The sequence below is a fragment of the Salicola sp. Rm-C-2C1-2 genome (genome assembly GCF_040196175.1).
Classification (GTDB): Bacteria; Pseudomonadota; Gammaproteobacteria; order Pseudomonadales; family Oleiphilaceae; genus Halospina.
Genome location: NZ_JBEFNF010000001.1, coordinates 799,210 through 856,880 on the forward strand (window position 1 = coordinate 799,210; position 57,671 = coordinate 856,880).

49 protein-coding genes, 3 tRNA genes, 1 other RNA gene and 2 pseudogenes (2 of these 55 only partly in view) are annotated in these 57,671 nt (G+C 58.6%); 38 read left to right on the top strand and 17 right to left on the bottom strand.

What is annotated here, in order from left to right; all coding sequences use genetic code 11:
• From AAF659_RS03705 to AAF659_RS03720, 4 genes are all read right to left on the bottom strand, one after another.
• Positions 1-591 carry the start of a bifunctional diguanylate cyclase/phosphodiesterase gene (locus tag AAF659_RS03705; protein ID WP_349750343.1) on the bottom strand. It extends 1,812 nt beyond the left edge of the window, so the window shows 591 of its 2,403 coding nt (coding positions 1-591); the start codon lies at positions 589-591; its stop codon lies off the left edge, out of view.
• Positions 592-739: 148 nt separating this feature from the next.
• Positions 740-815, bottom strand: a tRNA-Glu gene (locus AAF659_RS03710).
• Positions 816-866: 51 nt separating this feature from the next.
• The gene (locus AAF659_RS03715) at positions 867-1,469 is read right to left on the bottom strand and encodes a hypothetical protein (protein ID WP_349750344.1); all 603 of its coding nucleotides are present in this window, start codon (positions 1,467-1,469) and stop codon (positions 867-869) included.
• Positions 1,466-2,365, bottom strand: coding sequence for a TIGR01777 family oxidoreductase (locus tag AAF659_RS03720; protein ID WP_349750345.1), 900 nt, complete (start codon positions 2,363-2,365; stop codon positions 1,466-1,468). The genes AAF659_RS03715 and AAF659_RS03720 overlap by 4 nt, the downstream gene beginning before the upstream one ends.
• 133 nt (positions 2,366-2,498) lie before the next feature.
• Between AAF659_RS03720 and AAF659_RS03725 the strand changes: the two genes are divergently transcribed.
• The 6 genes and pseudogenes from AAF659_RS03725 to AAF659_RS15085 all read left to right on the top strand — a co-directional run bounded on the left by AAF659_RS03725 (position 2,499) and on the right by AAF659_RS15085 (position 6,368).
• Positions 2,499-3,101 (top strand): DUF924 family protein, encoded by a 603-nt coding sequence (locus AAF659_RS03725; protein ID WP_349750346.1) that lies wholly within the window; start codon positions 2,499-2,501, stop codon positions 3,099-3,101.
• Between the two features lie 228 nt (positions 3,102-3,329).
• Positions 3,330-3,405, top strand: a tRNA-Gly gene (locus AAF659_RS03730).
• A gap of 108 nt (positions 3,406-3,513) precedes the next feature.
• The gene (locus AAF659_RS03735; RefSeq protein ID WP_349750347.1) at positions 3,514-4,446 is read left to right on the top strand and encodes a chemotaxis protein CheV; all 933 of its coding nucleotides are present in this window, start codon (positions 3,514-3,516) and stop codon (positions 4,444-4,446) included.
• Positions 4,447-4,487: 41 nt separating this feature from the next.
• A pseudogene (locus AAF659_RS15075) lies at positions 4,488-5,321 on the top strand (ATP-binding cassette domain-containing protein); the annotation flags it as partial.
• Positions 5,307-5,834, top strand: a pseudogene (locus AAF659_RS15080) (ATP-binding cassette domain-containing protein); the annotation flags it as partial. The pseudogenes AAF659_RS15075 and AAF659_RS15080, both read left to right, overlap by 15 nt.
• A 123-nt stretch (positions 5,835-5,957) precedes the next feature.
• A complete protein-coding gene (locus AAF659_RS15085; RefSeq protein ID WP_502949195.1) occupies positions 5,958-6,368 on the top strand; it encodes a hypothetical protein in 411 nt (136 codons plus the stop codon).
• Here AAF659_RS15085 and AAF659_RS03745 read toward each other — a convergent pair whose 3' ends face one another.
• Together AAF659_RS03745 and AAF659_RS03750 are read right to left on the bottom strand one after the other, a co-directional pair.
• On the bottom strand, positions 6,369-6,803 hold the full coding sequence (locus tag AAF659_RS03745; protein ID WP_349750349.1) for a universal stress protein: 435 nt from the start codon (positions 6,801-6,803) through the stop codon (positions 6,369-6,371).
• Between the two features lie 20 nt (positions 6,804-6,823).
• Complete coding sequence (locus AAF659_RS03750) at positions 6,824-7,756, bottom strand: hypothetical protein (RefSeq protein WP_349750350.1); 933 nt, start codon at positions 7,754-7,756, stop codon at positions 6,824-6,826.
• A 268-nt stretch (positions 7,757-8,024) separates the two neighbouring features.
• On the opposite strand from AAF659_RS03750, the gene fadB reads away from it, so the two are divergent.
• From fadB to topA, 3 genes are all read left to right on the top strand, one after another.
• Positions 8,025-10,172 carry a fatty acid oxidation complex subunit alpha FadB gene (gene fadB, locus AAF659_RS03755; protein WP_349750351.1) on the top strand — a complete coding sequence of 716 codons (2,148 nt, stop codon included), beginning with the start codon at positions 8,025-8,027 and terminating at the stop codon, positions 10,170-10,172.
• A gap of 32 nt (positions 10,173-10,204) precedes the next feature.
• Entirely contained in the window at positions 10,205-11,380 is a 1,176-nt protein-coding gene (gene fadA, locus AAF659_RS03760) for an acetyl-CoA C-acyltransferase FadA (RefSeq protein ID WP_349750352.1), read from the top strand.
• A 149-nt stretch (positions 11,381-11,529) separates the two neighbouring features.
• Complete coding sequence (gene topA, locus AAF659_RS03765; protein WP_349750353.1) at positions 11,530-14,223, top strand: type I DNA topoisomerase; 2,694 nt, start codon at positions 11,530-11,532, stop codon at positions 14,221-14,223.
• A 41-nt stretch (positions 14,224-14,264) separates the two neighbouring features.
• Here topA and AAF659_RS03770 read toward each other — a convergent pair whose 3' ends face one another.
• Complete coding sequence (locus AAF659_RS03770; protein WP_349750354.1) at positions 14,265-15,137, bottom strand: NAD(P)-dependent oxidoreductase; 873 nt, start codon at positions 15,135-15,137, stop codon at positions 14,265-14,267.
• Between the two features lie 70 nt (positions 15,138-15,207).
• A complete protein-coding gene (gltA, locus tag AAF659_RS03775) occupies positions 15,208-16,482 on the bottom strand; it encodes a citrate synthase (RefSeq protein ID WP_349750355.1) in 1,275 nt (424 codons plus the stop codon).
• Between the two features lie 388 nt (positions 16,483-16,870).
• Between gltA and sdhC the strand changes: the two genes are divergently transcribed.
• From sdhC to rluB, 13 genes are all read left to right on the top strand, one after another.
• Complete coding sequence (gene sdhC / locus AAF659_RS03780) at positions 16,871-17,245, top strand: succinate dehydrogenase, cytochrome b556 subunit (RefSeq protein ID WP_349750356.1); 375 nt, start codon at positions 16,871-16,873, stop codon at positions 17,243-17,245.
• A complete protein-coding gene (gene sdhD / locus AAF659_RS03785) occupies positions 17,239-17,586 on the top strand; it encodes a succinate dehydrogenase, hydrophobic membrane anchor protein (RefSeq protein WP_349750357.1) in 348 nt (115 codons plus the stop codon). The genes sdhC and sdhD overlap by 7 nt, the downstream gene beginning before the upstream one ends.
• Positions 17,587-17,589: 3 nt before the next feature.
• Positions 17,590-19,362 (top strand): succinate dehydrogenase flavoprotein subunit, encoded by a 1,773-nt coding sequence (gene sdhA, locus AAF659_RS03790; RefSeq protein WP_349750358.1) that lies wholly within the window; start codon positions 17,590-17,592, stop codon positions 19,360-19,362.
• Positions 19,363-19,377: 15 nt separating this feature from the next.
• Positions 19,378-20,082 carry a succinate dehydrogenase iron-sulfur subunit gene (locus tag AAF659_RS03795; protein WP_349750359.1) on the top strand — a complete coding sequence of 235 codons (705 nt, stop codon included), beginning with the start codon at positions 19,378-19,380 and terminating at the stop codon, positions 20,080-20,082.
• 167 nt (positions 20,083-20,249) lie between these two features.
• On the top strand, positions 20,250-23,087 hold the full coding sequence (locus tag AAF659_RS03800) for a 2-oxoglutarate dehydrogenase E1 component (RefSeq protein WP_349750360.1): 2,838 nt from the start codon (positions 20,250-20,252) through the stop codon (positions 23,085-23,087).
• 26 nt (positions 23,088-23,113) lie between these two features.
• A complete protein-coding gene (gene odhB / locus AAF659_RS03805; RefSeq protein WP_349750361.1) occupies positions 23,114-24,409 on the top strand; it encodes a 2-oxoglutarate dehydrogenase complex dihydrolipoyllysine-residue succinyltransferase in 1,296 nt (431 codons plus the stop codon).
• A gap of 29 nt (positions 24,410-24,438) precedes the next feature.
• Positions 24,439-25,881: a dihydrolipoyl dehydrogenase gene (gene lpdA / locus AAF659_RS03810; RefSeq protein WP_349750362.1), complete on the top strand. Its 1,443-nt coding sequence runs from the start codon at positions 24,439-24,441 to the stop codon at positions 25,879-25,881.
• 34 nt (positions 25,882-25,915) lie between these two features.
• Positions 25,916-27,085, top strand: coding sequence for an ADP-forming succinate--CoA ligase subunit beta (gene sucC / locus AAF659_RS03815; RefSeq protein WP_349750363.1), 1,170 nt, complete (start codon positions 25,916-25,918; stop codon positions 27,083-27,085).
• Positions 27,082-27,954: a succinate--CoA ligase subunit alpha gene (gene sucD, locus AAF659_RS03820; protein ID WP_349750364.1), complete on the top strand. Its 873-nt coding sequence runs from the start codon at positions 27,082-27,084 to the stop codon at positions 27,952-27,954. Before sucC ends, sucD begins: the two co-directional genes overlap by 4 nt.
• A 119-nt stretch (positions 27,955-28,073) precedes the next feature.
• On the top strand, positions 28,074-29,291 hold the full coding sequence (locus AAF659_RS03825) for a tryptophan--tRNA ligase (protein ID WP_349750365.1): 1,218 nt from the start codon (positions 28,074-28,076) through the stop codon (positions 29,289-29,291).
• Positions 29,288-30,115 (top strand): segregation and condensation protein A, encoded by an 828-nt coding sequence (locus AAF659_RS03830; protein ID WP_502949186.1) that lies wholly within the window; start codon positions 29,288-29,290, stop codon positions 30,113-30,115. Before AAF659_RS03825 ends, AAF659_RS03830 begins: the two co-directional genes overlap by 4 nt.
• Positions 30,112-30,747: an SMC-Scp complex subunit ScpB gene (gene scpB, locus AAF659_RS03835; RefSeq protein ID WP_349750366.1), complete on the top strand. Its 636-nt coding sequence runs from the start codon at positions 30,112-30,114 to the stop codon at positions 30,745-30,747. The genes AAF659_RS03830 and scpB overlap by 4 nt, the downstream gene beginning before the upstream one ends.
• A complete protein-coding gene (rluB, locus tag AAF659_RS03840) occupies positions 30,744-31,673 on the top strand; it encodes a 23S rRNA pseudouridine(2605) synthase RluB (protein ID WP_349750367.1) in 930 nt (309 codons plus the stop codon). The genes scpB and rluB overlap by 4 nt, the downstream gene beginning before the upstream one ends.
• Here rluB and AAF659_RS03845 read toward each other — a convergent pair.
• Positions 31,663-32,622: a GGDEF domain-containing protein gene (locus tag AAF659_RS03845; RefSeq protein ID WP_349750368.1), complete on the bottom strand. Its 960-nt coding sequence runs from the start codon at positions 32,620-32,622 to the stop codon at positions 31,663-31,665. The two genes, rluB and AAF659_RS03845, sit on opposite strands and share 11 nt — an antisense overlap.
• A 225-nt stretch (positions 32,623-32,847) precedes the next feature.
• Between AAF659_RS03845 and AAF659_RS03850 the strand changes: the two genes are divergently transcribed.
• The 5 genes from AAF659_RS03850 (at position 32,848) to AAF659_RS03870 (ending at position 43,097) form a co-directional block, all read left to right on the top strand.
• Entirely contained in the window at positions 32,848-33,537 is a 690-nt protein-coding gene (locus AAF659_RS03850; RefSeq protein ID WP_349750369.1) for a GntR family transcriptional regulator, read from the top strand.
• Between the two features lie 11 nt (positions 33,538-33,548).
• On the top strand, positions 33,549-37,046 hold the full coding sequence (gene smc / locus AAF659_RS03855; protein ID WP_349750370.1) for a chromosome segregation protein SMC: 3,498 nt from the start codon (positions 33,549-33,551) through the stop codon (positions 37,044-37,046).
• Between the two features lie 113 nt (positions 37,047-37,159).
• The gene (gene zipA, locus AAF659_RS03860; RefSeq protein WP_349750371.1) at positions 37,160-38,239 is read left to right on the top strand and encodes a cell division protein ZipA; all 1,080 of its coding nucleotides are present in this window, start codon (positions 37,160-37,162) and stop codon (positions 38,237-38,239) included.
• A 13-nt stretch (positions 38,240-38,252) separates the two neighbouring features.
• Positions 38,253-40,274 carry an NAD-dependent DNA ligase LigA gene (ligA, locus tag AAF659_RS03865; protein ID WP_349750372.1) on the top strand — a complete coding sequence of 674 codons (2,022 nt, stop codon included), beginning with the start codon at positions 38,253-38,255 and terminating at the stop codon, positions 40,272-40,274.
• A gap of 111 nt (positions 40,275-40,385) precedes the next feature.
• A complete protein-coding gene (locus AAF659_RS03870) occupies positions 40,386-43,097 on the top strand; it encodes a hypothetical protein (protein WP_349750373.1) in 2,712 nt (903 codons plus the stop codon).
• A gap of 12 nt (positions 43,098-43,109) precedes the next feature.
• Here the strand turns inward: AAF659_RS03870 and AAF659_RS03875 are convergent, their stop codons facing one another.
• Both AAF659_RS03875 and mnmC1 read right to left on the bottom strand, forming a co-directional pair.
• Positions 43,110-43,736 (bottom strand): CBS domain-containing protein, encoded by a 627-nt coding sequence (locus AAF659_RS03875; RefSeq protein WP_349750374.1) that lies wholly within the window; start codon positions 43,734-43,736, stop codon positions 43,110-43,112.
• Between the two features lie 68 nt (positions 43,737-43,804).
• Positions 43,805-44,920 carry an FAD-dependent 5-carboxymethylaminomethyl-2-thiouridine(34) oxidoreductase MnmC1 gene (gene mnmC1 / locus AAF659_RS03880; RefSeq protein WP_349750375.1) on the bottom strand — a complete coding sequence of 372 codons (1,116 nt, stop codon included), beginning with the start codon at positions 44,918-44,920 and terminating at the stop codon, positions 43,805-43,807.
• A 105-nt stretch (positions 44,921-45,025) separates the two neighbouring features.
• On the opposite strand from mnmC1, the gene AAF659_RS03885 reads away from it, so the two are divergent.
• Complete coding sequence (locus AAF659_RS03885; RefSeq protein ID WP_349750376.1) at positions 45,026-45,766, top strand: cyclic di-GMP-binding domain-containing protein, MshE-related; 741 nt, start codon at positions 45,026-45,028, stop codon at positions 45,764-45,766.
• Positions 45,767-45,772: 6 nt separating this feature from the next.
• Here the strand turns inward: AAF659_RS03885 and AAF659_RS03890 are convergent, their stop codons facing one another.
• The 3 genes from AAF659_RS03890 to flgA all read right to left on the bottom strand — a co-directional run bounded on the left by AAF659_RS03890 (position 45,773) and on the right by flgA (position 47,458).
• Entirely contained in the window at positions 45,773-46,264 is a 492-nt protein-coding gene (locus AAF659_RS03890) for a flagella synthesis protein FlgN (RefSeq protein WP_349750377.1), read from the bottom strand.
• A gap of 6 nt (positions 46,265-46,270) precedes the next feature.
• Positions 46,271-46,594, bottom strand: a complete 324-nt coding sequence (gene flgM, locus AAF659_RS03895; protein WP_349750378.1) for a flagellar biosynthesis anti-sigma factor FlgM — start codon at positions 46,592-46,594, stop codon at positions 46,271-46,273.
• 132 nt (positions 46,595-46,726) lie between these two features.
• Entirely contained in the window at positions 46,727-47,458 is a 732-nt protein-coding gene (gene flgA / locus AAF659_RS03900; RefSeq protein ID WP_349750379.1) for a flagellar basal body P-ring formation chaperone FlgA, read from the bottom strand.
• A 164-nt stretch (positions 47,459-47,622) separates the two neighbouring features.
• Here flgA and AAF659_RS03905 point away from each other — a divergent pair, with 164 nt between their 5' ends.
• The 3 genes from AAF659_RS03905 (at position 47,623) to AAF659_RS03915 (ending at position 49,582) form a co-directional block, all read left to right on the top strand.
• On the top strand, positions 47,623-48,564 hold the full coding sequence (locus AAF659_RS03905) for a chemotaxis protein CheV (protein ID WP_349750380.1): 942 nt from the start codon (positions 47,623-47,625) through the stop codon (positions 48,562-48,564).
• Between the two features lie 17 nt (positions 48,565-48,581).
• Positions 48,582-49,412, top strand: a complete 831-nt coding sequence (locus AAF659_RS03910; protein ID WP_349750381.1) for a CheR family methyltransferase — start codon at positions 48,582-48,584, stop codon at positions 49,410-49,412.
• Between the two features lie 81 nt (positions 49,413-49,493).
• Positions 49,494-49,582, top strand: a tRNA-Ser gene (locus AAF659_RS03915).
• Between the two features lie 30 nt (positions 49,583-49,612).
• Here AAF659_RS03915 and AAF659_RS03920 read toward each other — a convergent pair.
• The 3 genes from AAF659_RS03920 to AAF659_RS03930 are packed head-to-tail and all read right to left on the bottom strand — an operon-like array spanning position 49,613 to position 52,901.
• Positions 49,613-50,569, bottom strand: coding sequence for an alpha-L-glutamate ligase-like protein (locus AAF659_RS03920; RefSeq protein WP_349750382.1), 957 nt, complete (start codon positions 50,567-50,569; stop codon positions 49,613-49,615).
• A complete protein-coding gene (locus tag AAF659_RS03925; RefSeq protein ID WP_349750383.1) occupies positions 50,569-52,029 on the bottom strand; it encodes an inactive transglutaminase family protein in 1,461 nt (486 codons plus the stop codon). The genes AAF659_RS03920 and AAF659_RS03925 overlap by 1 nt, the downstream gene beginning before the upstream one ends.
• A 59-nt stretch (positions 52,030-52,088) precedes the next feature.
• A complete protein-coding gene (locus AAF659_RS03930) occupies positions 52,089-52,901 on the bottom strand; it encodes an ATP-dependent zinc protease family protein (protein WP_349750384.1) in 813 nt (270 codons plus the stop codon).
• Positions 52,902-53,062: 161 nt separating this feature from the next.
• On the opposite strand from AAF659_RS03930, the gene ffs reads away from it, so the two are divergent.
• The 7 genes from ffs to AAF659_RS03965 form a co-directional block, all read left to right on the top strand.
• An RNA gene (ffs, locus tag AAF659_RS03935) (signal recognition particle sRNA small type) lies at positions 53,063-53,159 on the top strand.
• A gap of 109 nt (positions 53,160-53,268) precedes the next feature.
• A complete protein-coding gene (dnaX, locus tag AAF659_RS03940; protein WP_349750385.1) occupies positions 53,269-55,038 on the top strand; it encodes a DNA polymerase III subunit gamma/tau in 1,770 nt (589 codons plus the stop codon).
• Positions 55,035-55,358 carry a YbaB/EbfC family nucleoid-associated protein gene (locus AAF659_RS03945; protein ID WP_349750386.1) on the top strand — a complete coding sequence of 108 codons (324 nt, stop codon included), beginning with the start codon at positions 55,035-55,037 and terminating at the stop codon, positions 55,356-55,358. Before dnaX ends, AAF659_RS03945 begins: the two co-directional genes overlap by 4 nt.
• Before the next feature lie 12 nt (positions 55,359-55,370).
• Positions 55,371-55,973: a recombination mediator RecR gene (gene recR / locus AAF659_RS03950; RefSeq protein WP_349750387.1), complete on the top strand. Its 603-nt coding sequence runs from the start codon at positions 55,371-55,373 to the stop codon at positions 55,971-55,973.
• An 11-nt stretch (positions 55,974-55,984) separates the two neighbouring features.
• On the top strand, positions 55,985-57,121 hold the full coding sequence (locus tag AAF659_RS03955; RefSeq protein ID WP_349750388.1) for a ribonuclease D: 1,137 nt from the start codon (positions 55,985-55,987) through the stop codon (positions 57,119-57,121).
• Positions 57,114-57,374 carry a YcgL domain-containing protein gene (locus AAF659_RS03960; protein WP_349750389.1) on the top strand — a complete coding sequence of 87 codons (261 nt, stop codon included), beginning with the start codon at positions 57,114-57,116 and terminating at the stop codon, positions 57,372-57,374. Before AAF659_RS03955 ends, AAF659_RS03960 begins: the two co-directional genes overlap by 8 nt.
• A 4-nt stretch (positions 57,375-57,378) precedes the next feature.
• Positions 57,379-57,671, top strand: partial view of a hypothetical protein gene (locus tag AAF659_RS03965; RefSeq protein ID WP_349750390.1) — the 5' portion only. Its footprint extends 52 nt past the window's final position; only the first 293 of its 345 coding nucleotides appear in the window; the start codon lies at positions 57,379-57,381; its stop codon lies beyond the right edge, outside the window.

A 57,671-nucleotide genomic window follows, 5' to 3' on the forward strand; every position in this document is an offset into this window, starting at 1 on the left:
TTCGTTCAGATTACGTAGCGTGAACCGCTGGGCGTAGTTGGCCATGGTTGTGAGATGGCGGGCCACAAAATAATGGAAAATCCATAACAGCAGCAGGCACAGGAAGAAGGTTCGTAGCGCCTGGGTTGTCAGGATGACGCGGATGTTTCGCTTGAGGTTTGTCCAGGCCCCATTCAAGCTGGCGGTGACCGTTACGTGCCCCAGTGATGCCCCTTCGTGGCTGAGGTTGAAATCATGGCTTGCGGTACCAGCATTTTGTGGACGGCTTCCAGCGCGAATCACCCCTTCGGGCTTCATGTCTACCCTTGCATGGGCAATGTCGGGGAGACTGGTGATGCCTTCCAGCTGTACCTTGATGAGCTCTCTGTCAATGGCCCAGGCACTACTGGCCAGGCTGTTACGGTAACCGGCCTCAATCACGCGGAGTCTATGCTCGATGCTGGCTACGTCGGAGCGGTAGCTTACCCATACCTGGGCGGCTGCGGCGACCAAAGTGAAAATCGAGCTGCACAGCACGATCAGGCCCAGCAGTCGCAGCGACAGAGGCGAACGGATGATGGGGCTACGTGACCAGGACAGCGGGTTACGCATGGGACGTCAGCTCGACTCCGAGTCGTCGGGGTGGATTACCGATGCGACATACTATAGCAGTACGGCCCTTATTCGTCGCATATGGCCGTCGTGCCCGGACGAGGTTCAAATCAGGTAAGCTAGGAGAAAACGGGAAAGAATAGGGAGATGGTGTCCCGTAGGGGATTCGAACCCCTGTTACCGCCGTGAAAGGGCGGTGTCCTAAACCACTAGACGAACGGGACGCTGCGCTTTGCGTTACAGGTTGCGCACTTTAGTTAAACCGGGCGGGGCTGTCAACCATTATCTGCGCTGGAATTTGCGGCAGGCGCGCGCAGGCACGCTTTGAAGGTGGTGCCTATCTCGCGCAGTACTGTGGCGGCGTCCGTTTCCCGGTAGCGCTGGAAAACAGCTTCCGCGATGGGCTTGTGACGAGAGGCCAGCTGCTTTCGAACCTCCTCGAGACTACCTCCGGCAAAGGCAGCGAGCGCGATTTCGTAGCGGATTTTGTGTTCGCCCGCACAGCGGTAGAAAAGATCCTCGCGCGTTCCGGGGTCGGGTTGACCCCGTTGGTCATGCACGCTGTTGGCGCAGCGTGCAAAGCGGGCATGGATGTTGGAGTAGGTCTCTGCAGTGCCGCCTTCGTTGAGGGCATTATGGAGCCGGTTAATGCGTCTTTCTCCAGCATCACTCAATCCCGGAAGCGTCTCTTTCAGGATCTGTGGCGACAGCCCCTGTTCCATCAGCTGTACGGATGTCAGATACTGGCTCGCAATCAAGCCGCAGGCCTGATAACTGGCCCCTTCAAAGGCCTTGCCGCCGTCTAACTTCTTAGCAACGGCTGGCACGACTGTGGCGGTGATCAGAGCCAGTAGCGCGATCAGCCGTGGCAGGCTCATTCCACGGCCTCGGCCAGTGCCTGGTCGATTCTGGGGTACTGGAACTGGAATCCGGACTCCAGGAGCCGTTCGGGGCGAGCTTTCTGGCCGGTTAGCAACAGCCGGCTCATTTCGCCGAGCATCAGCTTTAGTGCCGGTGCTGGTGCCGGAAGCCGGGCCGGGCGCCCCAGGGCCTGACCGAGTGCTTGGCTGAACTCTGCATTGGAAACGGGTTCAGGAGCCGTAAGGTTGAACGCGCCGCTGAGCTGGGGCGAGTCCAGAAGATGAATGAGTCCCTGAACCATGTCGTATCGGTGAATCCAGGGCATGTACTGCTTGCCGTTGCCGAGACGCCCGCCCAGCCCAAGCTTGAACAGAGGCAGCATCTGCTGAAGGAAACCGCCATCACGCCCAACCACAAGACCGGTTCGCGACAGGCACACGCGGGTTTCGTTAACCAGCTGGTTGGCGGATGCTTCCCATGCGGTACAGAGTTGATGAGTGAACTCATCGTTGGGAGTGGTTTTTTCGGTGACATCCCGCTCCCCCTGATCGCCGTAATAGCCTACCGCGGACCCGGAAATGAGCACATCGGGTAGGGCGTGACGGCGGCGGAGCTGATTGACCAGCTCATCCGTGAAGGCCACACGGCTATCCCATAACTGTTGTTTGCGGTTCTGCGTCCAGCGTTTTTCGGCAATGCCTTCGCCAGCGAGGTTGATGACGGCATCGACAGCCGGCAGTTGCGGCACTTGCGACAGCGCGTGTATCACCTGCACCCGCCCGCAGAGGCGCTGGACTTCAGCATCGTCGCGGCGGCTCACCACGGTCAGGGTACGGCCTTCGCTCTGGAGCTGGTGACATAGGAGTTGGCCGATGAAGCCGGTGCCGCCGGTGATCAGAATGTGCTGGCGCATAGGGAGCTCCGGTTGCGGTTCAGGATAATAGGTTGAACCTTCGTCAATGGTGGCATCGGCAGACGCTGCGAGCCAGGAAAAGGTTCACGAATCCCGCATGGTCGCATTTGCCGCGCCCTGATATCCTTTGTTTATGTTCGAATGGCCTTACATTTTGGATTTCTGGTTCGGTCCCCTGGATCATGATGGGGTTCCCGACAAAAGCTACCGTGAGCAGTGGTTTGCTGGCGGGCGTCGGTTTGATCGGGCCATGAGACGACGTTTTTCCTCCATGGTGCTGCTGGCGTCCGAGGAGGGGCTGGACCACTGGCGCAGTGTTCCCGGAGGCGCTCTTGCTGAGATCCTGCTTCTGGATCAGTTCTCCCGTAATATTTACCGGCGCACCCCTATGGCATACCGCAATGATGCGCTGGCTCAGCGCCTGGCGCGGGAAGGGGTAGCAGAAGGCAGTGAGCTGACACTGGCGCATATCCAGCGGGCGTTTTTCTACATGCCCTACCAACACGCCGAGAACCGGGAAATGCAGCGCGAAGGGGTCGCACTCTATGAGCAGCTTGAGCGCACGGCGCAAGGGCGTTTACGGGATGTGCTCAGCGGGTTCCATCGTAGTGCATGCGAGCATGCTCAGATTGTTGAGCGTTTTGGCCGATTCCCGCACCGCAACCGAGTACTGGGTCGTCGCAGTACTTCCACCGAGGCTGCGTTCCTGGAAGAGGCAGCACAGTTTGGGCAGTAAGAAGTGGTCAGGGGCGGGTTAATATCCTCCAGGGCGCTATTTCCAAAGGCGTGCTTCGCCAGAAAAAAGCCTTGAAAAATGGGCCTGAGATGCGCATTGAACTCAGAACGATCGCCTGAGTGTCTGATGAATCCAGTTAATAAACCAGTCACTGAGACTTGACGACGGTTCGTGTATAAGTAGAATGCGCAGCTGTCGATAGGGCAATAAAAGCCTTCGGCACAACAAGCGGGAATAGCTCAGCTGGTAGAGCACCACCTTGCCAAGGTGGATGTCGCGAGTTCGAATCTCGTTTCCCGCTCCAGATTTCTTACGAAAGCCCGGCCTTGCGCCGGGCTTTCGTGTTTCTGCCCCCTACCGCTGTCGCTCAGCTATACTGTACGGATAAATCCAAGCCTTCCAGGAGGCTCCCATGGCGGGACTGCTCGATAATGTGGATCAGCGTACGCGCCTGGTCGGGCGTAATCGGCTGGAACTGCTTCTGTTCCGGCTTCAGGGGCGTCAGCTGTTTGCAATTAACGTGTTCAAGGTGCGCGAAGTAATCCGCATGCCCAAAATCACCGCGCTCCCTCAACAGCACCCGGTTGTAGTGGGCGTCGCGCACCTTCGTGGCACCACCGTTCCCGTACTCAATCTGAGTCAGGCCATCGGCATGAAGCCGCAGGAGGTTAGCGATGATGCGAGCCTGATCATCACTGAGTACAACCGGCGCACGCAGGCGTTTCTGATCGGTGGCGTCGAGCGCATTCTGAACATGAACTGGGAAGAGATTGAGTCACCGCCCAAAACCACGGGCCGAGGGCATTACCTGACCGCGATCACCCGCCATGAGGAAAAGCTGGTGGAGATCATTGATGTGGAAAAGGTGCTATCTGAGATCGTGCACTACACGACCTCGCTTTCCGATGGACTAGTGGATCAGGATGTTATTGCATCAGCTCAGGGCCAGCGGATTCTGGTGGTGGATGATTCACCGGTGGCGATGAACCAGGCGCGTGATACCATCGAACAGCTCGGGATCGAGGTGGTAACGGCCGGCAATGGCGCTGAGGGGCTTGCACGGCTGAAGACCATGGCTGAGAACGGCGAGATCGACCAACTGCTTATGGTCATCACCGATGCCGAAATGCCCGAGATGGATGGTTACCGCCTGACCACCGAGATCCGTGAGAACCCGCAGCTGAAAGATCTTTACGTGGCGCTGCATACCTCACTGAGTGGGGATTTCAATCAGGCCATGGTGGAGCGTGTCGGCTGTGATGAGTTTTTATCGAAGTTCCGCCCAGACGAACTGGCGGAACTTGTCCAGAACTATTTGCGCAGGGTGTCTAACAGCGATTCATGAGTACTGTTTTAACGCTGGATTCGATCCAGCTTGCTTTTGGTATGCAACCCCTTCTCGATGGCGCCAACCTGCGTGTTGAGCGCGGCGAGCGCGTGGCGCTGCTCGGGCGTAATGGAGAGGGGAAATCCACACTGCTGCGTTTGGTGACCGGAGAAACAGAGCCTGATTCAGGTGAGGTTTCTGTCCCGGAAGGGATGCGCGTGGCGGAGCTGCCCCAGGAATTGCCTGAAAAGCGGGATCTTACCGCCTATCAGGTGGTCGCTCAGGCGTTTCCGGAGACAGGGCGTTTGCTGGAACGGTTCAATGAGCTCTCCATGACCGCCAGTAATGAGGATGACCTGTATAAGATGCAGAAGGTCCAGGAACGCTTGGAGGCACTGGATGGCTGGCTCTATGATCAGCGCATCCGCACAGTGCTTGAGCAATACCGGATCAACCCGGAGGCGCGGCTGGATACCCTTTCAGGCGGGTGGCAGCGCAGGGTGTTGCTGGCCAAGGCGATGGTGACTGAGCCTGATCTTCTGCTTCTGGATGAGCCCACCAACCACCTGGACGTGCCTGCGATCCAATGGCTTGAAGGCGCTCTTGGCCAATTCTCGGGAGCCGTGCTGTTCGTGAGTCATGACCGGGCCTTTATCCGGTCAATGGCTACGCGGATCATCGAGCTGGACCGGGGGGCGTTGGCGTCCTGGCCCGGGAATTACGAACAGTATCTAGAGGCGAAGGAAAAGGCGCTGGCGGACGAGGAACGCCAGCGCGCCGAGTTTGATCGCAAGCTGGCGCAGGAAGAGCGCTGGATTCGCCAGGGTGTGAAAGCAAGGCGCACGCGTAACCAGGGCCGCGTTAAAGAGCTTGAAGCCATGCGGGCCGAGCGCAGGCAGCGCCGGGAGCGCTCTGGTAAGGCCAAGATTGAGGTGGAGGATGCCGGCCGCTCCGGCAAGCTGATCGCGGAAGCTCAGAAGGCGGGGTTTGCCTGGGAGCGCAATCAGCCGCTGATCCATGATCTCGACTTTATGTTGCTGCGGGGCGACAAGATCGGGGTGATCGGTGAGAACGGCTCCGGTAAGACCACCCTGCTGAAGCTCTTGCTCGGTGATCTGGAGCCAACAGAAGGGCAGATACGGCGCGGGACGCGTCAGGAAGTGGCCTATTTCGATCAGTTGCGTGGCAAGCTTGACCCGGAAAAGTCTGCCTTTGAAAACCTCAGCGAGGGGCGTGAAACGGTCGAGGTGAACGGGCGCAGCCGTCATGTCATGGGCTACCTGCAGGATTTCCTGTTTACGCCAGAGAGGGCGCGGACTCAGGTTCGGATGCTGTCCGGGGGCGAGCGGGCACGATTGCTTTTGGCCAAGCTGTTCAGCCAGCCGGCCAATATCCTGGTTCTCGACGAGCCCACCAACGACCTGGATGTGGATACGCTGGAACTTCTGGAGGCTCAGCTCGTGGAATTCTCCGGAACCGTGATCGTGATCAGTCACGACCGGGAGTTCCTGGACCATGTGGCTGGTAGCGTGCTGTTTCTGGACGGGCGGGGTGGCGTCCACGAGACCATTGGTGGTTTCAGTGACTGGCGGCGCGAAGGTGGCCAATTCCCGGCTGAACAGGGGGGTACAGGGTCAGGTGGCAGTGGGTCAACACAGGCCTCGGCCCAGCCCTCTGGCAGCCGTGCGGCTCCGACCTCCGGAACCGGAAACAATAAACTGAGTTACAAGTACAAGCGGGAACTTGAGCAGCTGCCGCAGCGTATCCGGGATCTCGAGGCCCGGGTGGCTGAACTGCATGAACAGGTTTCTGATCCTGCCTTCTATCAGCAGGAAGAGGATAGAGTCCAAAAGACCCTTGGCGAACTGTCGGAGCGGGAATCCGAGCTTGAGTCCGCCATGGAACGATGGATGGAGCTGGAGGAGATGGCCGGCGACTGATCAGCCGCCGATGCGTACCGCCAGCACATCGCAGGGAGCGCCATGCAGAACGGAGTTGGCGGTTGAGCCCAGAAGGAGCTGGATGCCATGGCGCCCATGACTGCCGATCACGATCAGGTCAGCTCCCTGTTGCTCTGCCTGTCTGCGAACCTCCGACCCCGGTCGACCAACGATCACGTGACGGTTGTCGCTGGCGATACCGTAGTGCTCGCCGTAATCATTGAGTTTGCTGCGCGCATTGTCCTCAAGCTGCTGCTGAAGATCACTGAGATCGAGTGGCAGATCGCCGCCGTAGGCATAGCCTACCGGCTCGACGACGTGCAGCAGGTCCAGTGCGGCTGAGTTGCTTTCAGCCAGATGCTTTGCCTTGCGCAGCACTTCCGGTGCTTCCTCTGTCAGGTCGATGGCAACCAAGATACGTTGATAATCACTCATAGGGTTCTCTCCGTGGCCTGTCAGGCTGATTTGAGGCGATCGATGGTTTGTTCCAGACTCTCGATGATGCTGGTGGAGTAGCGGTTGATCACGAACGCCACGTTCTGCTCATCATATTCGATGTAGGAACCACGGATGAAGCGCCATTTGCTGTTGACGTCCGATAGATTGGCGTCAATCTTCCCGTCATCCTCCGTGCGGTTGCGCAGTTTATCCAGAGTGTTCTCAAAACTTCTGGCAAGGTCGTCCAGAGACTGTTCTGAGTCTGCTCCCTGGAAGACCTGTGCTACGGAGGAGGATGAGCGTGCGGAATAACGGGTCACCATCAGGGCCATAGTGATGCTGGCTTCTCGGGCCAGCTCAAGATCCGTTTCGGTGGGGGTAGCATCCTGGCCAGCAACTTGGTTGTAGATATTTTTGGAGAGTACGCTGAGGCTCTGCGCCTGATTGGCCATGTCCGATAGCAGACGGAGGTCGGGGTAGCCGGACTCCCGCACATCCTCAATGTTGGTTTCCATCTGATCATCAAAGTTGTTGAACGCCTTTTTCAGGTCGCCCATCTGGCTGTCCGTAAGCGAGTTTCCGGTCTGATCTTTAATCTGCTCAAGCAGTTGGCGCGATTGATCCATATGGTCACTGATTCGGGTGGCTAGCTCTTCCTCGGGATCTGTGGTGTAGACGTAGTAGTCGTTCAGGGCTCTGAAATTGCGCAGTCGAAAGCGGTGCACGTTGCTCAGAAGCTTTTCGGCTCTCAGGTTCTGCGCGGTCTTGCCCTGTTTGACCGGCTCGTCATTGTTGCCGTTTTCGACCGTTTCAGGTCCAAAACCGGTTCCTGGTGCACCGCTATTGCTGGAGCCTTCCTGTGCTGTGGCAGGGATGGCAATCGCCAGGGTAAGCAACAGTGTTGCTCCCAGGCTCAAGCCGGTCGAAGTGCAGGCAGTCTCTTGCGTCATGGGGTATCGTCTCCACCGCTTATTTGGTTATTAAGTAGGCTGATCAGTTCGGGTACTCATAACTTAGTCCCAAACAGTCTAGCAAGGTTTCGCATTCTTCCAATCTGCGTAGCAGGAGTTCAGCGGTTAATATCGCAGGATGGGCGTGTATAAACAAATTGACAAACGCTCGGTTTTTTTTCATCGTTGGCACCGGATTCAAACGACTGTATGAATTTGGATCGCGCTACGGCCAGCGACGTACCAATCACAACCTGGAGAACAGTTGATGATTTACGAAGGTAAAGCCATCACGGTTAAAGAGATCGAAGGCGGTTTTGCACAACTCGACTTCGATCTGAAGGGTGAGTCTGTTAATAAGTTCAATCAGCTCACCATCGGGGAACTCGGCGAAGCGGCCGAGGCCCTCGAACAGCAGAAAAAGCTCAAGGGGTTGGTTGTTACCAGCTCGAAGGACGCCTTCATTGTGGGCGCGGATATAACCGAGTTCACGGACCTGTTCGCGGGTCCGGAGGAAGAGCTCGTCAACAACAACCTCAAGGCCAACCGGATCTTCAACAGCATTGAGGATCTGCCTTTCCCTACAGTGACCGCGATTAACGGTCAGGCGCTGGGCGGTGGCTTTGAAATGTGTCTGGCCACTGACTTCCGCGTCATTGACGAGAAGGCCAAGGTCGGGCTGCCGGAAGTTAAACTCGGCATCTTCCCCGGTTTCGGTGGTACGGTGCGGCTTACTCGGCTTATCGGCGCGGATAACGCGATTGAGTGGATCTGCATGGGGTCAGAACAGAAAGCGGACGCCGCACTCAAGGCGCACGCTGTCGATGCCGTCGTGGAGCAGGACCAGCTGGTCGACGCTGCGATTGATATGCTTAACGAAGCCAATGCCGGCAAGCTGGACTACCAGGCCCGCCGCGAGGAGAAGACCGGCAAGCTGAAACTCAACTCCATGGAAAGTATGATGGTGTTTGAGACTTCGAAGGGCTACGTGGCCGGGCAATCCGGACCCAACTATCCGTCGCCGGTTGAAGCGGTCAAGGTGATGCAGAAGCATGCCGGCATGACGCGCGACAAGGCGATCGAAGTTGAGGCAAACGGTTTTGCCAAAATGGCGAAAACCGGCACTGCGTCGTCGTTGGTGCAGATCTTCCTGAACGATCAGGATCTGAAGAAGAAGGGCAAAGACTACGAGAAGCAGGCGAACCAGGTGAAGATGGCGGCCGTTCTCGGTGCCGGCATCATGGGTGGCGGCATTGCTTTCCAGTCCGCGTCCAAGGGCACGCCCATCCTCATGAAGGACATCAACCGTGATGGCATCACAGCGGGTCTTGAAGAAGCCAAGAAGCTGCTGACCAAGCGTGTTGAAAAGGGCAAGATGAACGCCGGTCAGATGGCCGATGTGCTCAACAACATCCATCCGACGCTGAATTATGGCGATTTCAGTGATGTGGACTTGGTGGTTGAAGCCGTGGTCGAGAATCCGAAGGTCAAAGACTCGGTACTGCGTGAGACCGAGGATGTGATCGGCGAGGACAAGATCCTTACCTCCAACACCTCCACCATCTCCATTGACCGTCTGGCGAAAAACCTCAAGCGCCCTGAAAATTTCTGTGGGATGCACTTCTTCAACCCGGTACACATGATGCCGCTGGTTGAGGTAATCCGTGGCGAGAAGACCAGCGACAACGCGGTTGCTACTACCGTTGCCTATGCCCGTGCGATGGGCAAGAGCCCGATCGTGGTCAACGACTGCCCCGGTTTCCTGGTGAACCGGATCCTGTTCCCGTACTTCGGTGGTTTTGCACGCCTGGTCCGCGACGGCGCCGATTACCAAAGGGTCGATAAGATCATGGAGAAGTTTGGCTGGCCCATGGGCCCGGCCTATCTGCTGGACGTGGTGGGCATGGACACCGCCAAGCACGCCAATGAGGTGATGGCCGAAGGCTTCCCGGATCGCATGAAAGATGAGCACAAGAGTGCTATCGACGTCATGTTCGAAGAGGATCGCCTTGGTCAGAAGTCTGACATTGGCTTCTACCAGTACAAGCTCGACAAGAAGGGCAAGCAGCAAAAAGTTGTGGATGAGTCCACTTATGACCTGCTTAAGCCTGTTGTTCACAACAACCAGGAGCTCACCGACGACGAGATCATTGAGCGCATGATGATCCCGCTGTGCATCGAGACCGTGCGGTGCCTGGAAGACAACATCGTGGGTACGGCCGCCGAGGCGGATATGGGGCTGGTCTATGGTATCGGCTTCCCGCCTTTCCGTGGTGGTGCGCTGCGCTACATCGACGACATTGGCCTGGACGCGTTCTGTCAGATGGCAGACAAGTACAAGGACCTGGGTCCGCTTTATCATCCGACCGACGGCATGCGTGAAATGGCCAAGGCCGGCAAAAAGTTCCATGGCTGATCGTTGAACAGATTTCCGAACGGAGAAAATCTATGAGCCTTAATCCGAGAGACGTTGTCATAGTCGATTGCGTGCGGACACCGATGGGCCGTGCCAAAAATGGCTGTTTCCGCAATGTGCGTGCCGAGGATCTTTCCGCGGCACTGGTCGAAGCGCTTTTTGACCGCAACCCGAAGCTTGATCCGAAGGAAGTGGAGGATGTGATCTGGGGCTGCGTCAATCAGACGAAAGAGCAGGGACTGAACATCGCACGCCAGATGTCATTGATGACCCGCATCCCTCATGAAGCGGCAGGGCAGACCGTGAACCGTCTGTGCGGTTCTTCCATGAGTGCTCTGCATACCGCCAGCCAGGCGGTGCAGACCGGCAACGGCGAAGTGTTCGTGATTGGTGGTGTTGAGCACATGGGTCACATTCCCATGGAATCCGGCTTCGACCACAACCCAGCGTCGTCCAAGTATTCCGCCAAGGCGTCCAACATGATGGGCCTGACTGCGGAAATGCTGGCTAAGATGCACGGCATTACCCGGGAACAGCAGGATCAGTTCGGCGCGCGGTCACACCAGCGTGCGGCGAATGCTCGCGAAAATGGCGGTTTCGACAGTGAAATCGTTCCCGTTGAGGGTCACGATGACAATGGTTACCGCAAACTGATTGAGCAGGATGAGACCATTCGCGCGGATACCACTGCGGAAGGGCTGTCCGAGCTCAAGCCAGCCTTTGACCCGAAGGATGGCACGGTTACCGCTGGTACCTCGTCACAGCTGACCGACGGCGCTTCTAGCATGCTGGTGATGTCTGCCGAGAAGGCTAAGGCACTGGGTCTCGAACCCATCGCCAAGATACGGGCAACAGCTGTGGCAGGCGTGGATCCGGCGATCATGGGCTATGGTCCCGTTCCGGCTACCAAGAAGGCGCTCAAGCGAGCTGGTCTCAAGGTCGAAGACATCGACTACTGGGAGCTCAACGAAGCCTTCGCCGGGCAGTCCCTGCCGGTTCTGAAGGATCTTAAGCTGCTGGATGAGATGGACCAGAAGGTGAATCTCCATGGTGGTGCCATCGCCCTGGGTCATCCGCTGGGCTGTTCCGGCTCCCGCATCGCCACCACACTGCTGCGTGTGATGCAGCAGAATGAGGGTACCCTGGGTGTCGCCACCATGTGTGTCGGTCTCGGGCAGGGGACGGCCACCGTTTTCGAGCGGGTCTGAACCGCTTCCATACCCTGAAAAGCCCGGCCTAGCGCCGGGCTTTTTGTTTGGGTCGGCTTGACCCGCCATCACCGAATCCCTATATATTGTCGCCACGTCCATGGCCGGCGCCATGGTCACTACACTGTCCTGAGGATGTTTTCGCCGTTATGGGTAAAAGTCTGGTAATCGTGGAGTCTCCCGCCAAGGCCAAGACCATCAATAAATACCTTGGTAATGACTACATTGTGAAGTCCAGCGTGGGGCACATCCGCGATCTTCCGGTCAGTGGCTCCGGCAACAGAAAGACGGATCCCCAGGAGCGTGCCCGCCAGGCGGCGGAGACACGCAAGATGGATCCCGAGACCAAGGCGCTGTACAAGCAGCAGAAAGCTCACGATCAGCTGATCCGCCGCATGGGGGTGGACCCGGAGAACGATTGGGAAGCCCACTACGAGATTCTGCCGGGCAAGGAGAAGGTGGTCAGTGAACTCCAACGCCTGGCGAATAATGCCGACGCGGTCTATCTGGCAACGGACCTTGACCGGGAAGGAGAGGCCATCGCCTGGCATCTGAAAGAGGCGATGGGGGGAGAGGACGACAAGTACCGTCGGGTGGTTTTCAATGAGATCACCAAGCGTGCCATTCAGGAGGCGTTCTCTGAACCCACGGATGTGGATACGAACCGGGTCAAGGCACAGCAGGCGCGGCGTTTCCTGGATCGGGTGGTCGGGTATATGGTTTCGCCGCTGCTCTGGAGCAAAATCGCGCGCGGGCTTTCTGCAGGGCGGGTCCAGTCCGTTGCCGTGCGGCTTATTGTGGAGCGTGAGCGCGAGATCCGGGCGTTTGTGCCAGAGGAGTACTGGGAGCTTGCTGCACTTCTGACACCGCCGGAACAGAAAAACGTTGGTGTGCCTTTCGATGTGGCGAAGTACAACGGCAAGGCGTATCGCCCTACCAGCGAGCAGCAGAGCAACGAGCATGTTGAGCGTCTGAGAGCGCTGACAGCGGACGAAGAGGCGTTCCGCGTTACCAAGCGTGAGGATAAGCCGACGAAATCCCGGCCCTCCGCGCCCTTCATTACCTCAACGTTGCAGCAGGCGGCCAGTAATCGCATGGGGTTCAGTGTTAAGAAGACCATGACGCTTGCCCAGCGACTGTACGAGGCGGGTTACATCACCTACATGCGAACAGACTCCACCAATCTGAGCCAGGATGCGATCCAGTCCGCACGGGGTTACATTCAGGCCAGCTTTGGTGATGACTATCTGCCTGAAAAACCGCGTTATTACACGTCCCGGGAGGGTGCGCAGGAAGCGCATGAGGCAATCCGTCCGTCAGACGTCAAGTATCGCGCACAGGACATCAGTGGTTTGGAGAAGGACGCGGAGCGCCTTTATGACCTGATCTGGCGTCAGTTCGTGGCCTGCCAGATGACCGATGCGCAATTCCTGAGCACGTCGATCACGGTTGTGGCGGGGGATTACCAGCTGAAAACCCGGGGGCGCATTATCCGTTTTGATGGTTTTCAGAAAGTACTGCCGCAGTCCAACAGGAAGGATCAGGACGTCGAGCTTCCGGACATTGTCGAAGGGGATCGCTTGACTCTGAGCGAGCTGACGCCGAGCCAGCACTTCACCAAGCCTACGCCCCGCTACACTGAGGCATCACTGGTTAAGGAACTGGAAAAGCGCGGTATCGGCCGTCCTTCGACTTATGCCTCCATCATTTCGACCATTCAGGAGCGCGGTTACGTGTGCCTTGAGAACCGGCGATTCTACGCGGAAAAGCTTGGCGATATTGTTACTGATCGCCTTAACGAGTCCTTTTCCAATCTCCTGGATTATGATTTCACCGCACGTATGGAGGAAGAGCTCGACGAAGTAGCCGAGGGCAAGGAAGACTGGAAGCAGGTGCTCAATGAGTTCTATGACAACTTCTCGAAGCAGCTTCGGCAGGCGGAATCCACAGACAGTGGCATGCGGACCAACACGCCGACGGATACCGATATTGAGTGCCCTGACTGTGGGCGGCCGATGCAGATCCGTATTGCGAGCACCGGTGTTTTTCTGGGGTGCTCCGGGTATTCACTACCTCCCAAGGAACGCTGCAAGAAAACCATCAACCTGATTCCGGGTGATGAGGCGGTCAGTGCGGATGAGGATGAAGATGGTGAGGGCGAGTCACGCCTTCTGCGCGAAAAGCACCGCTGCTCTAAATGCGGTACTGCGATGGACAGTTATCTGATTGATGAGAGCCGCAAGCTGCACGTCTGTGGCAATAACCCTGATTGTGACGGCCAGGAGCTGGAATACGGCAGTTTCCGCATCAAAGGTTATGAAGGGCCAACGCTTGAGTGCGACAAGTGTGGTAGCGAGATGCAGCTCAAGAGCGGGCGCTTTGGCAAATATTTCGACTGTACCAATTCGGAGTGTAAGAATACTCGTAAACTGCTGCGCAATGGTGAGCCAGCGCCGCCCAAGATGGACCCGATTCCGATGCCGGAGCTCCAGTGCCAGAAGGTGGACGACACCTATGTGCTGCGGGATGGCGCCTCAGGTCTGTTCCTGGCCGCTAGCCAGTTCCCCAAGAATCGCGAAACCCGTCCGCCGCTTGTCAGTGAGATTAAGCCTCACGCAGCGGAGTTGGATCCCAAATACGCCTACATACTGGATGCGCCCGAGCGTGATCCGGAGGGGAATCCGACAACAGTGCGGTACAGCCGCAAGACGAAGGAGCAGTATGTAGCGTCTGAAAAAGACGGTAAGGCGACGGGATGGCAGGCGTACTATCGTAACGGGCAGTGGGAGCCGCAGGATAAGAAGAAATCCGGCGCCAAAGGGGGTAAGCGAAAGGCCAGCTGATGATTCTGGTAGAGCCTGCAGTGCAGGCTCGCTGGTGCTGATCAGGTGTGCGCTCGCAACCGCTCCAGCAGCGCTGACGTATCCCAGCGCCCTCCGCCCAGGTTCTGGACGTCGCCATAGAACTGGTCAATCAGGGCCGCCACGGGTAGGCTGGCGCCGTTGTTGCGCGCTTCCGCGAGACAGATACCCAGATCTTTGCGCATCCAGTCCACGGCAAAACCGTGGTTGTATTCTCCCTCAATCATGGTTCCGGCGCGATTGTCCATTTGCCAGGATTGGGCGGCACCGCCACTGATGGCCTGTACGACTGATGCCGGGTCAAGCCCCGCTTCCTCGGCAAAATGAAGCCCTTCCGATAGCCCCTGAAGGAGGCCAGCGACAGTGACCTGGTTTACCATCTTGGTGAGCTGACCACTGCCCACAACGCCCATATAGTGCACTGCCTTACCATAACAGTTGAGCACGGGCTGGGCACGATCAAAAGCGGCGCGCTCGCCACCGCACATAATGGTGAGCTGACCTTTTTCTGCGCCCTGCTGGCCGCCGGATACGGGGGCATCGACCCAGCTTTGGCCCGCCGTTGCGGCCAACTCGGCCAGTTCCCGGGTGACACTGGCGGAGGCCGTGGTGTGGTCCAACAGAAGGGTGCCCTCAGGGGCATTGGCAATGATGCCGTCGTCTTCTGTGTAGAGCTCCCGGAGGTCCTGGTCTGCACCCACACAGGTAACAACGGCATCCGCATCCGCCACGGTTTCAGGTAGGCGCCCTCCGGTTTCTCCTGGATGGGTCTGGGTCCAGTTATCAGCTTTCGCCGGACTGCGGTTATAGACTCGCACGGAGAAATCATCATGACACGCCAGGTGTCCGGCCATGGGAAAGCCCATGACGCCAAGCCCGATGAATGCGATCCGCATAGGTGTTGGCTCCCTGTTTATTGCCTTAAAACGAGAAAACCCGCTCGGAAGCGGGTTTTCTGCGGGATGGTTATTCGCTCGGGTAGTCGCGCTTCGTATAGCCACTATAGAGCTGGCGCGGCCGCCCGATCCGGTAATTGCCGCTGGCCATTTCGTTCCAGTGGGAAAACCAGCCAATGGTGCGCGAGAGTGCGAAGATCACCGTGAACATCGACGTCGGGATGCCGATCGCCTTGAGGATGATCCCTGAATAGAAGTCGACGTTGGGATAGAGCTTACGCTCGATGAAGTATTCATCCTCCAGAGCGAACTTCTCAAGACGCTGAGCGATGCGCAGTAGCGGGTCATTCTCGAGTCCCAGTTCGTGCAGCACCTCGTGGGCGGTATCACGCATAACCCGAGCGCGCGGGTCGAAGTTCTTGTAAACCCGGTGGCCGAAGCCCATCAGCCGGAAGGGGTCATCCTTATCCTTGGCGCGTTCGACGCATTCCTCAACGCGGGATTCGTCGCCGATCTCGTTGAGCATGTTAAGGACTGCCTCGTTCGCACCGCCGTGTGCTGGCCCCCAGAGGGCGGCAATACCGGCTGCGATGACCGCAAACGGGTTGGCGCCGGTGGAGCCCGCCAAGCGTACCGTGGATGTGGAGGCGTTCTGCTCGTGATCCGCATGCAGGATGAAGATCTTATCCATGGCCTTGGCCAGGACCGGATTAACCTTGTATTCCTCGCAGGGCACGCCGAACATCATATACAGGAAGTTTTCGGCATACCCCAGGTCATTGCGCGGGTACATGAACGGCTGGCCGATGGAGTACTTGTAGCACATTGCTGCAATCGTCGGCATCTTGGCGATCAGCCGGTGGGCCGCAACCTCACGTTCGGCCTCGTCGGTCAGATCCATGGTGTCGTGATAGAAAGCGGAGAGCGCCCCGACTACGCCCACCATGATGGCCATCGGGTGCGCGTCGCGGCGGAACCCGTTGAAAAAGTGGCTCATTTGATCGTGGATCATGGTGTGGTTGTTGACGGTGCGGCGGAAGCGTTCGTTCTCTTCGGAGGTGGGGAGCTCGCCATGGAGCAGCAGGTAACAGACCTCAAGGTAATCAGCATTGTTGGCCAGCTGCTCGATAGGGTAGCCGCGATGCAGGAGAACCCCGTTCGCGCCGTCGATGAAGGTAATCTTCGACTCGCACGCGGCGGTGGAGACAAAACCGGGGTCGAAAGTGAACCAGCCTTCCGTGACCATATTCCTAATATCAATAACATCAGGGCCTTGCGTGCCGGAATAGACCGGCAGCTCCATGGTTCGGCCTCCGACTGAAAGCGTTGCTTTCTCGTTGGACATGGTGTTCTCCTGTCAGTTCAGCAAAACCAGTGCTGGAGATGACGCACTTTGGACCCAAGTATCGCAGAAGTTTGACCCGGACGTCACGAACGTGGAGTCGGGTGGGCTACTCGGCGGGTCGCTCCGTAACGCCTTCGCGGTTCGCGAAAATATAGGCCGGTGTTACCAATTGTCAATCTCCCGGTCATCTGTGGCCCCCACAAGGGGGTGTTGCCGGTTTGTAATCACTGGGGGCAGTCTCTATAATTCGAAGCCCGTAGACGGGAACCCGCCAGAGCCGGCGGTTTTACCCGCCCGCTGATCAAAAAGCTAAGATCCACCAACACACTGTGCCCGGCTGTCGGGGTCAACCGATGCCGCCCGGCGCACCAGACAGGGGTCAGGAGCCGTGACGACCAAACGACCGGTTAATCTAGAAATCAGCACCATCCATTTTCCCATTCCCGCTATTGCCTCAATTCTGCACCGTATTAGCGGTATTGTGGCGTTTTTAGGTATAGCAATTCTTCTTTATGGCCTCGAGCGATCATTGGCTGGTGAAGCCGGTTTCGCTTCCGTGGTAGCGCTTCTGGACCATCCGCTGAGCAAGCTGGTGGTCTGGGGGATACTGTCGGCGCTTGCCTACCATCTGGTGGCGGGGATACGTCACCTGATCATGGATATGGGTGTCGGCGAGACCCTTGAGGGCGGCCGCCTCAGCACCAAGATCACATTTGTGGTTGCCGCTGTACTGATTGTTCTTCTGGGAGTCTGGATATGGTAAAGAGTGTCACCAACCTGGGGCGGACGGGTGCCTATGACTGGCTGATGCAGCGTGTATCAGCGGTAGTTCTGGCGCTGTACACCCTGTTTCTCGTGGGGTTTGTACTGGGATCGTCCAATCTTGATTACGCTCAGTGGGCGGGTCTTTTCGATCAGATGTGGATGCGCATATTCAGTCTGTTGGCACTGATCTCACTGGGCATCCACTCGTGGGTGGGTCTGTGGACGATCACCACCGATTACATCAAGCCGACTGCATTGCGGTTCCTCATCCAGGCCGCCAGCGGGCTGATCATGTTTGTCTACCTCGTCTGGGGTATCGAGATTCTCTGGGGGCTCTGAATCATGTCCAATCTTAGAACCATGTCGTTTGACGCACTTGTGATCGGCGGCGGCGGCTCCGGTTTGCGAGCGGCGCAGCAGCTGACGCAGGCCGGCGTTAACACAGCTTGTATCTCCAAAGTCTTTCCAACCCGGTCGCATACCGTTTCGGCTCAGGGCGGCATTACCTGTGCGATTGCCAGTGCGGACCCTAATGATGATTGGCGCTGGCACATGTATGACACCGTCAAGGGATCCGATTACATCGGAGACCAGGAGGCGATCGAGTACATGTGTTCAGTCGGCCCGCGTGCTGTTTACGAGCTGGAGCATATGGGATTGCCGTTCTCTAGGTTCGAGAATGGCCGGATCTATCAGCGGCCTTTCGGTGGTCAGTCCAAGGAGTACGGCAAAGGTGGCCAGGCAGCACGGACCTGTGCTGCGGCGGACCGCACCGGGCATGCGCTGCTGCATACTCTCTACCAGGCCAACCTGCAGGGCGGTACCACCTTTCTCAACGAGTGGTATGCCGTAGACCTGGTGAAGAATCAGGACGGCGTGGTCGTTGGCGTCATCGCGATAGAGATTGAAAGCGGTGAGGTTGTCTATATCAAGGCTAAGGCCACAGTGCTGGCAACTGGTGGTGCTGGTCGCATCTACGCTTCCACCACGAACGCGCTGATCAACACCGGCGATGGTGTCGGCATGGCGCTGCGAGCCGGTATTCCGGTTCAGGACATGGAAATGTGGCAGTTCCATCCCACAGGCATTCATGGCGCCGGTACCCTGGTGACCGAAGGGTGTCGCGGCGAGGGCGGTTACCTTGTGAACTCCGAGGGTGAGCGGTTCATGGAACGGTATGCTCCGAACGCCAAGGACCTGGCCGGTCGCGATGTGGTTGCCCGCTCCATGGTCCTGGAAATTCTGGAAGGCCGTGGCTGCGGCCCCAACAAGGATCATGTCCAGCTCAAGCTTGATCACCTCGGCGAGGAGACGCTGAATCTGCGGCTTCCGGGGATCCTTGAACTGTCCCGGACGTTCGCGCACGCGGATCCGGTTAAAGAGCCGATCCCGGTCGTACCGACCTGCCATTACATGATGGGCGGTCTGCCAACCAATATCGGTGGTCAGGTGATGACTCAGGATACCGATGGCAACGACCAGCCTATCGAGGGTCTGTTCGCTTGCGGCGAGGCAGCCTCGGTCTCAGTACATGGCGCCAACCGCCTGGGTGGTAACTCGCTGCTGGATCTGGTGGTGTTCGGCCGTGCTGCCGGGCTTCAGATTGAAAAGCAGCTGCGCGAAGGCGGCGACAGCATGGAGGCCAGCGAGAGCGATATCGAACAGGCCATGGCGCGCCTTGACCGGCTCAACAGTGGTGAGGGAAGCCATCGGGTCTACGATGTCAAGAAGGAACTTCAGGACACAATGCAGCTCTACTTCGGGGTTTTCCGTGATGGCGAGCCTATGGAGAAAGGCCTCAAAATTCTGAATGAGATTGGCGAAAAGATCCGGAACACAAAACTCGAAGACACCAGCAATGCCTTCAATACGGCGCGTGTTGAGGCATTGGAGCTGGAAAATCTTTATGAGGTCGCGTACGCAACGGCGATGTCCGCGTTCGAGCGCCGTGAGAGCCGTGGTGCCCACGCCCGGAACGATTATACCGAGCGTGATGATGAAAATTGGCTGAAGCATTCCATCTACTTTCCGCTTGAAAAGCGGTTGGGTCAGCGCGGGGTCAACTTCGCGCCGCGTTCGATGGATGCGTTCCCGCCGACAGTCCGGAAGTACTAATTAAGAGGTGTTGTAATGCTGGTCAGTCTCTATCGATACAACCCTGAAACGGACAATGTTCCGTACATGCAGGACGTCGAGGTTGAGCTTCCGGAAGGTAAGGATCTGATGGTTCTCGACGTACTGCACATGATCAAGGATGACGATCCCAGTGTCGCGTTCCGTCGCTCCTGTCGCGAAGGCGTCTGTGGCTCCGATGGCATGAATATCAACGGCATGAACAGGCTTGCCTGCGTCACTCCGGTCTCCGAGGTGGTCAAGAAGGATAAGCTGGTGCTGCGGCCGCTGCCCGGGTTGCCCGTAGTGCGTGACCTGGTGGTCGACATGTCGATCTTCTATCAGCAGTACGAGCGAATTCAGCCGTACCTGATCAACGATAACCCGGAACCCGCGATCGAGCGTTTGCAGTCCCCAGAGGACCGCGAGAAGCTCGACGGGCTCTATGAATGTATTCTGTGCGCCTGTTGTTCAAGCGCTTGTCCCTCGTTCTGGTGGAATCCGGACAAATTCGTGGGACCTGCGGGCCTTCTCCAGGCGTACCGTTTTCTGGCGGACAGCCGTGACACGGCAACCGCGGAACGTCTCGATAATCTGGATGATCCGTTCAGCGTATTCCGCTGCCGCGGTATCATGAATTGTGTGAGTGTCTGCCCCAAGGGATTGAACCCGACACGTGCAATTGGCCATATCCGTACTATGCTGATGCAACGCACAACCTGATTATTGCGACACAGTTCACGCCAGAAGACGCTCAGGGCGGCCCGTAGGCCGCCCTTGTTAGATGCGCGTTACGGCAAAACCGTGTCGCGCTGGGGAACGTGGCAGGGGCTCACAAGGCTTAGGCCACGTTCGCTGACCTGAAGTCCAGTCAGAGGCGAGCGAATGTCATGCATGAAAGCATAATGGAGCAGCAGTGGCGGACGTCCCTCCTGCAGGGAGGGAATCTGGCCTATGTTGAGGATCTATTCGAAACCTATCTTAAGGATCCCAACGGTGTTCCGGAAGAATGGCGGCGTTATTTTGATCAGCTTCCAGGAATACCAGGCGACCACAGGCCCGATGTTCCACACCGAGATATCCGAGAGCAGTTCCGATACATTTCCCAGAACCAGCGCCGTTACTCTCCTTCCCAGGGCGCTCCATCTTCCATCTCTAATGCCGAACAGAAGCAGGTCCGCGTTCTCCAGCTGATCAACGCTTATCGTTTCCGCGGACACCAGAATGCTGATCTGGATCCACTCGGGCTTTTGAACCGGCCCAAAGTGGAAGATCTCGATTACCGTTATCACGAGCTCGATGACGACGATCTGGATATTGAATACCAGACCGGGTCGCTGTTCTTTGGTGCTGAGCGCATGAAGCTGCGCGACATCATTGATGGGCTTGAGCGCACCTATTGCAGCACTGTTGGTGCCGAGTACATGCACATTGTCGACACTACGATGAAACGCTGGTTCCAGCAGCGGCTGGAAAGCGTCAGGTCGCACCCTGACTATGAGGCGAAAACGCGCCTGAATCTGCTCGAGCGGCTCAATGCCTCGGAAGGGCTCGAGAAATATCTGGGCTCCAAATATCCCGGTACCAAGCGCTTTGGTCTTGAAGGGGCGGAGACTCTGACTCCCTGCGTCAGTGAGTTGATACAACGTGCCGGCTCGTATGGGGCTCGTGAGATTGTCATCGGCATGGCTCATCGGGGCCGTCTCAACATTCTGGTGAACACCCTGGGTAAGAATCCCAAAGAGTTGTTCGATGAGTTCGATGGCAAAATAACCATGGATCAGGGCTCCGGTGACGTTAAGTACCACCAGGGCTTCTCCTCCAATATTATGACCCCCGGCGGTGAAGTGCACCTGGCACTGGCGTTTAATCCATCCCATCTGGAGATTGTGACGCCGGTTGTCAGTGGTTCCGTGCGTGCGCGCCAGGCACGGCGTGACGATGAGACCGGTCAACAGGTGCTGCCGATCGCGATCCATGGTGATGCGGCCCTCGCCGGTCAGGGCGTGGTGATGGAAAGCCTGCAGATGTCGCTTACCCGTGGTTTCGGCATTGGTGGAACCGTCCACGTGGTTGTCAACAACCAGATCGGCTTCACCACCAGTCACCGTTTTGATGCGCGCTCGACAGAGTACTGCTCAGATGTGGCGAAGATGGTGCAGGCGCCGATATTGCACGTGAACGGTGATGACCCCGAAGCAGTCCTCTATGTGACTCAGCTGGCTATGGACTACCGCAACGAGTTTGGTCAGGACGTGGTAATTGATCTGGTGTGCTACCGCCGGCGCGGGCACAACGAGGCGGATGAACCATCGGGCACCCAGCCGCGGATGTACGAAAAGATCCGCAACCATCCGACCACCCGGGATCTGTATGTGAAGCAGCTTATCAACGAGGGCTTCATCCAGGAACAGGATGCCAAGAAGCTATTTGAGGAATACCGGGACAAGCTCGACAATGGCGATCACGTCGTGGATTCGCTGGTCAAATCGCCCAATACCGATCTGTATGTGGACTGGACGCCCTACATTGGCCATGAATGGACCGCGCGCTGTAAGACCAGTGTGCCGATGAAGACTGTCCAGGAGCTCGGGCGCAGGATCTCCACAATTCCGGAAGGGTTCTCCATCCAGCGTCAAGTCAAGAAGATCATGGAGGATCGCGACAAAATGACTCAGGGGGCGCTGCCGCTCAACTGGGGCTATGCCGAGACCATGGCCTACGCGACGCTGCTGAATGAGGGGCATCCGATCCGCTTCACCGGGCAGGACTCGCGTCGTGGTACCTTCTCGCACCGCCATGCGGTCCTGCATAACCAGAAAGACGGTTCCGAATACGTCCCGTTGGAGCATATCCGGGACGATCAGCCGCGTTTCGAGATCTACGATTCACTGCTTTCGGAACAAGCGGCGGTGGGCTTTGAGTACGGCTACGCCACGACCACACCGACGACGCTTACCATCTGGGAAGCTCAGTTCGGTGATTTCGTCAACGGCGCCCAGGTGGTGATCGACCAGTTCATCGCCAGCGGTGAACACAAGTGGGCACGGCTCTGTGGCCTCACCCTGCTGTTGCCCCATGGTTACGAAGGCCAGGGGCCGGAGCATTCCTCGGCTCGGCTTGAGCGCTTTCTACAGCTTTGCGCGGAGCACAACATCCAGGTCTGCGTGCCGACTACGCCGTCTCAGGTGTTTCACATGCTTCGCCGCCAGATCAAGCGACCGCTGCGCAAGCCTCTGATCGCGCTGACCCCCAAGAGTCTGCTGCGCCACAAGGAAGCCGTTTCCTCGCTGGATGATCTCTGTGAGGGCACCTTCCGGACGGTGCTACCGCCCAAGGAAATGCCGGATCCACGCAAGGTCAAGCGGCTTATCATGTGCAGCGGCAAGGTCTATTACGATCTACTCGAGAAACAGAAAACGGATGAACGCGATGACACCCTGATCGTGCGGATAGAGCAGCTCTATCCTTTCCCGCACGGTGATCTGGACGCGGTGCTGGCGCCTTACAGCCATATCGAGAAGGCGGTCTGGTGTCAGGAGGAGCCGATGAACCAGGGCGCGTGGTATTGCAGTCAGCATCACATGCGCCAAGCGCTGGGGCGTGTGCCGAACAAGCCATGGCTTGAATACGCGGGGCGCAAGGCTTCGGCAGCGCCGGCCTCTGGTTACCCCAGTGTGCACGCTCAGGAACAGAAACAACTCGTTGAAGACGCATTCTCCGTCTGACGGGTCCCGACAAGAAAGGAAGGGCAATGACAACAGATATCCAAGCTCCGGTTTTTCCCGAATCCGTCGCGGAAGGCACCATCGCTACCTGGCACAAGAAACCCGGTGAACAGTGTGAACGGGATGAGTTGATCGTCGACATTGAGACCGACAAGGTCGTGCTTGAGGTCGTGGCTCCTGGCGAGGGTGTGATCGAGGAGATCGTCAAGGGCGAGGGTGATACCGTTGAGAGTGGCGAAGTGATCGGTAAGTTCGCCGAAGGGGAGTCCGGTTCTGTAGGCGGTGGCGAAGCCAAAGAGGAGTCCCAGGAAAGCGCCAGCGGTGGCGGTGAAACTGAGGCGGCCCAACCGGCGGCAGCGTCTGGCGACAAAAGCGAAGACAGTGGCGAAGAGCCGTTGGTCAGCCCGGCCGCGAAGAAGATGGCTGAAGAAAAGGGTATTGATCCTTCAAAGGTTGAGGCGACGGGTAAAGGTGGACGTGTCCTGAAGGAAGATGTTCAGCGCGCTGTGGAAAAGAAGGACAATGAGCCGGCCCCGGCCCCGGCCCCGGCCGCGAAAGGCAGCAGCGGTGAAAGCCAGGCCGCCGCTCCCGAGGCACCTGCGGGCAGCATGCCGCAAGGCGAGCGTCCCGAAAAACGTGTGCCAATGACCCGCATGCGCGCGAGCATTGCCAAACGGTTGGTTGATGTACAGCAGACCACGGCCATGCTCACCACCTTCAACGAGGTGAACATGCAGCCGATCATGGATATCCGCCAACAGTACAAAGACTCCTTCGAAAAGCGCCATGGCGTGAAGCTTGGTTTTATGGGCTTCTTCGTAAAAGCAGCTGTCGAGGCTCTGAAACGCTTCCCGGCGGTCAACGCCTCCATTGACGGTAATGAGATGGTCTATCACGGCTACCAGGATGTGGGCATCGCCGTTTCCACGGATCGCGGTCTGGTCGTGCCGGTATTGCGCGATGCGGACGCACTTTCGGTAGCCGACGTGGAGGAGGGTATCAATACCTTCGGGCAGAAGGCTCGTGACGGTAAGCTCACGATCGAAGAGATGACTGGCGGTACCTTCTCGATCACTAATGGCGGTATTTTCGGCTCACTGATCTCGACGCCGATCCTTAATCCGCCGCAGACGGCGATCCTTGGTATGCACAAGATCCAGGAGCGCCCTATGGCCGTTAATGGCGAGGTCAAGGTGCTGCCAATGATGTATCTGGCACTGTCCTACGACCATCGTATGATTGACGGCAAAGAAGCTGTGCAGTTTCTTGTCACCATCAAGGAACTGCTCGAGGATCCAGCGCGGATTCTTCTGGACGTCTGACAACGAATCACTGAAAAGCAGGAATTACTATGTCTCAAGACTATGACGTCATCGTTATTGGCGCCGGACCGGGTGGTTATGTGGCCGCGATCCGTGCAGGCCAGCAGGGACTGAGCGTCGCCTGTGTTGAAGGCTGGAAAGACGGCAAAGGCGACCAGGTGCTGGGCGGTGTGTGTCTCAATGTGGGCTGTATCCCCTCCAAATCACTGCTTGAGACCTCCCACAAGTATGAGGAGGCCAAGCACGGTTTTGAGAAGCAGGGACTGAAGATCAAGGAGCTCGATGTTGACGTCGAGCAGATGATGAAGAATAAAAATGAGATCGTCGGTAATCTCACCGGCGGTATCGCAGGATTGTTCAAGTCCAACGGGGTTACGTCCATCCATGGCTGGGGCCGCGTGCTCAATGGCAAGCAGGTGGAGGTAACGGATCCCGAAGGCAACAAGAGCACCTACGGGGCGAAGAACATCATCATCGCCACGGGCTCGCGTCCGATTGAGATCCCACCGGCGCCGATGAAAGAAGGCAAGATCGTTGACAGCACCGGGGCGCTGGAATTCGACGAAGTGCCCAAGAGCGTGGGCGTGATCGGCGCGGGTGTCATCGGCCTGGAATTGGGCAGTGTCTGGAACCGGCTAGGGTCCGATGTCACCGTTCTGGAAGCTCAGGATACTTTCCTGGCAGGGGTGGATCAGGCCATTGCCAAAGATGCCCAGAAGAACTTCAAGAACCAGGGCATGGATATCCGTCTCAAGTGCCGTGTGACCAAGACGGAGGTGAAGGACGATCTGGTCTATGTCACCTATGAAGACGGCGACGGCAATCAGCAGCAGATTAAATGCGACAAGTTGATCGTGGCCGTCGGGCGGACCCCGAATACTGAAAAACTGTTCTCTTCGGACTCAGGGGTGGACCTGGATGAGCGCGGTTTTGTGGCTGTTGATGAGCAGTGTCAGACCAATGTGCCGGGTATCTACGCCGTTGGTGACGTGGTGCGCGGTCCCATGCTCGCGCATAAAGCCTCTGAAGAGGGCATGATGGTGGTGGACCAGGTTGCTGGCTACGCCACCGAAGTCAACTACGAGTGTATTCCCAACGTGATTTACACCCACCCGGAGCTGGCCTGGGTCGGCAGGACCGAGGAAGAGCTCAAGGCTGAGGGTGAGCCCTATAAGGTCGGCGCCTTTCCGTTTGCGGCGAACGGCCGGGCCATGGCTGCGAACGCAACCGAAGGCCAGGTACGAATCATCGCTCATGAGGAGACCGACCGGATACTGGGCATGCACGTGGTGGGGCCCCAGGCCTCCGAGATCATCGCCCAGGGCGTGATCGCGATGGAGTTCGGCTCCAGCGCCGAGGACCTGGCCCTGACCTGCTTTGCGCATCCGACGCTGTCCGAATCCGTCCATGAGGCAGCGCTGGGAGTGGATGGCATGGCGATTCACAAGGCAAATCGGCGCCGGAAAAAATGACCGGCGCAACCTCCAACACAACAGGTTGTGATCTATGAATCTGCACGAGTATCAGAGCAAGCAGCTCTTTGGGGAGTACGGCCTGCCCGTCTCCGAGGGTGTGGCCTGTTCCACCGCTGATGAGGCGATGGCAGCTGCCGATAAGATTGGCGGCGATGGCTGGGTGGTGAAGGCCCAGGTACACGCCGGTGGCCGCGGCAAAGCCGGCGGTGTGAAACTGGCCAAATCGAAGGATGAGATCCGTGCCTTCGCCGACCAGTGGCTGGGCGAACGCCTGGTGACCTTTCAGACGGACGACAAGGGCCAGCCGGTCAATCGGATCCTGGTCGAGTCCCTGACCGATATTAACCAGGAGCTTTATCTGGGCGCGGTCGTGGATCGCGGCTCCCGCCGGATCGTCTTCATGGCTTCCACCGAAGGTGGTGTTGAGATTGAGAAGGTCGCCGAGGAAACCCCGGAAAAGATTCTGAAGGCGACGGTTGATCCGCTGGTGGGCGCGCAGGCTTATCAGGCGCGTGAACTGGCATTTGGCCTGGGGCTCGAAGGCAATCAGATCAAGCAGTTCACAAAGATCTTCCTGGGTCTGGCGAAACTGTTTGAGGATAAGGATCTGGCGCTGATCGAGATCAACCCGCTGGTGATCACTGATCAGGGCAATCTGCACTGCCTCGATGCCAAGGTTGGAGCGGACGACAATGCGCTGTACCGGCAGAAGCAGCTCGCCGAAATGCGCGATCTTTCCCAGGAGGATGAGCGCGAGGCGCATGCCGCTGAGTGGGATCTCAACTATGTGGCCCTCGACGGCAATATTGGTTGCATGGTCAATGGCGCCGGGCTTGCCATGGGCACCATGGATATCATCAAACACCACGGCGGCCAGCCGGCCAACTTCCTCGATGTGGGTGGTGGCGCCACCAAGGAGCGTGTGGCCGAGGCGTTCAAGATTATCCTGTCCGATGACACCGTAAAGGCTGTTCTGGTTAATATCTTCGGCGGCATTGTGCGTTGCGATATGATCGCCGAGGGCATCATGGGCGCAGTTGAGGAGGTTGGCGTAACCGTTCCCGTAGTAGTGCGTCTTGAGGGCAACAACGCTGAAAATGGCCGCCAGAAGCTAGCGGACAGCGGCCTTAATATCATTGCGGCCAGCAGCCTGAGTCAGGCCGCTGAAAAAGTGGTTGCCGCAGCCGGAGGTGAAGCATGAGTGTACTGGTGAATAAGGAAACCCGAGTAATCTGCCAGGGCTTCACCGGGGCCCAGGGGAGTTTCCACAGCGAACAGGCTCTGGAATACGGCACCAATCTGGTCGGCGGTGTCAGTCCCGGCAAGGGTGGTACCGAGCATCTGGGACTGCCCGTTTTTAATACCGTGCGCGAAGCCGTCGAGCAGACCGGCGCTACCGCCACCGTGATCTATGTCCCAGCACCCTTCTGTAAGGATGCAGTGGTTGAAGCGGCGGATGCCGGTATTGAGCTGGTGGTCTGCATCACAGAGGGTATTCCGACCTTGGATATGCTCTATGTGAAAGAATATGTGGAACGTAAGGGCGTGCGCATGATTGGCCCGAACTGCCCCGGTGTGATTACGCCCGAGCAGTCCAAGATTGGCATCATGCCTGGCTATATCCATAAGCCCGGCAAGGTTGGCATCATCTCGCGTTCCGGAACGCTGACCTACGAGGCGGTGAAGCAGACCACGGACTATGGTTTCGGCCAGTCCACCTGCGTGGGCATCGGCGGCGACCCGATCCCGGGGTCCAACTTCATCGACATGCTCGAGCTTTTCGAGAAAGACCCGGAAACCGAGGCCATCGTCATGATCGGCGAGATCGGTGGTACCGCCGAGGAAGAGGCGGCTGCCTACATCAAAGAGAACGTGAGCAAGCCGGTGGTGTCGTACATTGCGGGTGTCACCGCACCGCCCGGCAAGCGCATGGGCCATGCGGGCGCCATCATTGCCGGTGGCAAGGGTACTGCGGACGAGAAGTTCGGCGCGTTGCACGACGCTGGCGTACACACAGTGCGCAGCCTTGCCGACATCGGCAAAGCCATCAAGGAAGCGACGGGCTGGTAATACCGCCGGTTCATGCGTCACAGGAAAGCCGACCTCCGGGTCGGCTTTTTTCGTTGATTAACCCATGCACGTTTCGTGCGTATAATCGAGTCAGACCCTGAACCAATGAGGAGACCGGATTGACTTCCGTTGAACCCCAGCAACGCATCCTTTCAGGGATGCGGCCCACAGGCCGGCTTCATCTGGGCCACTATCATGGTGTACTGGCCAACTGGGCCCAGCTCCAGCACGAATATGAGTGCTTTTTCTTCGTGGCGGACTGGCATGCTCTGACCACCATGTACGAAGAGCCCTTCGCAATTGAGGAGAGCATCTGGGACATGGTGATTGACTGGTTGGCGGCGGGCGTCAATCCCGGCTCTTCAACCCTGTTCATTCAGTCGCATGTGCCAGAGCATGCGGAGCTGCATCTACTGTTGTCTATGATTACACCGCTGGGCTGGCTTGAGCGTGTGCCTTCTTTCAAGGACCAACAGGAGAAACTCAAGGAGAAAGACCTGGCGACCTATGGTTTTCTGGGCTATCCGCTGCTCCAGAGTGCGGACATTCTGATGTACCGCGCGGGTCTGGTGCCGGTCGGCGCCGATCAGGTCTCGCACGTGGAGATCACCCGCGAGGTGGCTCGCCGCTTTAACCATCTCTATGGTCGGGATCCCGGATTTGAAGAGCAGGCAGAGGCGGCCATTGCCAAGATGGGCAAGAAGAACGCCAAACTTTATCGCAGCCTGCGGCGTCGTTTTCTGGAACAGGGCGACGAGGAGGCGCTGGAAACCGCCCGTGCCCTGCTCAAGGAGCAGCAGAACATCTCTATCGGAGATCGGGAGCGGCTGTACGGTTACATTGAGGGTGGCGGCAAAGTGATCTTGCCGGAGCCCCGGGAGCTGCTGACACCGGAAGCACGGTTGCCGGGAACGGATGGACAGAAGATGTCCAAGTCCTACGGCAATACCATTTTCATGCGTGAGGAGCCGGATTCGGTCAGCCAGAAAATCCGCACCATGCAGACCGACCCTGCCCGGGTACGGCGCAGTGATCCGGGCGATCCGGAAAAGTGCCCGGTCTGGGATCTGCACCGGATCTATTCCGACGACAGTACTCGTGAATGGGTCTGGAACGGCTGCCGCAATGCGGGCATCGGGTGTATCGATTGCAAGAAAGCGCTGGAAGAGAAGGTAATTGAGGAGCAGAAAGGCTTCCGGGAGCGTGGTCGTGAATATGAAGACAACCCGGAACTGGTGCGTTCGATCCTGGAAGAGGGGCGCGAGCGGGCGCGTGATGCGGCTCGGGATACCCTGCAGGAAGTCCGGCGTGTGATGGGGCTGGAATACCGCCGATGACCTCGGAAGTGGAAGCTGGCATGGCCGAAGCGCAACAATCGTCTGAGCGTGAAGCGTTGGCGCTGGTGTCCGGTGAGCCGGTTCACGATCTCCCTCAGGATCTTTATATTCCGCCGGATGCCCTGGAGGTATTCCTGGATGCCTTTGAGGGGCCGCTGGATCTGCTGCTTTACCTTATTCGGCGCCAGAATATGGACATCCTGAACGTGGATGTCAGTGCCATTACCGACCAGTATATTGACTACATCGCTCTGATGGAGGCAATGCGGTTCGAGCTGGCAGCCGAGTACCTGGTGATGGCGGCCACTCTGGCCGAGATCAAATCGCGAATGCTGCTGCCGCGCCAGACCGAAGAGGAGGAAGAGGCGCATGACCCACGGGCTGAACTTATCCGTCGGCTTCAGGAATACGAGCGCTACAAGATGGCGGCCGAGAATATTGATGCTCTGCCGCGACGCAATCGGGACTTCCATCTGGCAAGCGCTGCGCCTCCCGAGATGCCGGAGCGTCAGTCGTCCCCGGATGTGAGCCTGCAGGAGATGCTGCTGGCTCTGAGAGGCGTGCTGGAACGGGCGGATCTTTATGAGCACCATCAGGTCGAACGCGAGCAGCTGTCCACGCGGGAGCGTATGTCAAACATTCTGGAGCGTCTGTCCGGGGAGGCGTTCATGCGGTTTGAGACACTGTTCTGCCCGGAAGAGGGGCGTCTGGGTGTGGTTGTGACCTTCATTGCCACCCTCGAGCTTGTTCGTGAACAACTGGTGGAGGTGGTGCAGTCCGAGCCTCTCACGCCACTGCATATCCGGGCCAGAGGCCATGCATGATGGACGGGGATAGTATCGATCACGTTCAGCGCATTGTTGAGGGCGCGCTCATGGCAGCCGATAAGCCTCTCAGTCTGGATCAGCTCCAGACACTGTTCGACGACCATGAGCAGCCTACTCGTACGATTCTGGAACACGTCATCTCGCTGATCGAGCACGCCTGCGAGGGACGGGGCTTTGAGCTCAGGAAAGTGGCCTCCGGATGGCGCTTCCAGGTGCGCGAGTCGCTGTCGCCCTGGGTCAGTCGGCTGTGGGAGGAAAAACCCCAGCGCTATTCGCGCGCGCTGCTGGAGACGCTGGCGCTGGTCGCGTACCGCCAGCCCGTCACCCGGGGTGATATTGAAGAGGTGCGTGGTGTGACGGTGAACACCAACATCATCCGCACGCTGCTGGATCGCGAGTGGATCCGGGTCGTGGGGCAGCGTGACGTACCCGGACGCCCATCAATGTACGCGACAACCAAACAGTTCCTGGACTATTTCAACCTGCAGTCACTGGATGAATTGCCCAGTCTTGCTGAGGTCCGTGATCTCGAGACCATCAGCCGCGAGGTGGAAGACCGTTTGCAGGAAGAGCTGGCACTGGATGAATCCAACAGCAATACCCATGAGAATACGGAGACGAATGAATGAGTGAATCCGGTCACAATCAAAGCGGGGCCGGCGAGCGTCTCCAGAAGCTGCTGGCGCGCTCAGGCCTGGGGTCAAGGCGCGCTATTGAGGGCTGGATCAGCGAGGGCCGCGTGCAGATCAATGGCGAGGTAGCTGAGCTGGGTGCGCGGGGAACATCCCATGATGATATTCGGGTGGATGGACGCAGCGTGGATCTGGGATCGGCTGCCTCACCGAGCCGACGGGTGATCGTTTACAATAAGCCCGAAGGCGAGGTAACAACCCGGGATGACCCTGAGGGCCGCCCCACGGTGTTTGATCGCCTCCCCCAGCTGACCGGTGAGCGCTGGATCGTGGTGGGGCGGCTCGATATCTCGACCAGTGGGCTTCTGCTGTTCACGACTGACGGTGAGCTGGCGAATCGGCTGATGCATCCGTCCTGGGAAGTGGACCGCGAATACGCCGTGCGCATTTTTGGTGAAGTGGATGATGCCATGGCGGAGCGCCTGGTCACTGGCGTTACGCTGGATGATGGCGAGGCCCGTTTCACGGATCTGGTGTACTGGGGCGGGACAGGCCACAATCACTGGTATTACGTTGCCATCATGGAAGGGCGTAACCGGGAAGTGCGGCGGCTCTGGGAATCCCAGGGCGTGCAGGTGTCACGGCTCAAACGTGTGCGCCAGGGTCCGATCTTTCTGCCAAGCCGGCTCAGCGCCGGGCGCTGGGAAGAACTGGGGCAGGCGGATGTGGATTCGCTCAGCGGATCCGTTGGATTGGAGTCTGTTCCCGTCAAGACGCCGACGCCCCCGGAAAAGCACCGACTGCGTCGGCTTAAGGGCAAGAGGCCTTCGAAAGGAGCGGAAAAGAAAGCTGCCAAGCCAGCTGAGAAGGGGCGCGGCGGCACAAAACGCCATCAGGACAAAGGGCGCGGTTCTAAAGGCTGACGGCGTTATCCACCCTGTCGGTGTCATCGCCGGCAATGCGGACCCTGTCACGGCCGCTGTTCTTGGCTGCATACAGAGCGGTGTCTGTTGCCTGTAGCAGCTCATCGGGGTCATCGTCGTCGCCGAGGGCGGCAACACCTATGGAGGCGGTGATGGCCATGGCTCTGCCGGCGTAACGCATGGGGTGCTCGCGTAACGCCCGACGCAGGCGTTCCGCTACCTGGTTTGCGGCTTCCTGGCCGGTATGGGGCAGCACAATTGCGAACTCCTCGCCGCCGTAACGAAACCCCTGATCGCAGGAGCGGATCTGGGCATTAACACGCTCACTGACCAGCCTAAGGATTTCATCTCCAGCCGCATGGCCAAGCGTGTCATTGATCTGCTTGAAATGGTCCAGATCCAGCAGGAGCAGGCTCAGGGGCTGTTTGTAGCGGTGGGCCTGCTCAACGTGTTTTTCGAGTGTTTCATCTAGAGAACGGCGGTTACCCATGCCGGTAAGGCCGTCGGTCATGGCCGATTCGAGGGCTTGCTGATAGAGCCAGGCGTTGCGCAAGGGCTGGATCAGGACGCCGATGGCCTGCTCAATGAACATCAGCTCATCCTCGCGGAAGCGTTCCCGACGATCCAGACGCAGTGAGCCCAGCTCCTGACCGCGTAACGACAGGTTATAGCAGCAGTGGTGTGGGCCGCCCGAGCCCAGCAGGTAGCCGAATTCTCCGCCACTGCGTGAGCGCCGGTAAGCCAGTGCGGCGAAGGGAACCACCTGGGTCAGTTCCTCGGCAAAAATATCCAGCATTGCGTTGAGGTCCAGTGTCTGGTGCAGCCGACTGCACAGCACGCTAAGCCGGTTGGTGTTGTCCTGCCATTCATCGATGATCCGCACGGTCTCAGCGGCATCGCGGGCCTGCTTCAGATCAATGGGGTTGTCGTTGCCGGTTATCTTTTTCATGCCCTGCTCCGGTCTGGGATAGGCTTATGGGCATTGCCAAGCGAAATCCGTGCCGGCATTTATAAAAGCCCGTAGGACAGTAAGATACAGAATGGTGGCAAAGAAGTGCCTCCCGAGTATCAGAAGCACCGGCAAGAAAATGACGCTGACCGGTCGCATGTCCCTGTGTTGGACAGTTGTGGTATCATTTGCGCCGCTCATACAGGGAAGGGTAGGTAGCCCATTATGCAATTTCAGGCGCCGGAAAGTCTCTCCGAACAAATCGCCCAGCATCTTGGGCGCCAGATCATACTGGGTAAACTCCAGCCCGGTGAGCGCATTCAGGAGCTCAAGGTCGTGGGTGATCTCAATGTCAGCCGGGGATCGGTCCGTGAAGCACTGCTGATTCTGGAGCGCCGGCATCTGATCCGCATCTATCCACGCAAGGGTGCCGTGGTCTCTGGTATGACTCCGGAGCTGGTCAACAGCCTCTATGACATCTATCTGAACCTGCTGGAAATGCTGGCGGTCCGGTTTATGGCTGAACGCACACCAGCGGATGAACAGCCGCTGCTGCAGGCCATCGATCAGCTCTGCCGCCGCCTTGGTGATGAGCGTACCGATGTGGCTGAGGTGATCGACGGTGGGCTGGAAGTCATGCGTAAGTGCTACCCGGTGGTGGCCAATCCCTACCTGGAGGAGACCCTGGAGAACTTCCGGCCTGCCATTAGCCGGACGTATTATCTGGTGCTCGCCAACGATCCGGAGGAGATGCAGGTCTCCAGGCGTTTTTTCCGGCGCATCGCTGAGCGGCTCCAGGCGGATGACCACCAGGGTGTCACCAGTGTGATCCGGGAGTTCGGTGAACATCAGCGCGCAGTGGCGCTGCAGGCGCTGGCCCGAGATGAATCGCTTACCGTCGAACCCGCCACCTGAGCCGGTCGTCCATGCGCCTGAAGTCCATCAAGCTCGCTGGTTTCAAATCCTTCGTCGATCCCACCACAGTCCCCTTTCCTTCCAATATGACGGCGGTTGTGGGGCCTAATGGCTGCGGCAAGTCCAATATCATTGATGCCGTGCGTTGGGTTATGGGGGAAAGCTCGGCCAAATACCTGCGCGGCGAGGCCATGAGCGACGTTATCTTTAACGGCTCGACCAGCCGCAAACCCGTGGGGCAGGCCTCGATCGAGCTGGTGTTCGACAACAGCGACGGCACCGCCCCCGGCGAATACGGGCGATTCAACGAGATTTCGGTCAAGCGCCGGGTTACCCGGGAGGGTCAGTCCGATTATTTCATGAATGGCGCCAAGTGCCGGCGTCGTGACATAACGGATCTGTTTCTGGGTACCGGCCTGGGGCCGCGCAGTTACGCCATTATCGAGCAGGGTATGATCTCGCGTCTGATCGAGGCCAAGCCCGAGGAGCTGCGTCACTACATTGAGGAAGCGGCGGGCATCTCGCGTTACAAAGAGCGCCGACGCGAGACAGAGAACCGGATGCGCCGCACTCAGGAAAACATCGATCGCCTCACCGATCTGCGGGATGAACTTGACCGCCAGCTTCAGCACCTGGAAAAACAGGCTGAAGCGGCCGAGAAATACCGCGCCCTGAAGCAGGAGGAACGCCACAAGCAGGCGGAGCTGGCGGCATTGCGCTGGCGTGATCTGGATACCTCGCTTCAGCAATATCGCCAGGCGATCAGCGAGGCGGAAAACGGGCTGGAGAAAGCGGTCACGGAACGCACCTCGCTGGAATCCGGGTTGGAATCCCTGCGCCAGGAACACAGCGATCGCAGCGAACGCTTCAATCAGGCCCAGGGGCGTTATTACGAGGCCGGCGCCGAAATCGCCCGGGTTGAGCAGAATCTTGAGAACCAGAGGCGCAATGCCCGTCAGGCGGCAGAGGATCTTGAGCAGGCGCTGGCCAGCCACAAGGAAGTGGCGGGGGAACTGGAGCAGGATCAGGAGCGATTGGACCAGGTCTGCAAGGAACTGGGCAGTATTGAGCCGGAACTTGAAACCGCCAGTGCCCAGGCTGAGGAATACGGCGAACGGCTGACCGAGGCGGAAAACCGGATGCAGGACTGGCAGCAGCGCTGGGAAGATTTCAGCCAGCACTCGGCAGATGATCGCCAACAGGCGGAAGTAGGCCAGTCACGCATCAAGGCGAGCGAGGATGCGCTGCTTAAGCTTCGGGAGCGGCGCCAGCGCCTGGAGGAAGAACAGGCGACACTGGATCATGATGACCGCTCTGGCGAAGAAGCGGCGCTGGAGAATGAACGCGAGGAGCAGCAAGCGCGTGTTGAAGAAGCCAGGGAGCGGGTGGAAACCCTCACCGAACAGCTGGAGCAGGATCGCGAGGCAATTGAACAGCTTGAGCCTGAGCTCAACGATAAACGTGGGCGTCTCCAGGCGCTGAATGGTCGCCTCGCCTCCGAGCAGGCGCTGCTTGAAGGGCAGTTGGGTGACAGTGATGAGCGCCGCCGCGAATGGATCAGCCAGAAAGGCTGGCAGCAGGCCCAGCGGCTGGCACAGACCCTGGATGTGACTGAAGGCTGGGAAAAGGCAGTGGAGGCTGTGCTGGGGCCGCTCGCGCAGGCACTGGTGCTGGAACCGGATGACTATGACGCTTGCGTTCTCAAGCAAGCACCTTCGGGACTGACCATCGTGCACCGCAGCAACGCGCGCGCGGATTCCAGCGCGGGTACGCTGCTATCGCAAGTGGGGCAGGGCAACGCTGTTTCCGGGTGGCTGGCCCGAGTCTGGTGTGCTCAGGGGCTGAACGACGCCCTTTCCCGCCGGTATTCACTGGCGGATGGCGATTCGCTGGTCACGCCGGAAGGCGTTTGGGTGGGCCGGGCGTGGCTTCGTCTCCCGGACGAGGGTGACGACGACACCGGCGTTATTGAACGTCAGAAACGGATCGAGACCCTGGAGGAAGAGTCGGGGTCGCTTCAGGCCGATGTCACCGAAGGTGAAGAGCGGTTGCAGCGGTTGCGCGCTTCGCGCGATGAAACCGAAAAAGCGCTAGAGCAGGCCCGGGGAAGCCTGAGTGACGCCCGGGAGTCACTCGCCGCCACTGAATCCCGACTTGAGGCTTTCCGGGCCCGCATTGAGCAGGTGCGGGAACGGGTGCGGCGGATCAGCGAAGATCTGGCGGATCTGGCCTCTCAGGAAGCGGACGAGAATGAGCGCCTGGAAGAAGCCCGCGCCAGTTGGCAGGAAGCCATGGATCGCATGAATGAGAACGCGGACTGGAAGGACTCATTGCTCAGCGAGCGCGACGACCTGCGGGCGAAGCTCGATGATGAACGCCAGCAAGCGCGCCATGCGCGCGATCATCAGCACCAGCTTCAGCTGAAGGTTCAGGACCTGAAAAACCGGAAGGAGGCGCTGGAACAGACCCTCGAGCGGATGAAAAACCAGCAGAGCCGGCTGGATGAGCGTATCGCGGTGCAGCGTGAGACCCGGGAAAACGCCGAGGCCCCCATTCAGGATCTGGAGCTTGAGCTTGAGGGGCTGCTTGAACGCCGTGTCCAGGAAGAGGAAAAGCTCAATGAGGCACGGCAGGCACTGGATGCCATCGATGATCAGGTCCGTGAGCGTGAACAGCGTCGTGGGCAGGTGGAACAGGAGGTCCAGACGGCCCGCGAAAAGCTCGAGAAACTGCGTATGGATACCCAAGCTGTTGAGCTCCAGGCCCGTCAGTACCTGGAACAGCTGGAGGAGCTTGAAGTCAGCCTCGGCGATGTCCAGGGCGGGCTGGCGGAAGATGCTACTGCCGAGGCCTGGCAGCAGGAGCTGACCCGTATCGGCAACCGCATCCAACGCCTGGGCGCCATCAACCTGGCGGCGATCGATGAGTACCGGGTAGCGAGTGAACGTAAGACCTATCTCGATGAGCAGGATCAAGACTTGCAGGAGGCGCTGGAATCACTGGCATCCGCCATCCGGAAAATCGACCGCGAAACCCGTAGTCGCTTTCGTGAGACTTTCGATGCCATCAACCAGGGATTGCAGAACCTTTTCCCGCGGGTTTTCGGCGGTGGCAGCGCCCATCTGGAGATGACCGGCGATGACCTGCTGGAAACCGGCGTCGCCATCATGGCGCGGCCACCTGGCAAAAAGAACACCACCATCCATCTGCTGTCTGGCGGCGAGAAAGCATTGACCGCCATCGCGCTGGTGTTTTCCATCTTCCAGCTCAATCCGGCTCCATTCTGTATGCTGGATGAGGTCGATGCACCTCTGGATGATGCCAACGTTGGCCGTTACGCGAAGATGGTGAATGAGATGAGCAAGCACGTTCAGTTTATCTGCATCACTCACAACAAGATTTCCATGGAACTGTCAAATCAGTTGATGGGTGTGACCATGCACGAACCTGGGGTATCACGCCTGGTTTCAGTGGATGTAGAAGAGGCTGCCGTTCTGGCAGACAGTTGATGAACAAGACGCAATGCGCCGGCATTGTCTTGATCGGGGTCATTGCCTAAAGTGGCAGTCAAACGGGCGCACTGGGATGCGCGGGGGCAACCCATGAGGACAGATAGAGGATCATGAGTCTCAGAGAATGGCTGATCATCATCGGGGCGCTGTTGATTATTGGCGTCGTGGTGGACGGGCTCCGGCGCATGCGCAGAGCCCGACGTGATGCGCTGGAAATGCAACGGGCCATGGGCGGCGACGGTATCGGTCAGAGCCCGGTTGATTCGGATTACAATCCTGAGCTCCCCACGGGTGGGGCTCGCCCTGTAGGCAGTACTTCGGACAATGCTGGAGCGGAACAGGCCCAGGAATCCAATCCTGACCCCGAACCGGGCCCTGTACCCAATCCCGGCTCCAAATCCGACTCAGACCTCGAACCAGGGACGCGGAACAGCCACCAACAGGCTCCGCCGGCGTCGCCTGATGAATCGCTCTCCGCCGCGGATGACGATGGCATCGTGGGCCCGGCGCGAGTACGCGGGGAACAAGGTGCGGGTGAAAAGGCGGCTGAGGCCAGCGCCGCAGCGGGCGAGGCTGCCAGTCGTATCAGTGCCAGTGCCCGTGAGATCTGGAACCGCATCCGCGAAGGCAGCTCCCGCGAGGAGAGCGAAAGCAGTGGTGATTCGGTTGCCGCCAGTACCGGTGATAATCCGGAATCTTCTGCCACTCATGAGACCGCGGATCAGCCGCCTGTGGCCGGAGCTAATCGCCCGGAAGCCGAGGAGGTCATTGTCATTCACGCTCATTGTTGTGACGGTGGTCACTATGGGGGAGCGACCATTCGCCGCATTCTGGAAGCCTGTGGTATGGAATACGGCGATCTGGGTATCTATCATCGGCATGAGGAAGCAGATACGCGGACGCCAGTCCAGTTCAGTGTCGCCAGCGCGGTCGCACCTGGTACCTTGACACCGGAGGAAATCGAGACCCTGGAGACCCCCGGCCTCAGCTTTTTTATGAGCCTGCCCGGACCCAGCCAGCCGGTACAGGCTTTCGACTTCATGCTTGAGACAGCCAATACCGTTGTGCGCAATCTGGGCGGTGAGCTGCGGGATGAGCATCGCAGTGTTATGACCAGCCAGACCATTGAACACTGCCGCCAGCGGATCCGCGAGTTCGAGCGTAAACGCCGTTCCCCCGTAAGAGCCTGAAAGGATTGCCTTCGTGAATCGGGAAGACAGCCCTGAACAGCGTATCGACGCCCTGCGGCGGGCAATCGATCATCACAACTACCGCTACTACGCGCTCGACGACCCCGAAGTTTCGGACGAACACTATGACCAGCTCCTGCGGCAACTGCAGGAGCTGGAGGCGCAGCACCCCGAACTGGTAACCCCCGAGTCGCCAACACAGCGGGTGGGCGTAGCCCCAGGCTCACTGTTCGCGGAAGCGCCTCACGAAACGCCTATGTTGTCCCTGGACAACGCCTTTGACGAGGACGAGCTCAGGGACTTTGACCGCCGGGTTCGTGAACGCCTTGGGCGTGATCAGCCGCTGGACTACGCCTGTGAGCCCAAGCTCGATGGCCTCGCAATCAGTCTGCTCTACCGCAATGGTGTGCTTCATCGTGCCGCCACCCGTGGCGATGGCTACACCGGCGAGGACATCACAGCCAATGTTCGCACCATCCGTGCCATTCCCCTGCAACTGTATGGTGATGACTACCCGGATGCCTTTGAGGTTCGGGGGGAGGCCTACATGCCTCTGGATGGGTTTGAACGCCTCAATCAGAAGCTGGCGGAGGCCGGTGAGAAGCCCTTTGTGAACCCGCGCAATGCGGCTGCTGGCAGTCTCCGCAACAAGGATCCGCGCGTACCGGCTCGACGGCCCCTGTCGTTCAGCGGCTATAGTGTGGATGGTCCTGAGGAAGCCGGTCTTCCGGTGCGCCATTACGATCAACTGCTCAAGCTGCGGGAGTGGGGCTTCCGGATCGATCCCGAGATCCGCTTGGTGACCGGGATCGAGGACTGCATCATTTATTATCGGGAGATGCTCGAAAAGCGGGAATCACTGAATTACGAGATCGACGGCATCGTCTACAAGGTTAACGATCTGGCGCTGCAGGATCGTCTTGGCTTTGTTTCCCGGGCGCCACGCTGGGCCATCGCTACGAAGTTCCCGGCGCATGAGGTCATGACCCGGGTGCGCGAGGTGGCTTTCCAGGTGGGACGTACTGGTGCTATCACCCCGGTGGCCCGATTGGATCCGGTGTTTGTGGGAGGTGTCACGGTCAGCAACACCACCCTCCACAACATGGATGAGGTTGAGCGCCTGGGGCTGCGCGAGGGCGACTGGGTCATGATCCGACGCGCCGGTGATGTGATTCCCCAGGTGGTGCGTGTGCTGGCTGAAAAACGCCCTGACGATACCCGTTTGATCGAACTGCCGCCCGCGTGCCCGGAATGTGGCTCCGCGATTGAGCAGCCAGAGGATGAAGCGGTTGCGCGCTGCACCGGTGGACTTTTCTGCCCCGCCCAGCGCAAGGAGGCCATCCGCCACTACGCCTCCCGTCGCGCCCTGGATATAGAAGGCCTGGGTGAGCAGTGGGTCAACGTGCTGGTGGATGAAGGCATGGTTGAGACCGTAGCCGACATCTACAAGCTGAAAGTTTCGGACCTGACCCGGCTCGAGCGTATGGGTGAGAAATCCGCCTCCAATCTGGTGAACGCCATTGCGGGAAGCCGTGAACCTGACCTTGACCGGCTGATCTATGCGCTGGGCATCCGTGAGGTGGGTGAGGCCACGGCGCGGGCTCTGGCCCGGCATTTCGGCGATCTGGACGCACTCATAGAAGCCGATGAAGAGCACCTTCAGGAAATTGAGGACGTCGGGCCGGTGGTCGCGGGCCATATCCGCAGTTTCTTTGCCGAACCCCATAACCGCGAGATCATCCAGCAGCTGCGGGCAGCCGGTGTCAGTTATCGGGCACCGGAGCGGGTGGATGATTCCGGGTCACCTTTCTCCGGTGCAACCGTAGTGGTCACTGGCGCATTGGAGCACTATTCGCGGGATCAGGCGCGTGCGGCCCTGGAAGCCCGGGGGGCAAGGGTGGCAGGCAGCGTTTCGAGTAAAACCGACTATCTGGTGACCGGCGAGGGGGGTGGCTCCAAGCTCAGCAAGGCTCGCCAACAGGGTGTCGCCATTGTTGATGAAGCAACCTTCCTGGAGTGGCTTGGCGAAGCGTGACTGTGTCACAGAATCACCAGCCGCCCCCTGAATCTGAGAACCAGTACGGATCCGGTTTATAGCGGATCCCCTACTATGGATGATGTTTCGAGACCCGACGGATACCGAACCGTGAGAATGTCATCCGCGAGAGTGAGCCCTTACGCTTTCCCAGTGCGCCGAATCCTGACGGCGCTGATTTCAGTGCTGCCATTGTTGCTTCTAGGCTGTGGTGATACGAGTAAATCGCCAGAGGACCCGCGGATTCTCGGTCTTCCGCCCCAGGTGGCCTATCTGGGTGCGGACTATAATTACAACTTTGGCGCACTAGGGGGCGACGATCCACTCAATTATTCGTTGGTCAACAATCCCTCCTGGCTGGCTCTGGAAGCGACTACCAACAAAGCCCGAAAAGGTATCGTCCTGAGAGGCGTTCCCGGCATCAGCGGTGGCCGCGAAGGCGAGGCGGATCTGGGGCAGTACGACAACATCCGCATCGCCACCAATGACGGCAACCTGATCGGTGACAGTGAGTTCAGCGTTGATGTCCGGCACAATCCCCTGAAGATCGTAGATGCCACTCTGGTCGAGGGAGAGGCGTATGAACCTGATGTCAACGATGGGTCCGATGAAGTCTGTGAGATCCCGGATAGGCAGGTGACCCCCGAGGCCGCAGTAGAGCACGGGAGTCTGGTGGTGGGAAACGGCGATGGCTATAGCCCGGGTGGCCGGGCGTACCCCAGCCGCCGGGCGCTGATCCGTGTGGATCTGGAGCAGCCTTCCGTAGAACCTTTGGCAGTCCGGTTCCGCGTTGGCGGACAGGATACGGCCACTGGAGAAAACTGTGAGGGGGACTCTGATCTGCCCTGTGAATACCAGGAGGGCAATCAGAGCCGGGCGATCTATGGGGAAGATCTGGTTCTTGATGGAAACGCTCGTTATGGTTCCGGTTTTCCAGAACCGCCTGAATACGTTGAGTACATCAAAGAAGAAGCAACCGGTGCCACGGGGTTGCTCAATTTCGAGGCCGGACAGACAACCTGCTTCATCCCGGTCTGGGTTCATGACGATAATCTGGCGGAGGATGAGGAATTCTTCGATGTTGAACTGGAACAGGTAACGAAGGGCATTGCCAGCCTCGATGACAACGGCGCGGTACGCAGCCGGAGCATTGCGATTGAGGATGACACGCCTACGGCGGATTTTGAGGCGGAAAGCATTGTTGTGAGTGAAAACCGGAAGCGGGAAGTGACGGCCACATTGAGTCGCGCCAATGACACCGGTGAAGCGCTCTATGCGGCGGTTGAAGTGGCCGAGGTCGATGATGATTCCTCCTGGGAGGCTGATCTCTGCCCTGATGAGGGTAGTAGTGGGAGTGAGTGTGTAACAGTTGGCAACGGCAGCAACGATGCCTCGTTGACTGTTGAGTTCGATAAGGGCGGTGACGCGACCACCTTCTACGTGCAGGCGAGCACGGATACCGATGCCCCTCTTAAAGAAGAAGTTATGCGGGAGCTGCAGTTTGACCAGAGCTTCCAGTACGGCCGTGAATTCGCGGCTGCGACGACTGATAGTATCCTTGAGACTCATATCAACGAGTGGACAGATGATGTGACGCAGAACGAGCTTGGGTTTCCTGTTAATAGCCTGGTTGCTGGTGAGCTTGGTGAGGCCTATGTCACAGGCGTTGACGATTCCGGCGGGATCCGTCTGCAGAGCATCAACCGTCTTGGATCTACTGATAGCAGCGATAAGGATGTTGTTGCGCTTGGTGAGCTGAAGGGCAAGGGCAATGCAGACTGGTCTTCGCTAGCAGACAACAGCACCCTCCAGTTGGCGTTCGCGGGAGAGAATAGTGGGACATCCGGAGCCCCGGCGGTGACTCGCTATCTCGGGCTCGCCTACCCGACGCAAATGAAGCAGGGCGATGTGAAGCTTTTCAGGTCAACCATCTCTACTGAGGATGGCAGCATCAGCCGCTCTCCTTCAGCGGATGAGCTTGTATGGGAGTTGGTGCCTGACCCCGAAAGTGATTGGTTGCAGCGTGCCCTGGCTGTAACCACGGAGGGTACAGTCTATGCCGGCGCTCTCGGTGATGCTTCTTTACGCATGACACGCATTGATACCGCAGAAAACAGCAATGGGGACTCTGTTGCAGAGCAGTCCTGGACGGAGAGTCTGGAGGCTACCGGTGCTACGCTCTCTGGGCTCTTTACTCCGGGAACAGCCGGTATCGTGGCTCTGGGCAGTGACGGGGGTGCGGTTGATCCTGGATCGAACATTGGCGGTGAGGACTTCTATCTGTTTTCCCGTGATACGGAGGGGGCCGTGAATGAGCGAGTCCAGTTCGGTACTCAGGGCGAAGACCGAGCGACGCTGTCCGATGCGGACGGTAGTCGCTTCTGGCTGGCCGGTAACGACGGCGGCCCCTATGAAGCGGATGACTCGGGAGGCTTTAAGGAGGAGGCAGACGGTTCCGCTGGAGCTTTCCTCCTTATCGTTAACAGCAATGGCGATCTGCAGGCGGCGGTACATCCTCAGGATCTGGAAGATCACAACGCACAGGTGGGCAACATTCAGGCACTTGTTGTTTCAGGCGATAATGCCTTTATCGCAGGGCAGACCAAGGATGACAGCGTCTACCTGATGGGCGTCCGCTACACTGGTTCCCAGGCTGATGATGAGGCCGCGATTGAGCAGCGCTGGAGTGCAACTATCGGTGATGCCGACTCAGTGGTGGCTCTGGATAACTATCGCGACCGCAAGCTCTATCTTGTGATGGATGGAGGTTCGGGGCAGCGTATCCGCCTGTACGATCAGGTCGGCAATCCGCTCACGCAATAACCGCCACCCTGATCAAATGGTGGTATGCAGGTGGTGGCCGTCTGCGTACAGCCGCAGAAAATCTGTGCCGGTAATAATGCCCGCTGGCTTGTTGTCGTGATTGATGACCAGCGCGGCATTGAGCTCATGACTGAGCATCTGTTGGGCGAGGTGGTGGGCATCCGTTTCCGGGGTGACGGTTATGAAGGAGGGGAGTTCGCAACCGGAGAGCGGCGCGGTCTCGGCCATCCCTTCACGGATCTGGCGCAGCAGCCAGATTTCGTCGATCAATCCCGCAACTTCTCCCGCATCCGTGGTGACCACCAGGTGGTGGACCAGGTGCTCTGCCATGGTATCCAGCGCAGTGCGCAGCGATGCTCGAGCGCTGACGATGTGCAATGCTGGGGAAGCAAGTCGGCTTGAGGGTAGGTAGGGGGATTCGGCATCTCCCTCACCGCCGGATTCCTCCTGGTATTCACGCAGGGCGCGACGGACCTGGGGTTCCGCCTGGAACCGGGCGGGGTCTTCGGCCTGCTCCGTATTCGAGGCGGTTCGGTGTATGGCGTCGGTCTGATCCGTCTCCTGTATGCGCCTGGCCCGAAGTGCTTCGGGTAGCCGCGTTCCGACCGGCCGGCTTGGCTCCGCAATAAAAATGGCCATGGATTCGTCTCCATTGATCCGTTTTAGAAGGTTATCGGCGGGTCCCCGGAAAATTTAAGGCAATATCGTTAACGCTGAAAGAATCGTGAAGGCGCTATCCGTTCGGCTGCATCCTCGTCCAGAGGCGATGAGGCACCCAAGCGCAATGCCATTAGATGGTCGGCAAGTAGAGGCGCGTACATCAGGCCCTTGCCGCCCAGTCCAGCAAGCACATAGTGGCCATTGAGTTCTCCGGCCAAGGGCATGTGGTCTGGCGTTGTGCTACGGAAACCGGCCCAGTTTCCGTAGGCTTGCGGTTTCGCAAGCGCCTCGGCAAGCGATGGAAGCCAGTGAGCCAGATTCTCGAGATTGGCCTGGTCACTGTGGCTGTCGGGTTTTTCCAGGTCTGAGTGCCGATCGAAGGTGGCGCCAACGCAGACCCGACCTCCGAACGGCGGCAGCGCATAGCCGGCGCCGGCCATCGCTACCCGGGGTGTGAGTTTGGTGGCCGGGAGTGTGGTTAGCTGTCCCCGGATGCACCCCAACGGCAGTTCCGGAGCCCACTGTGTGCTAGCGGCTCCGGTGGCAAAAATCAGGGTCTGCGCCTGGAAACGATCGCCACTCGGCATCTGTACATACCAGCGATCCGTCCCCGCCTGGGCCTGTTGCGCATGAGCTGTCGTAGTAATAACCCGTATGAGCGGATGGGTGAGTGCTGCTTGCCTTAGCGCATCGACACGCAGGTGGCCACCCGCCGGAAACCAGAGGCCGGGTACAGTCACTTCAAGACCGCTCAGTGACGAGGCCTTCTGGGGTGAAACCGGTTGCAGGAAAGCCGGATCCCATTGGTTGCGGGCTATCAGCTTTTCCTGGCGTTTGTGTTCACGCTCATTCCAGGCCAGGCTCAACGTCCCGGTTGGCGACCAGAAGTCGATATCCGCATGCTCCGTCTGGAGGCGTGAATAGAACGCGGATGCGGCCAGAAACGCCTCGTGGGCAAAGCGTGTTTCCGGACTGTAGTTAACCGCCGGTTTCATATAGAGCGCGCCACGGCGCTCTGGGTTGGGGGGGAATGGAGGTGCGGGATCCAGCACCACGACCCGCGCGCCTGTCTCTGCAAGTCGCCGTGCCGTGATACTGCCTGCTACACCGGCACCAGTAATGATCACATCCGGTGACGGAACTGGTTCATCAGCTGGCGCCATTTGACGTTCCGTTACCTTTCATAAAGTATACTTTCTGTACATCGGTTAATAGTGCCGTCACTATACTTAAGGACTTTCGGATTGCACAACTAAAGGGATGCATCCATGGCAACGCCCAGCTCTCAGCAACTCGAGAAAAGCCGTCTTGGCCGGCTTGTCGTCAATCGCGGCTACATCACTGACGCCCAGCTTCAGCAGGCCCTTGAGAAACAGCGGGTTTCCGGTGAGCGATTGGGAAGTGTGCTCGTCAAAAGTGGGTGGATCACAGAGCGTGAGTTGGAGCGCACGCTCAATCACCAGAAGCGATACCGGTATGCAGCAGCCCTCACGGCCATTGTTGTCACACCGTTACAGCCGATGGCGGCGCTTGCGTCGCCCGCGCCGGCGCTGCCGAATGCATCGGCTCAAACCAGTAGTCAGCAGGTTCGCGCCTCCGTAAACGGCATGCAACCATTGAGTGCGGGAGAGATGAGCGGTGCTGTGGCCCAGGGCCGGGATGCGTTCTCTAAAAATGCAATTGACCTGGCGCAGCCACCGTCTTCAGCGCAAGAGGCTGACGATCAAACGCTTGATGCTCTTGAATTCACAGCGCGCACCTTCGTGCCGGCTCTGAACTTCCTGGACTCGGATCTCACGGTGAAGGGAGTGGAGTATGGCCCGGAAGGCCCCGGATTTTCCATTGATAACAGTGGAGGCATAAGTCTTGCTATGCCGGAGCGAATCGGCGAGATCCGTATGGAGGGGATCAGAGTCGAAGGTGCACCGGCATCCCACTCCATGGGGAATATCACCATCACTGACATCCGCTTTTCCAGCGATTCCAGTTTGACCATCCGGGCACGCTGATCCGGATCAGGCGCTTGCGAATACCTGGCTGTGAGTTAGGTTGCGGGATTCGCCCGTGCTGCCGTAAAGCGCCTGCTGCTGATCGGCTCCCCTGATAATATCAGAGACGCGGGAAAGGCGCCGCTGCAGGTGACTCAGGATACGACCGTTAACAGCATTGCGATGCTGGCATTCACTAAGCTGTTTCTGAGCGGCTTCCCAGCGCTCCATCAATGCTGAATCAGCGCCTGCCTGGTCGCGGAGAAAGTCGCTTACTGCCTGGCCACTATCGGGGTGATAGCCAATTTGGGCCAGAAGGCGGATTTTCTGCTTTGCTCGGTCTCTGAGCGCGTCGAGTAGTTCGTTTTTCTCACTGGTCGCCTGCTCCAGCTGCTCCATCGCGTTGCTGGCCAGGGCGCGATGTTCCTGTTCCAGTACTTCCGCAAGCCTGTTGAGGTTAGCTTCGTCTTTCCTGAGGAGCTGATCCAGTGTTTCGAACGTCGTCTTATAATCAGTCATAGCGTCTTATCCGAAAATGCTGTCATCCATTTCTTGCATTTTCTGGGCCAGTTTTTCAGCGTCGACTGAGTAGGAGCCGTCCTCAAGTGCCTCGCGGATACGCGCGACCTTAGCGTCATCCACTTCCGGCTGTTGCTGAAGCGTCTGTTCCGCCGCTTTCAGATTGCGCGCATCAGGGCTCAGATCAACGCGTGTGCTTTCGCGCGCCTGTGAACCGCCTTCCGCTGGCTGTTGTGTTTGGTTCTGTCCCTGCGTGCCGTCGCGTTGCCGCAGTGTTTGTTTCTGGGTGTTGAGGGCGTTGTTGTTAGCCCCATTGAAGTCAACTGCCATGGCTCACCCCGTTTCGGATCCGTACTCTCTGCTCATTGTAACGGCAGCGAGGGCGCAGACTTTAGCCTCCTGCCAATTTTTTTGTCTCTGGGCACGGAACTGCCGGTGGCCGGCATTTTCCTGCCGCCGTGTTCAGTTGATGGCGACATGGCCCGGTTTCGTGATCCGGCCCTTGATCCGGCGCCCTGAGTTCTCATTGACTACCGGGATCTGTTCGCCCACTCGGCCGCTGCGTTCCGCCTCGCCGCGTGTGGTAATAGAAAAGGCGTCGCTGCCAGCCGAGATGACAACGCGGTCCCCCCGCTCCACTGCCAGTGGTTGCTCAAGCATGCGGGGGGTAATGGCCGTGCCCGCGCGGATGGTGCGGCTGGCCTGCATGCCGATCATGTGCTGAGGATCCCGGAAACCGCCACTTCGCTGTCCGTTGATCACAACAGCGCTGGAGCGCAGCATGCTCTGTGTCAACCGTTCCCCGCGTCCGATGGGTCTGTCCGCCACCCAGCCGTCTACCTGAATGCGCACCTTTGCGCTGAGAAAAATTCGCCAGGGGCGATCCCCCTGACAGCTCACAAGCAGTGTCGTGCGAGTGGAGCGTTCCGGGTCGCCGGCAAACTCAACATCCAAATCCTGAGGGCAATGGGCAAGAGAAAGACGATTGTCCACGCTGTCGAGGCCGTATTCGACCGCACGTCCTTTGTCTGCCTGTTTCTGGGTAAAAGATTCCAGAAAATCCTTGGCAGCCTGAACAATGCGCTCTGCAGTACTGGCTTTGGGCCCCGATGCGATCGCCATACCCGGAAGCAGCAGTGCCATCAGTAGCAGCTGGCGGAATTTTGGCGTCGTGTTGGTGTTATCGGTGCGCATAGCCTCAAAAATGTCCTATCCTTGCGGTTAGCCGGTGGTTCATCCGACCCGAATCGAATGGCGTATGACTCAGACCGGCAAAGATATGGCGAAAGCCGGAGTTTATTGTTGTCTCAGACAAGATCATACAATAACCATGCCGACTTGTGAGGATAGGCAGGACTATGGCGGGACTTCTCGACAACGTTAATCAGCGCACCCAGATGGTTGGTCAGAACCGCCTTGAGTTGCTGCTGTTTCAGCTCAAGGGTAACCAGCTATACGGCATTAACGTATTCAAGGTTCGGGAGGTGCTCCCCTGTCCGAAACTGTCAGCAATTCCGCATCGTCATCCTGTTGTGAGAGGAGTTTCCTACGTTCGTGGAGAAACGGTGCCGATCATCGATACGGGTATGGCTATTGGTAAGCAACCGATGACGGATGAGGAGCTGGCGGAATCACTGGTGATTGTTTCCGAGTACAATCGCAAGACTCAGGGGTTTCTGGTTCGAAGGGTGGAACGCATTGTTAATCTGAACTGGGAAGATGTGCATCCACCACCCAAGCGGGCGAAGGCGGAATATCTTACAGCGGTAACAGAGTTGGAGGAGAAGCTGGTTGAGGTTCTGGATGTGGAGAAGATCCTTGCGGAAGTGTCTCCCATTGATGACAGTGTGAGCGAAACCTTCGAGTCAACGCTGGATACCAGCAGTGATAGTGCAATGCGGGTTCTTGTGGTGGATGATTCGTCCGTGGCCAGGGGCCAGATCAAGCGATGCATGGAGGCCGTGGGGCTGGAGGTGGTCATTTGCAATGACGGTCGTGAGGCTATGGACTATCTGGAGTCGCTCGTTGCGGACGGCAGTTCCATCCACGATCATCTTGCCCTGATGATCTCGGATGTTGAAATGCCGGAGATGGATGGCTATACCCTGGTAACGCATTGCAAAAACAACTCCGCCCTTCAGCCTCTGTACATCATGCTGCATACGTCGCTCAGCGGCGTATTCAATCAGTCCATGGTTGAAAAAGTGGGTGCTGACGCGTTCATGGCCAAGTTTAATCCCAACGAACTGGCAGAGCGCGTCATGGCTGTTATGGACCAGCGACAGCACATGCCATCCTGACGGAGGTGTAGAGCCTAATGAGTTCCGAGGTCAGCCAGGAGGATTACCGCGCCTTCAAGGAATTCCTGCAGGACGCCTCAGGTATTCTTCTGGGCGAGAATAAGCAGTACCTGGTAAAGAGCCGCCTGCGCAGAATCATGGCGGACAACCGGTTCAGTAGTCTTGGTGAGCTTGTTCAGCGCTTGCGCAAAAATCCGCGCAGTGAGCTGAGCGAGACAGTCATTGATGCCATGACGACCAACGAGACGCTCTGGTTTCGGGATACACACCCGTTTCGCATCCTGGAGGAGCGGCTGCTTCCGGAAATGGCGGCAGAATCCACCAACCAGCCTCTGCGGATCTGGTCGGCCGCCTGTTCAACCGGGCAGGAACCGTATTCCATGGCAATGGTGATCGATGAATATCGGCGCCGTAATCCCGGTCGACTGCGGCGTCCCGTGGAGATCATCGCCACGGATGTTTCCAAACCGGTTGTTGATGCCGCGAAAGATGGTATTTACGAACTGCTGGCGCTGGGTAGAGGGCTGTCCGCGGATCGCCAGAAACAGTACTTCACTCAGCTGCCTTCGGGAAGCTGGCAAGTGCGCAAAGAGATCCGGGATATGGTGACATTCCGCGAGCACAATCTTCTGGAGCGGTTTAATCTCGGTAAGTTTGATATTGTCTTCTGTCGTAACGTGCTGATCTATTTTTCCAGCGACCTTAAGCAGGACATTCTGGTGCGGACACATGCCACTCTGAAACGCGGCGGCTATTTGCTCCTGGGGGCTTCCGAATCCCTCAATGGGCTCAACCAGTATTATGAGATGGTCCAGTGCCGTCCCGGAATCATCTATCGTTCCAAGTGAGTGTTGCGTTTGCCCTGCGTTTTGCGTACAGTCTTCGCCCATAAAACGCAGCGGCCCTGAGCCCTGCGCGTATCGATCAAAGGAGAGGTGTCCGAGTGGTCGAAGGAGCGCGCCTGGAAAGCGTGTGTACGTACTGCGTACCGAGGGTTCGAATCCCTCCCTCTCCGCCAACACAGAACCCGGCCCTTGGCCGGGTTTTTTTATGCTCCGTCGTTTCTCTCGCCGAATTGCGTCATAGCCATCCAGGCGCGCGTCTCAGCGCTGGCTGGTACATCCTTGATTCCTTCAATCCACTCCAGACGCGGCAGCAGTCCCTTGCCGTTGGCAATCTGTATCGCCAGCCCAGGCCTTGCATTGAGTTCGAGCATGAGCGGTCCTCGCTTGCGATCGACCACGATGTCCGCCCCCAGATAGCCCAGGCCGGTCAGGTCGTGGCAGCGCGCTGCCAGGGTTAAAAGGTTCTGCCAGTCGGGGATGGCGATCTGGTTGAGGTCAATCCCAGTATCCGGGTGGCTGTGTACGCGGCTTGAGTGCTGGACCGCATGGATGCACTGGCCGCTGGCCAGATCCAGTCCTACGCCGATGGCGCCCTGATGGAGGTTAGCCTTGCCGTCACTGGCGTGGGTTGAGAGCCGTAGCATGGCCATGACGGGGATGCCGCGGAAAATAATGACCCGGATGTCCGGGACGCCCTCAACGGACAGGGGTTCGAAGTAGGGATTGGACTCGATCAAGTCTTCGATGATGACCGAGTCCGGCGCGCCAGCGAGGGAGTGAAGACCGGCAAGGGTGTTGGAGCAGTGACGCTGAAGATGACCCAGTGTAAGCCTCTGGCCGGAAGCTTTGAGGAAAAAATCGCCGTCACGTTCAAGGATCACCATGATGCCTTTGCCGCCGGCACCGCGTGAGGGTTTGATGGCGAACTGGTTGAGCGATTCCAGGCGTTGTCCGAGGTTGCGGACACCGTGCTGGGTATCAATAACATCGCGAAGCGTCGGTGCCGCCACCCCGTGAACCATGGCCCGTTCCTTCGTGAGTTTTTTGTCATCCACCAGTGGGTACAGGCGGCGTTCGTTATGGCGGGCGATAAAGGCCACGTTCCGGCGGTTCATGCCCAGAAGGCCTCGCTTGCGCAGAGCAGCGGGGGATGCCAGCATCAGTCATACTCCGCCATAGAACGGAACCGGTAGAGCTCAGACAGCTTATAGCCGGTGTACTGGCCTACAAGCAGGATCAAGGCAAGAATGATCAGGTGGACCTCGGGGAAATTGAAGGTCAGGTGCTGCACCGCAGGCCACTGCATCAGGCCATAGGCGGCAATGGCCACAAACAGGCTGCCGCCACCCTGTATTGCGACCTCACGGGGGCCTTCTTCTTCCCAGATCACTGACATGCGTTCAATGGTCCAGGCGATGATGATCATCGGGAAGAACGTGATGGTCATCCCGAGGTCGAGCCCCATTTCATGCCCAAAAACACTCAGCAGTGCGGTTAAAAGAACCACGAGCACAATCATCGCGGCGATTCGTGCCACCAGCAACAGATCGAGGCGTGAAAGGTAACCCCGCAGGAGCAGGCCCAGACCGACAATGGTCAGAAAGGCGGTCAGCCCTGGCAGTAGCGTCGTCTGGATGAAGGCCAGGGCAATGAGCACCGGCATGAAAGTGCCGGATGTGTGTATCCCGATGACGATCCGCATGAAGGCGACAACCAGTGCCCCCACCGGCAGCAGCAGAAGCAGCTTCAGCATCCCCTGTTCCTCGATCGGCAGTTGGTAGAGGCTGATGTAGCCCATGGGCTGATCAGTGGAGACCTGGTTTTGAGCGAGATCCAGTGCCGGAATGCTCTGGCGCATCATTGAAAATCGCACCTGTGAATTCTGGCCGCCCATCACCTCAAGCACGGGCCCGCTGGCACGGTGCCAAATCAGGGTGTGCGGGGTAATGCCCATCTGATCACTGCGCTCCAGATCGTACAGGTGCCAGGCACCGTCAAAGTACACATCCACCAGTGGCTGGAGGCTCTGATTCCGGCGAGCGTCTTCCAGTTTCAGGCCCATCGCAAGGCGGGCAGGGACATCGGACTGGTTCAGCAGCCGGACCACAAGCTTTTGTGATGAATGCTGGTCCAGAAGCAGTGCGGCATTCTGGTCGTTAGGGCTCTGTACTGCCTTGATAAGCTCCCGTGTCAGGCTGGCAGGGGTGCTGGAACGCCGTGTGGCGGTATCAAGCAGGTCCGCTGCAGCCGTAGCCTGGGGTTCTTCCCAGATGATCCGTTTGGGATCGGAAGGAGGATCACCGGCTTTGTCGCGTCGACTGGAGCGGTTACCGTTCGGCGCGAATTGGGCCTTATAGTAGAGCGTCTGGGGTCCGGTTGCTTCGCGTTTGGACCACTCACCGCGTGGATGCCCGGTGTCAGAAACCCGGGAGAACCCGTAGCCCGGAGATGCGGCCTGTTCCGAAATAATGTCATAACCCGGTGGTTGATCCGGGAGGCTGAGGCTGGCCAGTGTTTCCTCGCTCAGGGCCACAAAGTCAATGCGAGCCTCCACCAGCCAGATAGGGGCGTCGTTCTCGGGGACCATGGGGATACCAAGTCGATCATGTCGCAGCCACATCAGCGAGGCGCCGATTAGAATAAGGGCGGTTACGGCTGTATAAAAAAGAGAGCGCTGGCTCATTCCTCATCCCCGTTGCTGACGCTATTTTGCTTTGCTCGATCGCGGTCGCTGAGGATGAATCGGGTGGAAACATCAACCCTGAAAAGATCCTTGAGGATATTGCGCCCGATCAGGGCAGGGTAGGTCAGGCGCTCGCGGTTGTTCAGAGTGAATTCCGCTACCCGCTCAACAGGCCCGATACGGTACTGAAGTTCGATGACGGGCCGTCGGTCATTCTGCTCGCTGGATGCCTGGATGATCTGAACGAAACGGGATACGGGGCGCTCCATCTCAATGGACTCGCCATTGGCGAAGTGTTCGCCAGCAAGAGTGAAACGAACGTAATCATCACCATCGCGCTCAAAGACCTTAATATGCCGGGCATCCAGCGACGATGTATTGGCGCCGGTGTCGACCCGAGCCTCGAAAAAATGGTCCGGAGGCAGCAGGCGGACGACTTCCACCGAACCGATCCGGGTGAGCCCGGAACACTGTTCACGGCTACCGCTCAGCCTGGTTGACAGAATGGGGCAGGCGTCACCGTCATCAGTGGTGTTGCGGGATGCCAGATGGCGGTTGGTAACGCTGCGCAGGCGTTCCATCTGGTCTTGGAGGTTAGCGAAGCCCCGTTGCTGCTGCCTTGTGGCGGTGCTCTGCTCGCCCAACATTGCGTTTAGCAGGGCCTGCTGGGAGGCGATCTGACTCTGCTGGTGTGCCAGCTGCGCTTTGAGAACCTCAATGTTGTCGTTAGTGGGCCCGTTCTGGAAATGAGCGCAACCAGCGGTCAACAATGCCGCGAGAAAGATCAGGATGCGGGGCACAGCTGGCATGGGGTTCCTCTTTCCGGTGGTGGCGTCCGCATAGACCCCGGGAGTATAGAGACTGCACTCCTGCTTGACGATGGGCGGCTTGAAGCGGGAGTTACATTGGTGATAGACTTTCGGCTCTCAGCGAGGGCATAGAAGAGCCCGGCTGAGCGCGATGGTGGTCCTGCTGGTGCCTTCGCAACGATAAACCGTGAACCCGGTCAGGCCCGGAAGGGAGCAGCCGTAACGGTGGATTCGTGTGCCGGAGTGTCGCTGGCAGGCCACCCCCAGTTTTTCCTTTCCCCAGCTTTGATTCCCGGCTAAACCGTCTGCTTGCCATCCCGAGATAAGGCCGTGATAAAGTGTCCCATCAGATAATGGATGGTTCGGCATGACGTATCAGGTACTAGCACGCAAATGGCGCCCTTCCCGTTTTCAGGATCTTGTGGGTCAGGAGCATGTGCTCAGAGCGCTGGTGCATGGGTTGGATCAGGATCGTCTCCACCAGGCTTTTCTGTTCACTGGAACCCGGGGTGTTGGCAAGACCACGATCGGCCGCATTCTGGCTCGTTGCCTGAGTTGCGAGCGCGGCATCAGTTCTACCCCCTGTGGTGAATGCGATAGCTGCCGGGAGATCATGGAGGGGCGGTTCGTGGATCTGGTTGAGATCGATGCTGCCTCCCAGACCCGTGTTGAGGACATGCGTGAGTTGCTGGACAACGTCCATTATGCGCCTACACGCGGGCGGTTCCGCATCTACCTCATCGACGAAGTCCACATGCTCTCCAGCCACAGCTTCAATGCGTTGCTGAAAACGCTGGAAGAGCCTCCCGATCATGTAAAGTTTCTGCTGGCGACCACAGATCCCCAGAAGCTTCCGGTAACAATTCTTTCCCGTTGCCTCCAGTTCAATCTCAAGCGACTGGGCCCCGAACTGATTGTTTCCCACCTTGAGCATATCCTCGCTCAGGAAGGCATTGAGTATGAAAACAGTGCGCTCTGGTTGCTGGGGCGGGCCGCGGACGGCAGCATGCGTGACGCTCTGAGCCTGACCGACCAGGCGGTGGCCTTCAGTGGCGGGCGTCTGGAGTCAGAGAGTGTCAGTCGGATGCTGGGTACGCTGGACAGGGCCGACATCTTCAGCATGCTGGATGCACTGATCCAGCGCGATGGCCAGACGTTGCTCAATGAGGTGAACCGGATCGCCGAGTTCGCGCCCGACTATAGTGCGGTACTGGCGGATATGCTGGATGTGTTCCATCGTATTTCTCTGGAGCAGGCAATTCCCGGAAGCAATGACAACAGTCAGGGCGACCAGGAGCGGATCCGGACCCTGGCCCGGCAGTTGAGCCCCGAAGACGCCCAGCTGTTCTATCAGACGGCCCTGACAGCGCGACGGGATCTGGCGATCACTCCGGATGCCCGGATGGGGTTTGAGATGGCGCTGCTGCGCATGCTCGCATTCCGACCGGAACCGGTTGATACCCCGCCCCAGGGCGGTCAAACAGGAGCGCCTGCGCCGGTAGTGGAAGAATCGAGCACGACCGCTCAAGAGGCGGCACCTGCACCGGAGCCCGAACCAGAACCCGAACCCGAACCCGAACCAGAACCCGAACCAGAACCAGAACCGGTTCCTGAGTCCGAACCGCCGATTCCTGAAGATGAAGCGGATCGCAATGCGGGTAATGCAGAGGCGGAACCCGTCGCCGGGGTTTCTGCTGAACCGGATGCAGGCAAAAGCGGCGGTTTTGACTGGTGCCGCGATTTTGACCAGTTGCCGTTGCAGGGGATGCCGGCAACACTTGCGGCTAACGCGGCTCATCATGAAGAAAAAGGCGCCTGGGTGCTCACACTGGCCTCCGGGCATTATCAGCTCCTGCACGAGCGGCATCAGCAGCGGATCCGTGAGGCAGTGAACTCGGTCGCCGGAAGCCATGTCACACTGGTATTCCGAGAGGGTGATCCCGGTCGAGCAACCCCGGAGGTGTGGCGGCAGGCTGAGGTCGAAGAGGCACAAGCGAACGCGGTCAGCGCCATCCATGGCGATCCGGTGGTTCAGCAGATTGTCGAGCGTTTCGGCGCTCAAGTGATTGAAGACAGCATACAGCCTCCGCAGGCGCCGGAAGCGGGGGCAACAGACAGCAGAGAGGTGGCACGATGAAGGGCGGCATGAACGACATCATGAAACAGGCGCAGCAGATGCAGGAAGACCTGCAGAAGGCGCAGGAAGAGGTCGCCAAGGCTGAGGTTATCGGAGAGTCAGGCGCTGGCATGGTCAAGGTCACCATGAACGGGCGTCATGACGTGCGCAATGTGGATATTGATCCATCGTTGATGGATGAAGACCGGCAGGTGCTGGAAGACTTGATGGCGGCTGCGGTTAACGATGCCGTGCGGCGGGTCGAGGAGCATCAGAAGGAAAAGCTGGGTAATATGACGCAGGGGATGGGCATGCCGCCCGGCTTCAATATGCCCTCCTGAGGCGAGTGAATCATGAGTCTGAGTCCGCGCCTTGAGGCGTTGATCGAAGCACTGCAGTGTCTCCCCGGAGTGGGGCGCAAGTCCGCCCAGCGGATGGCTTTCCAGCTGCTGGAGCGTGATCGTGAGGGCGCAGCTGCGCTGGCACGCCAGCTGGATGATGCTCTCGCGAATATCGGGCGCTGTGAACGTTGCCAGACTTTTGCCGAGGACTCTCTCTGCCCGGTCTGCGCGGATAACCGACGGGACAGTTCATTGATGTGCGTGGTGGAATCGCCCGCCGATCTTGCTGCGATTGAGCAGTCCGGTGATTATCGCGGCTACTATTTTGTGCTGCTGGGGCATCTGTCGCCTATCGACGGCATCGGGCCCGAAGAGATCGGGGTGGATTGGCTGCTGAGACAGATCCACGAGCGGGGTGTTACGGAACTCATCATGGCGACCAATGCCACTGTGGAGGGCGACGCGACAGCCCATTACATTGCGGATCGTGTGGACCCGGAAAAGGTAGCGATCACCCGGCCTGCCCAGGGGCTGCCTGTTGGTGGTGAGCTCGGAGGCGTGGATGGTGGCACTCTCAGCCATGCCCTGCGGGGCCGTCGGCCACTTGCCGGGTAATGGAGCAGCCGATGAACCATCCCGATCCTGAGCAGGCCGCATGGTTGGCGTCCCCGGAACAGCTTGATGCGTGGCTCGCTTCACGCCCGAACGACTGTGCGGTGGGAATCGACTCAGAGTTTGAGCGTGTGACAACTTTTCATGCGATTCCCGGCCTGGTGCAGCTGGCCATCGCCGGCAATATGGCGCTGGTGGAACCGGACGCGGCTGCGCGCGCTGGCGCTCTGCGTGATCTTCTGGAGGATCCGCAGCGCGCCAAACACCTCTACGCCATGAGCGAGGACATCGAGCTCTTCCGCGACTGGCTTGGGGTTCGAGTTCAGGGCGCACTGGATCTACAGCTGGCAGCGGCGTTTGCCGGCTATGGCATGTCCGTAGGGTATGCCCGGCTGGTTGAGACCTGTCTGGGCGTAGCGCTGGGCAAGGGCGAGACGCGCTCAGACTGGCTGGCGCGTCCGCTATCCCATGCCCAGATCTACTATGCCACAGCGGATGTGTACTACCTGATGCCGCTCTACGAGCATCTGATGAGTAAGGTCTCAGCGAGAGGGTTCCAGAATGCCCTCGCCGAGGAAAGCGAACGCTGGTGTGAGCGCCAGAGCGTGGCCGACCCGCCTGAAAACTATTATCTGCGGCTTACCGGAGCCTGGCGGCTGCGCCCCGGCAATCAGGCGGTGTTGCGTGCGCTTTGCACCTGGCGTGAGCATCGTTGCCGGGAACTGGACCGACCCCGTGGGCGTGTGATTGAGGATCGTGTTTTGATCCGGCTGGCAGAGGCACTGCCGCGTAGCCGTAAGGCGCTCGCGGGCATAGAAGGGGTGCCCAGTGGCGTTGTCCGGCGAGAGGGCGATGCGCTTGTTGCGGTGATCTCTGAAGTGGTCGCAGGTCCGGAACAAGCAGTCGACCTCATACCGCCCCCGCTGACGCGCCATGAAAAGGATGTTTACCGCAACGTCAGGCGCATTCTGACAGAGCAGGCGGAGAGCGCCGGTTTGCCGCTGGAACTTATCGCGTCGCGGCGTTATCTTGAGCCGGCTGTTCGCGCTGGCCTCCGTGAAGCCTGCACTCCGGCTCTCCTTGCGCAAGGGTGGCGCGGTGAGCTGCTGGCATCCCGCAAAAATGAACTGGAAGTCTGTTTCCATGAGTGACAAGCATCTGATCAGTATCTACCGAAGCAGTAAGCGTGAGGGCATGTATGTGTTCCTGCCACGGGAAACCGATCCCGCAACGCTGCCCGCATCCCTGATGGCGTACTTCGGGCAACCGGTGCATGCCATGGACCTTGTGCTCACTCCGGAGCGTCGGCTGGCACGGGTCAGCGCCGCCGATGTGCTCGCGGCGATCAGTGACCAGGGGTTCTACCTTCAGATGCCACCGAAAACAGTGGAGACCTCGGAGTAAACCCATGGAGCTGTTACTGACTGAGTACAACATCGCCTGGGCGGTGTATCTGCTTGGTTTTCTGGTCGTCTACCGCTTCTGGGCTCGGATCGTTTGGTGGCTGCCGCTGCGGATCCTGCGGCAGTTTCTAAAGGGGCTTTTGGCGCTGGTACTGCTGACTCCTGTGGCCTCGGAGCGGGCCGCCGAATGGCTGGTGCCTGCCTGGCTGAACTTTTCCTACGCGGTGCTTCTGGGGCAGCAGGCAGTCATGGGCCGGACCCTGTTCGTGTATAGCCTGGCCGGCGCCGCCATGCTGGC

Coding starts and splice junctions, on each gene's coding strand:
- flgA (WP_349750379.1), bottom strand. CDS start 47,458: ATGCGCACCGATAACACCAACACGACGCCAAAATTCCGCCAGCTGCTA.
- AAF659_RS03875 (WP_349750374.1), bottom strand. CDS start 43,736: ATGGCCATTTTTATTGCGGAGCCAAGCCGGCCGGTCGGAACGCGGCTA.
- sucD (WP_349750364.1), top strand. CDS start 27,082: ATGAGTGTACTGGTGAATAAGGAAACCCGAGTAATCTGCCAGGGCTTC.
- AAF659_RS03770 (WP_349750354.1), bottom strand. CDS start 15,137: ATGCGGATCGCATTCATCGGGCTTGGCGTCATGGGCTTTCCCATGGCC.
- zipA (WP_349750371.1), top strand. CDS start 37,160: ATGAGTCTCAGAGAATGGCTGATCATCATCGGGGCGCTGTTGATTATT.
- AAF659_RS03960 (WP_349750389.1), top strand. CDS start 57,114: ATGAGTGACAAGCATCTGATCAGTATCTACCGAAGCAGTAAGCGTGAG.
- sucC (WP_349750363.1), top strand. CDS start 25,916: ATGAATCTGCACGAGTATCAGAGCAAGCAGCTCTTTGGGGAGTACGGC.
- sdhD (WP_349750357.1), top strand. CDS start 17,239: ATGGTAAAGAGTGTCACCAACCTGGGGCGGACGGGTGCCTATGACTGG.
- AAF659_RS03885 (WP_349750376.1), top strand. CDS start 45,026: ATGGCAACGCCCAGCTCTCAGCAACTCGAGAAAAGCCGTCTTGGCCGG.
- flgM (WP_349750378.1), bottom strand. CDS start 46,594: ATGGCAGTTGACTTCAATGGGGCTAACAACAACGCCCTCAACACCCAG.
- AAF659_RS03725 (WP_349750346.1), top strand. CDS start 2,499: ATGTTCGAATGGCCTTACATTTTGGATTTCTGGTTCGGTCCCCTGGAT.
- AAF659_RS03745 (WP_349750349.1), bottom strand. CDS start 6,803: ATGAGTGATTATCAACGTATCTTGGTTGCCATCGACCTGACAGAGGAA.
- AAF659_RS03720 (WP_349750345.1), bottom strand. CDS start 2,365: ATGCGCCAGCACATTCTGATCACCGGCGGCACCGGCTTCATCGGCCAA.
- AAF659_RS03795 (WP_349750359.1), top strand. CDS start 19,378: ATGCTGGTCAGTCTCTATCGATACAACCCTGAAACGGACAATGTTCCG.
- AAF659_RS03910 (WP_349750381.1), top strand. CDS start 48,582: ATGAGTTCCGAGGTCAGCCAGGAGGATTACCGCGCCTTCAAGGAATTC.
- AAF659_RS03715 (WP_349750344.1), bottom strand. CDS start 1,469: ATGAGCCTGCCACGGCTGATCGCGCTACTGGCTCTGATCACCGCCACA.
- AAF659_RS03905 (WP_349750380.1), top strand. CDS start 47,623: ATGGCGGGACTTCTCGACAACGTTAATCAGCGCACCCAGATGGTTGGT.
- AAF659_RS03920 (WP_349750382.1), bottom strand. CDS start 50,569: ATGCTGGCATCCCCCGCTGCTCTGCGCAAGCGAGGCCTTCTGGGCATG.
- AAF659_RS03830 (WP_502949186.1), top strand. CDS start 29,288: ATGACCTCGGAAGTGGAAGCTGGCATGGCCGAAGCGCAACAATCGTCT.
- gltA (WP_349750355.1), bottom strand. CDS start 16,482: ATGTCCAACGAGAAAGCAACGCTTTCAGTCGGAGGCCGAACCATGGAG.
- AAF659_RS03800 (WP_349750360.1), top strand. CDS start 20,250: ATGCATGAAAGCATAATGGAGCAGCAGTGGCGGACGTCCCTCCTGCAG.
- AAF659_RS03845 (WP_349750368.1), bottom strand. CDS start 32,622: ATGAAAAAGATAACCGGCAACGACAACCCCATTGATCTGAAGCAGGCC.
- AAF659_RS03945 (WP_349750386.1), top strand. CDS start 55,035: ATGAAGGGCGGCATGAACGACATCATGAAACAGGCGCAGCAGATGCAG.
- AAF659_RS03890 (WP_349750377.1), bottom strand. CDS start 46,264: ATGACTGATTATAAGACGACGTTCGAAACACTGGATCAGCTCCTCAGG.
- recR (WP_349750387.1), top strand. CDS start 55,371: ATGAGTCTGAGTCCGCGCCTTGAGGCGTTGATCGAAGCACTGCAGTGT.
- rluB (WP_349750367.1), top strand. CDS start 30,744: ATGAGTGAATCCGGTCACAATCAAAGCGGGGCCGGCGAGCGTCTCCAG.
- AAF659_RS03750 (WP_349750350.1), bottom strand. CDS start 7,756: ATGACGCAAGAGACTGCCTGCACTTCGACCGGCTTGAGCCTGGGAGCA.
- topA (WP_349750353.1), top strand. CDS start 11,530: ATGGGTAAAAGTCTGGTAATCGTGGAGTCTCCCGCCAAGGCCAAGACC.
- AAF659_RS03735 (WP_349750347.1), top strand. CDS start 3,514: ATGGCGGGACTGCTCGATAATGTGGATCAGCGTACGCGCCTGGTCGGG.
- dnaX (WP_349750385.1), top strand. CDS start 53,269: ATGACGTATCAGGTACTAGCACGCAAATGGCGCCCTTCCCGTTTTCAG.
- AAF659_RS03930 (WP_349750384.1), bottom strand. CDS start 52,901: ATGCCAGCTGTGCCCCGCATCCTGATCTTTCTCGCGGCATTGTTGACC.
- sdhA (WP_349750358.1), top strand. CDS start 17,590: ATGTCCAATCTTAGAACCATGTCGTTTGACGCACTTGTGATCGGCGGC.
- scpB (WP_349750366.1), top strand. CDS start 30,112: ATGATGGACGGGGATAGTATCGATCACGTTCAGCGCATTGTTGAGGGC.
- lpdA (WP_349750362.1), top strand. CDS start 24,439: ATGTCTCAAGACTATGACGTCATCGTTATTGGCGCCGGACCGGGTGGT.
- fadA (WP_349750352.1), top strand. CDS start 10,205: ATGAGCCTTAATCCGAGAGACGTTGTCATAGTCGATTGCGTGCGGACA.
- smc (WP_349750370.1), top strand. CDS start 33,549: ATGCGCCTGAAGTCCATCAAGCTCGCTGGTTTCAAATCCTTCGTCGAT.
- mnmC1 (WP_349750375.1), bottom strand. CDS start 44,920: ATGGCGCCAGCTGATGAACCAGTTCCGTCACCGGATGTGATCATTACT.
- fadB (WP_349750351.1), top strand. CDS start 8,025: ATGATTTACGAAGGTAAAGCCATCACGGTTAAAGAGATCGAAGGCGGT.
- odhB (WP_349750361.1), top strand. CDS start 23,114: ATGACAACAGATATCCAAGCTCCGGTTTTTCCCGAATCCGTCGCGGAA.
- AAF659_RS03850 (WP_349750369.1), top strand. CDS start 32,848: ATGCAATTTCAGGCGCCGGAAAGTCTCTCCGAACAAATCGCCCAGCAT.
- AAF659_RS03955 (WP_349750388.1), top strand. CDS start 55,985: ATGAACCATCCCGATCCTGAGCAGGCCGCATGGTTGGCGTCCCCGGAA.
- AAF659_RS03925 (WP_349750383.1), bottom strand. CDS start 52,029: ATGTGGCTGCGACATGATCGACTTGGTATCCCCATGGTCCCCGAGAAC.